This is a genomic window from Candidatus Accumulibacter contiguus (assembly GCF_036625285.1).
In the GTDB taxonomy this organism is placed as follows: domain Bacteria; phylum Pseudomonadota; class Gammaproteobacteria; order Burkholderiales; family Rhodocyclaceae; genus Accumulibacter; species Accumulibacter contiguus.
In genome coordinates this window covers 115,343-172,118 of record NZ_JAZKUC010000003.1, presented here as the reverse complement: position 1 = coordinate 172,118, position 56,776 = coordinate 115,343, and the positions used below count along the sequence as shown (strand labels likewise).

The 56,776-nt window shown below is 62.5% G+C and carries 51 protein-coding genes and 5 pseudogenes (2 of these 56 cut by a window edge); 25 read left to right on the top strand and 31 right to left on the bottom strand.

Features of this window, described 5'->3' with window-relative positions:
* A pseudogene (locus tag V5B59_RS25790) lies at window positions 1-115 on the top strand (DUF1156 domain-containing protein); its annotated part reaches 97 nt to the left of the window's first position; the annotation flags it as partial.
* On the opposite strand, the gene V5B59_RS25785 reads toward V5B59_RS25790, so the two are convergent.
* The 5 genes from V5B59_RS25785 to V5B59_RS25765 form a co-directional block, all read right to left on the bottom strand.
* On the bottom strand, window positions 47-505 hold the full coding sequence (locus V5B59_RS25785) for a transposase zinc-binding domain-containing protein (RefSeq protein WP_332352524.1): 459 nt from the start codon (window positions 503-505) through the stop codon (window positions 47-49). The pseudogene V5B59_RS25790 and the gene V5B59_RS25785 sit on opposite strands and share 69 nt — an antisense overlap.
* Window positions 506-662: 157 nt before the next feature.
* Window positions 663-3,725 carry an efflux RND transporter permease subunit gene (locus V5B59_RS25780; RefSeq protein ID WP_169071938.1) on the bottom strand — a complete coding sequence of 1,021 codons (3,063 nt, stop codon included), beginning with the start codon at window positions 3,723-3,725 and terminating at the stop codon, window positions 663-665.
* Window positions 3,722-4,819, bottom strand: coding sequence for an efflux RND transporter periplasmic adaptor subunit (locus V5B59_RS25775; RefSeq protein WP_169071939.1), 1,098 nt, complete (start codon window positions 4,817-4,819; stop codon window positions 3,722-3,724). The genes V5B59_RS25780 and V5B59_RS25775 overlap by 4 nt, the downstream gene beginning before the upstream one ends.
* A gap of 48 nt (window positions 4,820-4,867) precedes the next feature.
* Window positions 4,868-5,704 carry a PA4780 family RIO1-like protein kinase gene (locus V5B59_RS25770; protein WP_169071940.1) on the bottom strand — a complete coding sequence of 279 codons (837 nt, stop codon included), beginning with the start codon at window positions 5,702-5,704 and terminating at the stop codon, window positions 4,868-4,870.
* A gap of 164 nt (window positions 5,705-5,868) precedes the next feature.
* Window positions 5,869-6,057, bottom strand: a complete 189-nt coding sequence (locus tag V5B59_RS25765) for a hypothetical protein (RefSeq protein ID WP_169071941.1) — start codon at window positions 6,055-6,057, stop codon at window positions 5,869-5,871.
* 332 nt (window positions 6,058-6,389) lie between these two features.
* On the opposite strand from V5B59_RS25765, the gene V5B59_RS25760 reads away from it, so the two are divergent.
* The 10 genes from V5B59_RS25760 (at window position 6,390) to V5B59_RS25715 (ending at window position 20,137) form a co-directional block, all read left to right on the top strand.
* Entirely contained in the window at window positions 6,390-7,634 is a 1,245-nt protein-coding gene (locus tag V5B59_RS25760; protein ID WP_169071942.1) for a cation:proton antiporter, read from the top strand.
* Window positions 7,635-7,761: 127 nt separating this feature from the next.
* Window positions 7,762-9,924 carry a type I restriction-modification system subunit M gene (locus V5B59_RS25755; protein ID WP_169071943.1) on the top strand — a complete coding sequence of 721 codons (2,163 nt, stop codon included), beginning with the start codon at window positions 7,762-7,764 and terminating at the stop codon, window positions 9,922-9,924.
* 127 nt (window positions 9,925-10,051) lie between these two features.
* A complete protein-coding gene (locus tag V5B59_RS25750) occupies window positions 10,052-10,927 on the top strand; it encodes a Fic family protein (RefSeq protein WP_248595079.1) in 876 nt (291 codons plus the stop codon).
* A 97-nt stretch (window positions 10,928-11,024) separates the two neighbouring features.
* Window positions 11,025-12,347, top strand: coding sequence for a restriction endonuclease subunit S (locus V5B59_RS25745; protein ID WP_169071944.1), 1,323 nt, complete (start codon window positions 11,025-11,027; stop codon window positions 12,345-12,347).
* On the top strand, window positions 12,334-13,332 hold the full coding sequence (locus tag V5B59_RS25740) for an AAA family ATPase (protein WP_169071945.1): 999 nt from the start codon (window positions 12,334-12,336) through the stop codon (window positions 13,330-13,332). Before V5B59_RS25745 ends, V5B59_RS25740 begins: the two co-directional genes overlap by 14 nt.
* Window positions 13,325-15,931: a S8 family peptidase gene (locus tag V5B59_RS25735; RefSeq protein WP_169071946.1), complete on the top strand. Its 2,607-nt coding sequence runs from the start codon at window positions 13,325-13,327 to the stop codon at window positions 15,929-15,931. Before V5B59_RS25740 ends, V5B59_RS25735 begins: the two co-directional genes overlap by 8 nt.
* Complete coding sequence (locus V5B59_RS25730; RefSeq protein WP_169071937.1) at window positions 15,928-16,305, top strand: hypothetical protein; 378 nt, start codon at window positions 15,928-15,930, stop codon at window positions 16,303-16,305. The genes V5B59_RS25735 and V5B59_RS25730 overlap by 4 nt, the downstream gene beginning before the upstream one ends.
* The gene (locus V5B59_RS25725; RefSeq protein ID WP_169071947.1) at window positions 16,302-16,877 is read left to right on the top strand and encodes an AAA family ATPase; all 576 of its coding nucleotides are present in this window, start codon (window positions 16,302-16,304) and stop codon (window positions 16,875-16,877) included. The genes V5B59_RS25730 and V5B59_RS25725 overlap by 4 nt, the downstream gene beginning before the upstream one ends.
* Window positions 16,874-17,059, top strand: coding sequence for a hypothetical protein (locus V5B59_RS25720; RefSeq protein WP_034909302.1), 186 nt, complete (start codon window positions 16,874-16,876; stop codon window positions 17,057-17,059). Before V5B59_RS25725 ends, V5B59_RS25720 begins: the two co-directional genes overlap by 4 nt.
* A gap of 51 nt (window positions 17,060-17,110) precedes the next feature.
* Entirely contained in the window at window positions 17,111-20,137 is a 3,027-nt protein-coding gene (locus tag V5B59_RS25715; RefSeq protein ID WP_169071948.1) for a type I restriction endonuclease subunit R, read from the top strand.
* Between the two features lie 21 nt (window positions 20,138-20,158).
* Here V5B59_RS25715 and V5B59_RS26525 read toward each other — a convergent pair.
* Window positions 20,159-20,287 (bottom strand): annotated as a pseudogene (locus tag V5B59_RS26525) (IS701 family transposase); the annotation flags it as partial.
* 124 nt (window positions 20,288-20,411) lie between these two features.
* Between V5B59_RS26525 and V5B59_RS25710 the strand changes: the two are divergent.
* Window positions 20,412-21,926 (top strand): DUF1254 domain-containing protein, encoded by a 1,515-nt coding sequence (locus tag V5B59_RS25710; RefSeq protein WP_169071951.1) that lies wholly within the window; start codon window positions 20,412-20,414, stop codon window positions 21,924-21,926.
* A 119-nt stretch (window positions 21,927-22,045) separates the two neighbouring features.
* Entirely contained in the window at window positions 22,046-22,669 is a 624-nt protein-coding gene (locus tag V5B59_RS26520; protein ID WP_434735634.1) for a hypothetical protein, read from the top strand.
* Here the strand turns inward: V5B59_RS26520 and V5B59_RS25700 are convergent, their stop codons facing one another.
* Complete coding sequence (locus V5B59_RS25700; RefSeq protein WP_211203526.1) at window positions 22,670-22,912, bottom strand: hypothetical protein; 243 nt, start codon at window positions 22,910-22,912, stop codon at window positions 22,670-22,672.
* Window positions 22,899-23,558 (bottom strand): TetR/AcrR family transcriptional regulator, encoded by a 660-nt coding sequence (locus V5B59_RS25695; protein WP_169071949.1) that lies wholly within the window; start codon window positions 23,556-23,558, stop codon window positions 22,899-22,901. Before V5B59_RS25695 ends, V5B59_RS25700 begins: the two co-directional genes overlap by 14 nt.
* Window positions 23,559-23,761: 203 nt before the next feature.
* Between V5B59_RS25695 and V5B59_RS25690 the strand changes: the two are divergent.
* Window positions 23,762-24,779 (top strand): annotated as a pseudogene (locus V5B59_RS25690) (cation:proton antiporter); the annotation flags it as partial.
* Between the two features lie 644 nt (window positions 24,780-25,423).
* Here the strand turns inward: V5B59_RS25690 and V5B59_RS25685 are convergent.
* The 3 genes from V5B59_RS25685 to V5B59_RS25675 all read right to left on the bottom strand — a co-directional run bounded on the left by V5B59_RS25685 (window position 25,424) and on the right by V5B59_RS25675 (window position 30,598).
* Window positions 25,424-27,436 (bottom strand): hypothetical protein, encoded by a 2,013-nt coding sequence (locus V5B59_RS25685; protein ID WP_332352523.1) that lies wholly within the window; start codon window positions 27,434-27,436, stop codon window positions 25,424-25,426.
* A gap of 169 nt (window positions 27,437-27,605) precedes the next feature.
* Window positions 27,606-29,474, bottom strand: a complete 1,869-nt coding sequence (locus tag V5B59_RS25680; RefSeq protein WP_332352522.1) for a hypothetical protein — start codon at window positions 29,472-29,474, stop codon at window positions 27,606-27,608.
* Window positions 29,475-29,842: 368 nt separating this feature from the next.
* Entirely contained in the window at window positions 29,843-30,598 is a 756-nt protein-coding gene (locus V5B59_RS25675; protein WP_169071728.1) for a PEP-CTERM sorting domain-containing protein, read from the bottom strand.
* Window positions 30,599-30,934: 336 nt separating this feature from the next.
* Here V5B59_RS25675 and V5B59_RS25670 point away from each other — a divergent pair, with 336 nt between their 5' ends.
* Window positions 30,935-31,549, top strand: coding sequence for a tyrosine-type recombinase/integrase (locus tag V5B59_RS25670; protein ID WP_034917943.1), 615 nt, complete (start codon window positions 30,935-30,937; stop codon window positions 31,547-31,549).
* A 138-nt stretch (window positions 31,550-31,687) separates the two neighbouring features.
* Here V5B59_RS25670 and V5B59_RS26455 read toward each other — a convergent pair.
* A pseudogene (locus tag V5B59_RS26455) lies at window positions 31,688-31,803 on the bottom strand (integrase); the annotation flags it as partial.
* Window positions 31,804-31,950: 147 nt separating this feature from the next.
* Here V5B59_RS26455 and V5B59_RS25665 point away from each other — a divergent pair.
* A complete protein-coding gene (locus tag V5B59_RS25665) occupies window positions 31,951-32,838 on the top strand; it encodes a hypothetical protein (protein ID WP_169071729.1) in 888 nt (295 codons plus the stop codon).
* Between the two features lie 334 nt (window positions 32,839-33,172).
* Here the strand turns inward: V5B59_RS25665 and V5B59_RS25660 are convergent.
* Window positions 33,173-33,829: pseudogene (locus V5B59_RS25660) on the bottom strand (SDR family oxidoreductase).
* A gap of 215 nt (window positions 33,830-34,044) precedes the next feature.
* On the opposite strand from V5B59_RS25660, the gene V5B59_RS25655 reads away from it, so the two are divergent.
* The 3 genes from V5B59_RS25655 (at window position 34,045) to V5B59_RS25645 (ending at window position 38,211) form a co-directional block, all read left to right on the top strand.
* The gene (locus V5B59_RS25655) at window positions 34,045-35,094 is read left to right on the top strand and encodes a Fic family protein (protein WP_169071749.1); all 1,050 of its coding nucleotides are present in this window, start codon (window positions 34,045-34,047) and stop codon (window positions 35,092-35,094) included.
* 499 nt (window positions 35,095-35,593) lie between these two features.
* Complete coding sequence (locus V5B59_RS25650) at window positions 35,594-36,712, top strand: ParA family protein (protein ID WP_332352521.1); 1,119 nt, start codon at window positions 35,594-35,596, stop codon at window positions 36,710-36,712.
* Window positions 36,713-36,744: 32 nt separating this feature from the next.
* Window positions 36,745-38,211, top strand: coding sequence for a hypothetical protein (locus tag V5B59_RS25645; RefSeq protein ID WP_169071750.1), 1,467 nt, complete (start codon window positions 36,745-36,747; stop codon window positions 38,209-38,211).
* A gap of 135 nt (window positions 38,212-38,346) precedes the next feature.
* On the opposite strand, the gene V5B59_RS25640 is transcribed toward V5B59_RS25645, so the two are convergent.
* From V5B59_RS25640 to V5B59_RS25630, 3 genes are all read right to left on the bottom strand, one after another.
* Complete coding sequence (locus V5B59_RS25640) at window positions 38,347-39,717, bottom strand: ligand-binding sensor domain-containing protein (protein WP_332352520.1); 1,371 nt, start codon at window positions 39,715-39,717, stop codon at window positions 38,347-38,349.
* Window positions 39,644-39,883, bottom strand: coding sequence for a hypothetical protein (locus V5B59_RS25635; protein ID WP_169071732.1), 240 nt, complete (start codon window positions 39,881-39,883; stop codon window positions 39,644-39,646). Before V5B59_RS25635 ends, V5B59_RS25640 begins: the two co-directional genes overlap by 74 nt.
* A 64-nt stretch (window positions 39,884-39,947) precedes the next feature.
* Entirely contained in the window at window positions 39,948-40,505 is a 558-nt protein-coding gene (locus tag V5B59_RS25630) for a ligand-binding sensor domain-containing protein (RefSeq protein ID WP_169071733.1), read from the bottom strand.
* 118 nt (window positions 40,506-40,623) lie between these two features.
* On the opposite strand from V5B59_RS25630, the gene V5B59_RS25625 reads away from it, so the two are divergent.
* From V5B59_RS25625 to V5B59_RS26450, 3 genes are all read left to right on the top strand, one after another.
* On the top strand, window positions 40,624-41,406 hold the full coding sequence (locus V5B59_RS25625; protein ID WP_169071734.1) for an SIR2 family NAD-dependent protein deacylase: 783 nt from the start codon (window positions 40,624-40,626) through the stop codon (window positions 41,404-41,406).
* A 381-nt stretch (window positions 41,407-41,787) separates the two neighbouring features.
* On the top strand, window positions 41,788-42,123 hold the full coding sequence (locus tag V5B59_RS25620) for a nucleotidyltransferase domain-containing protein (protein WP_169071735.1): 336 nt from the start codon (window positions 41,788-41,790) through the stop codon (window positions 42,121-42,123).
* Window positions 42,071-42,532 (top strand): HEPN domain-containing protein, encoded by a 462-nt coding sequence (locus V5B59_RS26450; protein WP_408612964.1) that lies wholly within the window; start codon window positions 42,071-42,073, stop codon window positions 42,530-42,532. Before V5B59_RS25620 ends, V5B59_RS26450 begins: the two co-directional genes overlap by 53 nt.
* Here the strand turns inward: V5B59_RS26450 and V5B59_RS25610 are convergent.
* From V5B59_RS25610 to V5B59_RS25590, 5 genes are read right to left on the bottom strand one after another with little or no spacing between them, the layout of a single operon-like run.
* Window positions 42,516-43,082, bottom strand: coding sequence for a Tll0287-like domain-containing protein (locus tag V5B59_RS25610; protein WP_169071737.1), 567 nt, complete (start codon window positions 43,080-43,082; stop codon window positions 42,516-42,518). The two genes, V5B59_RS26450 and V5B59_RS25610, sit on opposite strands and share 17 nt — an antisense overlap.
* Window positions 43,083-43,102: 20 nt before the next feature.
* Window positions 43,103-43,495 carry an OsmC family protein gene (locus tag V5B59_RS25605; RefSeq protein WP_169071738.1) on the bottom strand — a complete coding sequence of 131 codons (393 nt, stop codon included), beginning with the start codon at window positions 43,493-43,495 and terminating at the stop codon, window positions 43,103-43,105.
* Between the two features lie 30 nt (window positions 43,496-43,525).
* Entirely contained in the window at window positions 43,526-43,972 is a 447-nt protein-coding gene (locus V5B59_RS25600) for a YeeE/YedE family protein (RefSeq protein ID WP_169071739.1), read from the bottom strand.
* A 9-nt stretch (window positions 43,973-43,981) separates the two neighbouring features.
* Window positions 43,982-44,416 carry a YeeE/YedE family protein gene (locus V5B59_RS25595; protein ID WP_169071751.1) on the bottom strand — a complete coding sequence of 145 codons (435 nt, stop codon included), beginning with the start codon at window positions 44,414-44,416 and terminating at the stop codon, window positions 43,982-43,984.
* Window positions 44,416-44,745 carry an ArsR/SmtB family transcription factor gene (locus tag V5B59_RS25590; RefSeq protein WP_248595040.1) on the bottom strand — a complete coding sequence of 110 codons (330 nt, stop codon included), beginning with the start codon at window positions 44,743-44,745 and terminating at the stop codon, window positions 44,416-44,418. Before V5B59_RS25590 ends, V5B59_RS25595 begins: the two co-directional genes overlap by 1 nt.
* Window positions 44,746-44,933: 188 nt before the next feature.
* Between V5B59_RS25590 and V5B59_RS25585 the strand changes: the two genes are divergently transcribed.
* Both V5B59_RS25585 and V5B59_RS25580 read left to right on the top strand, forming a co-directional pair.
* The gene (locus tag V5B59_RS25585; protein WP_248595041.1) at window positions 44,934-45,800 is read left to right on the top strand and encodes an MBL fold metallo-hydrolase; all 867 of its coding nucleotides are present in this window, start codon (window positions 44,934-44,936) and stop codon (window positions 45,798-45,800) included.
* A 16-nt stretch (window positions 45,801-45,816) separates the two neighbouring features.
* Window positions 45,817-46,635 (top strand): sulfite exporter TauE/SafE family protein, encoded by an 819-nt coding sequence (locus V5B59_RS25580; RefSeq protein WP_169071753.1) that lies wholly within the window; start codon window positions 45,817-45,819, stop codon window positions 46,633-46,635.
* Between the two features lie 163 nt (window positions 46,636-46,798).
* On the opposite strand, the gene V5B59_RS25575 is transcribed toward V5B59_RS25580, so the two are convergent.
* The 7 genes from V5B59_RS25575 to V5B59_RS25545 form a co-directional block, all read right to left on the bottom strand.
* Window positions 46,799-47,422, bottom strand: a complete 624-nt coding sequence (locus tag V5B59_RS25575) for a type II secretion system protein (RefSeq protein ID WP_211203514.1) — start codon at window positions 47,420-47,422, stop codon at window positions 46,799-46,801.
* Window positions 47,423-47,424: 2 nt separating this feature from the next.
* Entirely contained in the window at window positions 47,425-47,877 is a 453-nt protein-coding gene (locus V5B59_RS25570) for a type II secretion system protein (protein ID WP_169071741.1), read from the bottom strand.
* Window positions 47,878-48,136: 259 nt separating this feature from the next.
* Complete coding sequence (locus V5B59_RS25565; RefSeq protein WP_169071742.1) at window positions 48,137-48,676, bottom strand: type II secretion system protein; 540 nt, start codon at window positions 48,674-48,676, stop codon at window positions 48,137-48,139.
* Window positions 48,677-48,679: 3 nt separating this feature from the next.
* A complete protein-coding gene (locus V5B59_RS25560) occupies window positions 48,680-51,178 on the bottom strand; it encodes a secretin N-terminal domain-containing protein (protein ID WP_169071743.1) in 2,499 nt (832 codons plus the stop codon).
* Between the two features lie 2 nt (window positions 51,179-51,180).
* Window positions 51,181-51,759: a hypothetical protein gene (locus V5B59_RS25555; RefSeq protein ID WP_169071744.1), complete on the bottom strand. Its 579-nt coding sequence runs from the start codon at window positions 51,757-51,759 to the stop codon at window positions 51,181-51,183.
* Window positions 51,756-52,358, bottom strand: coding sequence for a hypothetical protein (locus V5B59_RS25550; RefSeq protein WP_169071745.1), 603 nt, complete (start codon window positions 52,356-52,358; stop codon window positions 51,756-51,758). The genes V5B59_RS25555 and V5B59_RS25550 overlap by 4 nt, the downstream gene beginning before the upstream one ends.
* On the bottom strand, window positions 52,355-53,062 hold the full coding sequence (locus tag V5B59_RS25545; RefSeq protein ID WP_332352519.1) for a hypothetical protein: 708 nt from the start codon (window positions 53,060-53,062) through the stop codon (window positions 52,355-52,357). Before V5B59_RS25545 ends, V5B59_RS25550 begins: the two co-directional genes overlap by 4 nt.
* Window positions 53,063-53,213: 151 nt before the next feature.
* Here V5B59_RS25545 and V5B59_RS25540 point away from each other — a divergent pair, with 151 nt between their 5' ends.
* A complete protein-coding gene (locus V5B59_RS25540) occupies window positions 53,214-53,783 on the top strand; it encodes a hypothetical protein (protein WP_332352518.1) in 570 nt (189 codons plus the stop codon).
* Here V5B59_RS25540 and V5B59_RS25535 read toward each other — a convergent pair.
* The 3 genes in view from V5B59_RS25535 to gspG are tightly spaced (at most 18 nt apart) and all read right to left on the bottom strand, a layout consistent with a single transcriptional unit that may run on beyond the window.
* The gene (locus V5B59_RS25535) at window positions 53,767-55,464 is read right to left on the bottom strand and encodes a GspE/PulE family protein (RefSeq protein ID WP_332352517.1); all 1,698 of its coding nucleotides are present in this window, start codon (window positions 55,462-55,464) and stop codon (window positions 53,767-53,769) included. The genes V5B59_RS25540 and V5B59_RS25535 overlap by 17 nt on opposite strands.
* Window positions 55,461-56,657, bottom strand: a complete 1,197-nt coding sequence (locus V5B59_RS25530) for a type II secretion system F family protein (RefSeq protein ID WP_332352516.1) — start codon at window positions 56,655-56,657, stop codon at window positions 55,461-55,463. The genes V5B59_RS25535 and V5B59_RS25530 overlap by 4 nt, the downstream gene beginning before the upstream one ends.
* An 18-nt stretch (window positions 56,658-56,675) precedes the next feature.
* Window positions 56,676-56,776, bottom strand: partial view of a type II secretion system major pseudopilin GspG gene (gene gspG, locus V5B59_RS25525; protein ID WP_332352515.1) — the 3' portion only. The gene runs 340 nt beyond the window's last position; the window shows 101 of its 441 coding nt (coding positions 341-441); the start codon falls outside the window, past its right edge; it ends in the stop codon at window positions 56,676-56,678.

Genomic DNA, 56,776 nt, shown 5'->3' with positions numbered 1-56,776 from the left:
ACGGGCACCCTTCGACCTTGCATCTGTGTGGTGGGCGCGCCGGCCACTAGCTGCGGTGCGGGCAGTTATTTTTACTCAGATGGTCAATAACCCCGGCTACGAGCGCCATCTTGGGCGCGGGGGGTGAACAAGGGCGGACCGGCAACCGCGGCAAAACGGGGTCGGCCAGAGGGGCGGCGGTTTCGACCATTCGCCGGGTGTTGCAAGCGGGACAGACACCGAGGCCTTTGCACGACCAGGCGATGAGAAAATCGTGACCGCACTCGGCGCATCGAGCGCGGGCAAAACCATTGGCGAGAATCCCGCAGTCGAGATAGCGGCGGAACTCCCGCTCGACATACGCCGGACCGGCAGCGCCCTGCCGACGGTCACAGGGGATTCGAGCCAAGTGGCGAGGTGCGTCTGCACGGTGCGATAGCGCACGGTACGTTCGGGCCGGCGACGGCGATAGACGGCAGTGCGAGCGGGCGCGCAGGCGGTAGCCATGGGGATCCGGGTTGAGCACTCAAGATGTCGATAACGGTATGCGCCTACAGTGATCAGCGCAATGCCCTCTGGCGGCGGCCGCGCCGTAACGAGAACCAACCATGAACCGCGAGGGGTGCATCTGCTCCTGACAACCAACGCACCGCTTGCAAATAGGCCGGCGAACGGGTGGTCGCTCATGCGCGCGGCTTCGGCAGGTGCTGGTGGATCCAGACGATGGCGTCGTCCACGAAGGTGAAGACGACCGGGATGACCAGCAGGCTGAGGAAGGTCGAGGTGATCAGGCCGCCGATGACGACGATGGCCATCGGCGCGCGGAAGCTCGGGTCGGTGCCGATCCCGATGGCGATCGGCAGCATGCCGGCACCCATCGCAATGGTGGTCATGACGATTGGCCGCGCCCGCTTGCGGCACGCGTCGAGCAGGGCGTTCCAGCGGTCGAGGCCGTGCTCGCGGCGGGCGAGGATGACGTAGTCGACGAGCAGGATCGAGTTCTTGGTGGCGATGCCCATCAGCATGATGAGGCCGATCATCGACGACATCGAGATCGCCTTGCCGGTCACGAACAGCGCGAGGAAGGCGCCGGGCACCGAGAGGACGAGGGCGGCGAGGATGGTCACCGGCTGCACGAAATCCTTGAACAGCAGGACCAGCACGATGTAGATGCAGAGCACGCCGGTCGCCATGGCCAGGCCGAAGCTCTGGAACAGCTCGGCCATCGACTCGGCGTCGCCGATGGTGGTCTGCAGCACGCCCGGCGGCAGGTTCTTCAGGCTGGGCAGGGCCATCGCCCGCTGCTCGATCTCGCCGAGCGGCTGGCCGTTCAGCTCGATCTCGAAATTGACGTTGCGCAGGCGGTCGTAGCGGTCGATCTCGGCCGGCCCGCCGGCGATGGCCAGCGTGGCGACGTTGCCGATGGCCACCGGCCCGTTCCTGCCGGGCACCGTCATGCGTTCGAGCAGGGCGAGGTCGCGGCGGGCGCCGGGCGGCAGCTTGACGACGATGGGCACCTGGCGCTGGGCGAGGTTGAGCTTGGCCAGGTCCTGGTCGTAGTCGCCGGCGGTGGCGATGCGCAGCGTGTCGGCGATCGCCTCGGAGGTGACGCCGAGGTCGGCCATGCGCGCGAAGTCGGGGCGGATGACCAGTTCGGGGCGGACCAGACTGGCCGTCGTCGTCACCGCGCCAATGCCGGGCAGGGTGCGCAGCGCGCGTTCGACGACGCGGGCGTGCTCGGTGAGCACTGGACCGTTCTCGCTGGCCAGCACGAGGATGTACTTCTCCCCACTCGAGCCGCCGAAGCCGACCTTGAGCTGGGCACCGGGGATGACGGCGAGCGCCTCGCGCAACTGGCGCTCGACGTCCTGCTTGGTGGTGCCCGAGCGCTCGCCGCGCGGGGTCAGGTTCAGCGTCAGCGTCGCCTTGCGCACCTCGGCGGCACCGCGCGGCATGAACGGGTCGCTGCCCGAAGCGCCGCCGCCGATGGCCGTGTAAACCATCTTCACCTGCGGGTTGGCATTGACGATGGCGCGCGCCCGCTCGGCCGCGGCAACCGTCTCGGCGAGTGTCGCGCCGGGCGGCAGGGTCACGTGCACCTGCGTCTGCGAGAGGTCGTCGGCCGGCAGAAAGCCGGTCGGCAGCAGCGGCACCAGCGCGAAGGAACCGAAGAAGAAGACGGCCGTGGCGGACAGCGTCGCCAGCCGGTGCCTGAGGCACCAAGCCGCCCAGCCCTCGTAGCGCACCAGCCAGGCGGGTGGTGGCTTATCGGCGACCGGCTCGAGCAGGTAGGCGGCCATCATCGGCGTCAGCAGGCGGGCGACGACCAGCGAGAAGAACACCGCGATTGCCGCGGTCCACCCGAACTGGACGAAGAATTTGCCGGCCACGCCGCTCATGAAGGCGGTCGGCAGGAAGACTGCGATCAGGGTGAAGGTGGTGGCGATGACCGCGAGGCCGATCTCGTCGGCCGCCTCCATCGCGGCCTGGAACGGCGTCTTGCCCATGCGCAGGTGGCGCAAGATGTTCTCGATCTCGACGATGGCGTCGTCGACCAGGATGCCGACCACCAGCGACAGCGACAGCGCCGTCACCACGTTGAAGGTGAAGCCCATCAGGTACATCACCGCGAAGGTCGGGATCGCCGACAGCGGCAGCGCCGTGGCCGATACGAGGGTCGCCCGCCAGTCGCGCAGGAAGAACCAGACGACGATGACGGCGAGGATGGCGCCCTCGATCAGCAGCACCATCGACCCCTCGTAGTTCTCGATCACCGGGTCGACGAAGTTGAAGGCCTCGGCAAGCGTGATGTCCGAGTGCTCGGCCTTCAGCTTTTCGAGCGCCCTGCGCACCCCCTCCGCCACCTCGACCTCGCCGGCGCCGCGGCTGCGCGTGATCTCGAAGCCGACCACCGGCCGGCCGTCGAGCAGCGCCGCCGCGCGCGGCTCGCCGACCGTGTCGGACACTGTCGCCACCTGGTCGAGGCGGATGCGGCGTCCGTCGGAAAGCACTATATCCAGCGCCGCCAGCTCCTCAGCCGATTGCACGGTGGCGATGGTGCGCACCGACTGCTCGATGCCGCCGATGTCGGCGCGCCCGCCCGAGGCTTCCTGCTGGATGCGGCGCAACTGGCGCGAGATGTCGGCGGCGGTGGCGTTGAGCGCCAGCAGGCGGGCCGGGTCGAGCTCGACGCGGACTTCGCGCGTCACACCACCGACGCGGGCGACCGCGCCGACCCCGCGCACGGCGAGCATGGCCTTGGCGACGATGTTGTCCACAAACCAGGAGAGCGCCTCGCCGTCCATGCGCTGCGAGGCCACCGTATAGGTCAGGATTGGTGCCCCGGCGACACTGATGCGGCCGATCACCGGGTCACGCAGGTCGCCGGGCAGGTCGGAGCGGATGCGCGAGACCGCATCGCGCACGTCGTCGACCGCTTCCTGCACCGGTTTCTCGAGGCGGAACTCGACGGTCACCGTCGCCGTGCCGTCCTGGACCTTGGTATAGATGTGCTTGATGCCCTGCACGGTGGCGACCGAGTTCTCGATCTTGCGTGCGACCTCGGTCTCCATCTGCGCCGGCGCGGCTCCAGGCAGGGTGGCAGTGACGGTCACCGTCGGCAGGTCGATGTCCATGAACTGCTGGATCTTCATCGCCCGGAAGGCGAGGATGCCGGCCAGCGTGAGCAGGATGAAGAGGAGGATCGCCGGAATCGGGTTCCGGATCGACCAGGCCGAAACGTTCATCTCGTGGCGGTCGCGACGACGCGCACCGGGTCGCCGTCGGCGAGGAAGCCGCCGCCGGTCGCCACCACACGTGCCTGCGGGTCGAGGCCGGAAACGATCTCGATGCGCTCGCCGAGGCGTCGCCCGGTCGCTACCTTGGCCTGGGCGACGCGCGCCTGTTCGCCGTCGCCCTCTAGGCGGAAGACATAGGCAAAGCCGTCGCGCAGGACGACCGCCGACTGCGGCAGGGTCAGGGCCGGAGCGCGGCCAAGCTCGAATTCGCCGCGCGCGAACATGCCGGCACGCACGGCTGCGGCCGACGCCGGAATATCGACGAAAACCAGTCCGTTGCGCGTCTGCGGGTCGACGCTCGGTGCGACGCGGCGCACGCTGCCGCGCACCGCCGCGCCATCCGGCCCGGTCAGCGTCGCCGCCCCGCCCTGCGCCACGCGGGCGAGGTCGGCGGCCGGCACTTCGGCGCGCCATTCCAGGCGCCCGCCGCGGATCAGGCGGAACAGTTCCAGCCCGGTTTGGGTCAGCGAGCCGACCGTCGCCTCGCGTGCCGAGATCACGCCGTCGTCAGGGGCCAGCACGCGCGTCTTGCCCAGCTTCAGCTCGGCCGCCTGCTGGCGGGCGCGGGCAGCGGCAAGCCGCGAACTGGCCGTGTGCTCGGCGGTCTGGTACTGCGTTTGCAACTGGGCGCTGTAGAAGCCCTTCGCGCGCAGTTCCCTCGCACGCACGGCGTTGGCCCTGGCCTCGGAAGCGCTCGCCGCCAGTTCGGCGACGGCGGCGCGCGCCTCGGCCACTTCGCTGGCCACCGTGTCGTCGGCAATGCGGGCGAGCACCTGGCCTTTCTTAACCACGTCGCCGACGTCAGCCTCGACGGCGGTGATGCGGTAGTTGGCGATCTCGGCACCGATCACCGCTTCCTGCCAGGCGACGACGTTGCCGTTGGCGGCCAGCGTGCGCGGCCAGTCTTCGTTCTGCGGGGCGACGGCAGTCACCGTCAGCGCCGGCTTGCCGGCCGGCGCTGCGGCCTTGGGCGCGGGTGCCTCGCCGCAGGCGGCGAGGGCGAGTGCGAGTGCGGGGAGGAGAGAGGCAGCTGACTTCAGCATCTTGATATTGTTGACCGAAGAGTCAGATCAGTGGCGAAGGTATGTGGGCTATTCGCACATGCGCCGGATTGCATTCTCCTCGATGGCCAGCTTGACCTGGAGGAGAACGGCGTCGACGTCGGCCAGCCCCTCGTCGAGCACGACTTGACCGGTCAGGGCCAGTTCCGGCGACAGCAGGCCGCTTTCGTAATGCGCCCAGATTTCCTTGCCGTACTGGCTATCCTTGAGGGTCGGCGCGAAGGCGCTGAAGTAGGTGCGCAGATTGAGCACGTCACGCTCGAACATTTCGGCGGCGTCGCTGTTGCCCGCCGCGTCGACGGCTTGCGGCAGGTCGATGATGACCGGCCCGCCTTCGCCGACGAGGATGTTGTATTCCGAGAGGTCGCCGTGGATGACGCCGGCGCACAGCATGCGCACCACCTGATTCATGAGCAGGGCGTGATACGCCAGCGCCAGTTCCTCGCTGAGTTCGACATCGTTCAGGCGTGGCGCCGCGTGGCCGTCGGCATCGAGAACCAGATCCATCAGCAACACGCCGGCGAAGCAGAGATGCGGCTGCGGCACCCGCACCCCGGCGGCGGCCAGCCGATACAGGGCATCAACCTCGGCACTCTGCCAGACCTCTTCCTGCATCCGGCGCCCATAGCGGCTGCCTTTCTCCATGGCGCGCGCCTGCCGGCTGTTCTTGACCTTGCGGCCTTCCTGGTAGGGAGCGTTCTTGCGGAAGCTGCGTTGATTGGCATCCTTGTACACCTTGGCGCAGCGAATCGCTTCGCCGCAGCGAACGACATAGACGGTGGCCTCCTTGCCGCTCATCAATTGGCCAATCACCTCATCGACGAGGCCTTCTTCGACAAGTGCGGTGAGTCTTTGCGGGGTTTTCATGGTGGCCTTGGGTCGGGTTGGGTTGGCTGGGTGCTTCGTCACGCGCCGCGAGGCGGTGGACAGCGTGTAGGTCGTCTAGCGTAGCGCAAGCCGCGGCTTGGCGCGCAAACTATCGCGATCGGAGGAGATCGACTTGCCCGACGGCGGCGGGCGATCGAGTTCATTCAGCAGAAGGCCGTGCTCATCGTCCGGGAGAATCTCGAAGGCACGCTGCTCGATTTCAGCCGGCTCACGCCGGAAATCTGGCGGAAATCCGGGAGCCGCTCCGCCAAGGGTTGCAGAGTATAGCCCTCGTTCGCCAGGAATGCGAAAAACTCGTCGTCCACATCCAGGACGAAGGGCGCAAAGGGCATGAATTAAGCCGAGTCGCTCGCCGGCAGCCAACAAGTCCTCGCCGGTGTAGGGTCACCCGTAGTAGAGGTGGGTGAGGCGATCGCGGGTCAAGCGCGGTAGGCCCTGGCTGGCGATCCAGTAATCGATGCAGGCACCGACCGGCAAACCCTCGTCTCCCCTCGCCAGGAAAATGAATATACTTCACGCAGTACATTTTTCGGTTTTTGAAGCTGGCGCTCCGCGTCAATGGGCGCAAGGTCTCGAACGGCTGGGCGAATCTCGGCCAGGAAACTCGGCGGCTGAACGACCGGTCGCCCTGAGCCCGTGCCCGGCGCGATGAATCGATGACTCGATGAATACGACGGAAATCTTCCTGATCGCCATGGCGATCATTTTCACGCTGCCCTGGCTGATCTGGCGGGTTGGCCGGACCGATTACCACGCGCCGCTGGTCGTCGTCCAGATCGTCACCGGCATCCTGCTCGGGCCGGGAGTCCTGGGCCGCTTCTGGCCCGACGCTTACGCCTTCGTCTTCAACCCGGCGGTGGTGCAGTCGCTGAACGGTATCGCCTGGTGGGCAGTGATGTTGTTCGTGATGATCGCCGGCGTCGAACTCGACCTCAGACAGGCCTGGGTGCATCGTCGCGAGAGCAGCATCACCGCCGGACTGGCGCTCGGCACGCCGCTCGCCTTCGGCTGCCTGACCGCCGGTCTGATGCTGCTGCACGATGGCTGGATCGGGCCGCGGGCGATGGCCTGGCAGTTCGTCGTCGGCATCGGCATGGCGTGCGCGGTGACGGCGCTGCCGATCCTGATCCTGCTGATGGAAAAGCTCGCCATCCTGCGCCAGCCAATCGGCCAGCGCATCCTGCGCTACGCCAGTCTCGACGACATCGCCATCTGGGGGGTACTGGCGCTGATCCTGATGGACTGGGTCCGGGTGGGCAGACAGCTCGGTTTCCTGGTCGCCTTCGCGCTGCTCGGCTACGCCTTCCGGGCGCTGATGCGGCGGCTGGCGGAACGCGACCGCTGGTATGTGGCGCTGATCTGGCTGACCGTCTGCGCCTTCGGCGCCGACTGGTCGGGACTGCACTTCATGCTCGGCGCCTTCCTGGCGGGAGCGATCATGGACACCGAGTGGTTCGATCAGGAGCGGATGGACCGGTTGCGCCAGCATGTGCTGCTGGTCGTCATGCCGGTCTTCTTCCTGAGCACCGGCCTGCGCACCAACTGGACGCTGGGCGGTGAAGCCGTGTTCGTCGCCGCCGGCATCCTGCTCGTCGCCTCGGTCGGCGGCAAACTGCTCGGAGCGCACATCGCTGGCCGCCTGCTCAACTGGGCGCCGGGCGAGGCGAGCATCATCGGCTGGCTGCTGCAGACCAAGGCACTGATCATGATCATCTTCGCCAACATCCTGCTCGACAAGCAGGTCATCAGCAGCGAAGCCTTCACCGCCCTGCTGCTGATGGCGGTCGCCAGCACCATGCTCACCGTACCCGTCGTGGCGCCGAAACTGCAGCGGCTGCGGGAGATCGTTTTGCGGAGTCATTCAGAAAGAACAAGCGCTACGTCTCCCGCACCCAAAAACATCCCTTGAAATGCTACCCTTGGCTTGATCTTGTCAGGCAGTGCTCATGCATACCGGAAAGTCAAATGGTTATGATCATCACGGGCACAAAAAATCGGGCAATGCCAATTGACTCCTCACATCTCAGAATCAAGACATGAGCGCCACCGCTAATTTTCAACAACTTGCCAATTTCATCTGGTCTGTCGCCGATCTGCTGCGCGGTCCCTACCGCCCACCGCAATACGAGCGCGTGATGCTGCCGCTGACGGTGCTGCGCCGCTTCGACGCCGTACTGGCGCCCAGCAAGGCGGCCGTGCTCAAGCGCCATGCCGAACTGAGCAGCAAAGGCATCCCCAATATCGACGCCATCCTCAACAACCTGGCGAAGGATGAAGACGGCACCCCGCTGGGCTTCCACAACCACAGCCAGCTCGACTTCCCCAAGCTCAAGGGCGACCCGGACAACATCGGTCGCCATCTGGCTAATTACATCAACGGCTTTTCCGAGAACATCCGCAAGATCTTCGAACGCTTCGAGTTCGAAAAGGAAATCGAAAAGCTCGAAGAATCCAACCGTCTGTATCAAGTGGTCGCCCAGTTCGCCGAGATCGACCTGCATCCGCGCAAGGTCGACAACATCACCATGGGTCTGGTGTTCGAAGACCTGATCCGGCGCTTCAACGAAGCCGCCAACGAAACGGCCGGCGACCACTTCACCCCGCGTGAAGTGATCCAGCTCATGGTCAACCTGCTGCTGGAGCCCGACACCAGTGTGCTCACCCAGGCCGGCGTCATCGTCACCATCTGCGATCCGGCTTGCGGCACGGGCGGCATGCTGGCGGAGGCGCAGAACTGGATTCGCGCCCACAACGAACAGGCCACGGTCAAGGTCTTCGGGCAGGACTACAACCCGCGCTCCTATGCCGTGGCTGCCTCCGACCTCTTGATCAAGGGCCATAAAGACGGCCAGGTGGTGCTGGGCAACACCCTCACCGACGACCCGTTTCCGGAGCACCGCTTCGACTACCTGCTGGCCAACCCGCCCTTCGGTGTGGACTGGAAGGCGGAAAGGAAGGTCATCGACCGCTGGCCCAACTTCCGCGGCTACAGCGGCAAGCTGCCGCGCATCAACGACGGCGCCCTGCTGTTCCTGCTTTACATGATGAGCAAGTTCCAGGACTACAAATCCGGCGACCGCGACAAGCCCGGCTCGCGTGCTGCAATCGTCTTCAACGGCTCGCCCCTGTTTACCGGCAGCGCCGGCAGCGGCGAGAGCGAGATCCGCCGCTGGATCATTGAGCATGACCAGCTTGAAGCCATCGTCGCCCTGCCCGAGCAGATGTTCTACAACACGGGTATCGGCACCTTCATCTGGGTGGTCACCAACCGCAAGGCCGACCACCGCAAGGGCAGGATCCAGCTCATCGACGCCCGTGAGCGCTACACAGCAATGAAGCGCAGCCTGGGCGACAAGCGACGCTACCTCGACCAGGCCGCGCTCGACGCCGTTACCCGCGAACACGGCGCTTTTGCGAACAGCAAGACCAGCCGCATATTCGACAACACCGACTTCGGCTATCGCCGCATCAGCGTGCTGCGCCCGCTGCGCCTGCGCTTCCAGATCACCGACGAGGCCCGCGAGCGCTTCCTCAACACCTGCCCCGAGCTGTTCGACGCCCTGCAGGCCGTGCAGGACGCGCTCGGCAACGAACCGATGCTGGACTGGAACCAGGCCTGGGACGCTATTCAGCAGGTGTTCAAGACGCTGCCCGACGACGTCGAGGGTTGGGCAAAGGGCGCAAAGAGCACGGTGCAGAAGAAGATCTTCCGCGACTGCTTCACCACGGTGGACCCCGAAGCCGCGCCGGTGATCGCCAAGCACCACAAGATCGAGCCGCTGGACCGCGCCGCTCTGTTCCCCGGCCAGATCCTGCCCGCCGACATCACCAAGGATGAGATCTATACCCTGTTGGGCCTTCATAAGATTCCCTCTCCCCGCGCGCGAGGGGCTGGGGGTGACGGCGTTTACATCGAGTACGAACCCGACCCGGCGCTGAAGGATACCGAGAGCATCCCGCTGAAAGAGGACATCGTCAGCTATGTGCTGCGCGAGGTGCGCCCCTACGTGGCCGATGCCTGGATCGACCGCGAAACATTGGATGAGCAGGACGGCGGCATTGGCAAGGTGGGCTACGAAATCAACTTCAACCGCGTGTTCTTCCAGTACCAGCCGCCGCGCCCGTTGCACGAGATCGATGCCGAACTGGCTGCAGTGGAAAAGCGCATCCTCTGCCTGCTCAGCGAGGTAACGCAGTGACCGCGCAGGAACTGCTCGAACGTCTCAACCTGCTGGACGAAAACGAGCGCATCGAGGCCAAGCGCGCCGACGAGATCAGCAAATCGCTGCTTGAAATGATGAAGATCTGCTGCAGGCGCTCGGCTGCGTGCGGCTCAACGAGCACGGGAAATGGCAGCCCACCGTTGCCGGGCTGGTCCTGTTCGGCAAGCCGGTCGCCTTGCGCCGCATCTTCCCGATGACGCGGGTCGACTACATCCGCGTTCCCGGCCGCGAGTGGGTGCCCGACCCCGAGCGGCGCTTCGACAGCCTGGAACTGCGCGACCCCTTGTTCCGGCTCATCCGCCGCGTGCAGGCGGCCATCCTCGACGACCTGCCCAAGGCGTTCGGCCTCGCCGAAGGCGACCTGCAGCGCAAGGACAGCCCCATCGTGCCGCAACGCGTGATCCGCGAAGTCGGCGCCATCGACAACGCCAGCTGGCGCGACATCAACAAGGTGGACACCCTGACCGCCAGCCAGTCGCTGAAAAAGTTGCGCGACGCCGGTCTGCTCCGGCAAAAGGGTCGTGGCTCGGCCACCTGGTACCAGCCCACCGGCAAGATGCTGGGAGACGATGACGGCCTGTCCAGTAACCCCGACGGCTTATCTAGCAAGCTCGACGGCTTATCTAGTAACCCCGGCGCCTTATCTAGTAACCCCCAGGGCTTGTCCAGTAACCCCGACCCATTGGCCGACCCTGCGCGGCGTGCCTTGCTCAACGAGTTGCCTGGCGAATTGGCAGCCCAGGTGGGCGCCATCGGCCAGCGCCGCCCGCCCGAGGAAATGCGCGAGCTGGTCGTCGCACTCTGTCAGCACCGGGACTGCCATGCCGAAGAACTGGCCTTGCTGCTGGCCCGCAACGTCGAAACCGTCCGGCAGAATTATCTGCGCCCGTTGTTGCGTGCCGGTCGCATCTGCATGACCCGGCCCGACGTGCCCAATGACCCGGAACAGGCGTATCGCGTTGTGGAGGAGCGGCCATGATGCGATCGGACACTGCGGCAATGCCGCCGGTCAATCGGCGCGAGAGTGATGCCGAACGGGCCGGCGCAGAGGAGTTGTTTCGGGAGGTTACGGAGTGATGCCCACCATACCTGTCGGATCCGAAGCACGGCGACTTCGCTTCCTATTCGATACCAAGTCGGGCGCCACGCCTTCAAGTGGGGTGGAAGAGTACTGGGATGGAAATGTCAACTGGGTAACGCCGGAAGACCTCGGAAAACTCTCGGATCGCTATGTTCGCAATACTCGTCGGCAAATCAGCGAAGAGGGCTACAACAACTGTGGTGTCAGCCTCGCGCCGCCGGGCTCAATTGTCCTTTCAAAGCGCGCCCCGATTGGACAGACCGCGATCCTTGGTGCAGCATCTACCTGCAATCAGGGTTGCTTCCTGTTAGCCAAGAAAAATGGCGTAGATGAGCGCTTCTACTTCTACAGTCTGATTCACCTACGGCCCGCTCTGGAAGCATTGGGGCGCGGATCCACCTTTATGGAGCTTTCAGCCGACGATCTTCGTTCGATCTTGTTGCCCTTCCCGAATGAGGAGCGGCAGCGCCTGATCGCCAACTATCTCGACCACGAAACAGCCCGCATCGACCGGCTGATTGCCGAGAAGCAACGCATGCTGGCGCTGCTGGAAGAAAAACGCGCCGCCCTCATCAGCCGCGTCGTCACCCGTGGCCTCGACCCCAATGCCCTGCTCAAACCCTCCGGCCAGGAATGGCTGGGCGAGATTCCGGCGCATTGGGAGATTCTCCGTATCAAGTTCATTACTGCTGCGTTGGATCAAGGCACTTCACCGATCGCTGCCAACACGCCAGCGGGTGCAGGCGAGCTCGGTGTCTTGAAGTTAAGTGCAGTTTCGAAAGGTCGATTCAAGCGAGAAGAGAATAAGGCACTTCGTGAAGCGGGTGAGAATGAACAGGCTTTCGCACTCCGCAAAGGTGATGTACTCATAACTCGCGGCAATACGCCGGAACTCGTGGCTGATGTCGCATGTGTCCCAGGCGATGAGCCAAACCTGTTACTCCCTGACCTCATCTACAGGCTTCGTGTTCAAGAAGGGAGAATTATCCCCGAGTATCTGACCTATCTCCTAACTACAGCGGCCGCTCGCGTTCAGATTCGTCGTGACGCAAGAGGCTCGAGTGGTTCGATGGTCAAGGTTTCTCAAGTCCACGTCTTGGATTGGCTGACGCCATTGCCCCCGATCTCCGAGCAGACTGAGATAGTGGATTATCTTCAGCTCGCAGTAGAGCGGTTTCAGTCAATGATGCGGGAAGTCTCTTCTTCTTTGTCTCTGCTATCGGAACGCCGCGCCGCGCTAATCACCGCCACCGTCACTGGCCAAATCGACGTGGAAGGCACGAATATGAATGAGAGAGGGCACCATGGCACGCGCTGATCTGCTTATAGAAATAGTGAGGGCGGGTGCCGAAGGCGATCAGGAGCTCTTCCGCAAGGCCCTGGAAGCCCTAATCACGGAGGAGCGCTCGAAGCAGCACAACATCCTTGCCGACCGCCTTGCGGAGCACCTTGACCTCAACGGAAAGCCGGTTCGTCCCGCGCGCGCGACTGTTGCCGTTCCGAACGGCGAGACGAGGCTCTATCACGAGGTTCGGCCCCGGCGGGGGTTTGTCGACTTGTTGCTGCCAGCGCTCGTTCAACAGGCGTGCTTAGAGCTTGTGGAGGAGCACAATCGTGTGGACCTACTGCGAGCACACAACCTCGAACCGCGCAACCGCGTCCTCCTCGTGGGCCCTCCGGGCAACGGAAAGACGTCGCTTGCGGAGGCACTCGCGCAGGAGCTCGGTAGTCCGATGCTCGTGGTGCGTTACGAGAGCATCATTGGCAGCTACCTCGGCGAGACCGCAGTGCGGCTTGCGAAGCTCTTTGCTCAGGCGAGGACGCAGCGCTGTGTGCTCTTCTTCGATGAGTTCGACGTCATTGGCAAGGAGCGCGGAGATGTGCACGAGACCGGTGAGATCAAGCGCGTTGTCAGCTCGCTCCTACTCCAGATCGATCAACTCCCGTCGCATGTCGTTGTTGTTACAGCGACGAACCATAGCGAGCTCCTAGATCGCGCTGTGTGGCGCCGTTTTCAGCTCCGTCTCGACTTGCCTGCGCCGGGCAGGGGGCAGCGTGCGGCGTGGCTACAGATGTTCGAGAACCGAAGCGGACTTCCGCTCGGCTATTCGCATGATCATCTCGCCAGAAGACTCGATGGGCTGAGTTTCGCTGAGCTCGAGCAGTTTGCGCAGGACGTGCAACGCCGTTACGTACTGACAATGCCCGGTGCGGATGTACGAGGCATCGTCGCTGACCGACTGAAGCAGTGGGTGAACCGCGCTGTTGAAATGCCTGCGTCAACGGAGGAAGACGATGGCTGAGCGGCCACTTCTCATCTTGCCTGAGCCGACCACTGCCGCACGCGCGAAGAAGGGCAGTGGGGGTGGGGACCCAGCCCCTCTGGCACAGGCCCGACAGCAGCAGCGTCTGGGGCCGCGCCTTGATGAGCTCGAAGCGGCCTTCGAGGCGAAGCGGCTGACCATGCAGACGACTGCCGCGGGGCTCGTGCCCGAGGACGTTCTCGTGCTCGAGACCGCGGGAACATTGGATGACTTCTTGAACGCTGCCTCGAGGATCGAGGGGCTGGAGTTCCTTGCTGAGTACGACGTGGACGACATCCCACCCGACGACGACTTCTTCGTTGAGAAGAAGGGGGCGCACGAACAGTACCGCGGACGCGTTTACTTGATGTTCGCCAACCAGCATGCGTTCCGCCAGCTTCTCAACCTCTGGAGCACTTGGCAGCGCGGCGAAGACTTCCAGCGAGGTCTCACGAAGTGGCGCGATGTGTTCGCCCTGCTGCGCGACATCCGTCCCTGGTCCGTGCGCGACCGACTTGAAGAGACTGGTGTGCTCGAGGATTGGCGCGACCGTCTGGAGTGGGAGCGCGAGAAGCTCCCTTGCGAGATCGAGCTGTGGTTTCGTTCTGATGGGCAGCAACGTGCCGCTGCCGTTTCCCACGTACGCGCGAGGGTTCAGGAACTCGGGGGTGAGGTGGCATCGGAGGCCGTGATTGCCGATATCCACTATCACACGCTCGCGGTTCGCCTTCCGATCACAGCTGTCCAAGACCTGCTTGATGCAGATCGTCGAGGTGAAGTTGCGCTCGTGCAGGCAGAGCAGATCCAGTTCTTTCGGGCGTCTGGCCAGATGGCCGGGCGTATCACGGTCGACCAGGTGTCACAGCTCGCACATCTTCCCGACGGGCCGCCTCCTAATCCCCAGACACAGCCGGTCGTTGCCCTACTGGACGGATTGCCGCTGCAGTCTCATCGGGCCCTCGCAGGCCGGCTCTCGGTCGACGACCCCGATGACTTCGGCGCCGACTACGAGGCGCGGTTCCGTCTTCACGGCACCGCCATGGCGTCGCTCATTATATGGGGCGATCTGCACTCGCCCGGTGAGCCGATCCCGCAACCGCTATACGTCCGTCCAATCATGCAGCCGTTCTCGCAACCAGGGCGGGACGACCTTCCGCCAGAGGAGCGCGTGCGGGAGGGGCTGCTGATCGTCGACCTCATTCATCGAGCCGTGCGCCGGATGTTCGAGGGCGATGGCGGCGAGCCTGCGACGGCGCCGGACGTGGCGGTGATCAACCTGTCCATCGGGATCGCAGACCGCCCCTTCGACGGGACAATGAGCCCGCTGGCCCGGTTGCTGGACTGGCTGTCGTGGAAGTACAGCGTGCTCTTTCTGGTGAGTGCTGGGAATCACGGCAGGCCCATCGCGTTGGGACGCCCGTGGTCGGAGCTCGCCGCCGTGCCCACCGATGAGCTGCATGATCTCGTCGTGAAGGCCGTCGCAGCGGACACGCGCCACCGACGCCTGCTATCCCCCGCCGAGGGGATGAACGCGCTCACGGTTGGCGCGGTTCATGAGGACGGCGACTCGACCACGCTCCGGCCGAACTGGATTGACCCGGCCAAGCTAGGGTTCCCAAGTCCCGTCAACGCGCAGGGCCAAGGCTATAAGCGCTCGGTCAAGCCGGACGTCCTTGCGCCCGGAGGACGAGCCGCGCTCGTGAAGCCACTGCTGAACACAAGCACGGAGTTGACGCTGCCCGGCGTCGCCTACGGTCCGGGCCAGCTCGTCGCCACGCCAGGCCCGACAGCGGGCGACGTGAGCGCGACGGTGCCCAATCGCGGGACGAGCAATGCGACGGCGCTCATGTCACGGGGAGCGGCGCTCCTCGTGCCGGTGTTGGCTGAGCTCCGGGAGACGGATGGCGGACAGGCTCTCGACCAGGTTGCCTACGCCGTGTGGCTGAAGGCGCTCCTCGTGCATGGAGCCCGCTGGGGCGAAGCCGGCGACGCCTATCAGGCGCTCTTCAGGACCCCGGCCAACGGCAACAAGCTCGCCGAGTACCTCACGCGCCTGTTGGGCTTCGGGCGTGTTGACCTCGATGCGGTGCGCGAGTGCACCAAGGCGCGGGTCACAGCACTCGCCGGCGGAACACTCGCCGCAGAGGCCGGAGCAGAGCATCGGTTCCCTCTCCCACCGTCACTCAGCGGCAAGCGTGGATGGCGTCGACTCGTTGTCACCCTCGCGTGGATGACGCCCATCCACCCGCTCAACCACCGGTGGCGGCGCGCACACCTCTGGTTCGCGTCTCCCCAGTCGAAGCTGTCGGTCGGGAGCAACAAACACCTCGAGCGACGGGGTGCGGATTGGCAGGCCGTCCAGCGAGGCACCGTCCAGCACGAGGTCTTCGAGGGCGAGAAGGCCGCCGCATTCGTGGACGGAGACGAAGTGGTCGTCCACGTGAGCTGCCGCGAGGACGCCAAGGTGCTCTCGGGTGCAGTACCTTACGCCTTGGCAGTGACTCTCGAAGTCGACACAGCGATCGGTATTGACATCTACACGGAAGTGCGAGAGCGAGTTCTCAGCAAGGTTCGCGTTGCGGCAGGAAGCGGCGGATGAAGCAACTCTCCAACGGCTCCTTTGAAACCGCCATCAAGGCGGTATTGCTCGGCGACGGATACACGCGGATCGAGGCACGGGGCTTCGACTGCGAGCGGGCAATCTTCCCGGACGAGGCCTTGGCATTCATCCGCACGATGCAGCCCGAGGCGTGGAAGAAACTGGAATCGCTGCACGGCAAGCAAACCTGCGCGCGAGTTCTGGAATCGCTGTGCAAGTGGCTGGTTGTTCATGGCACGCTGACCACGCCACGTCACGGCTTCAAGGGTTTCGGCAAGACGACGCGGTTTGCTGGTGCTCGCAAGGAACGCCGCGCCGCGCTGATCACCGCCGCCGTCACCGGCCAGATCCCGCTGGAGGAAGTGACCGGATGACCCGCACCTGCTGGATCATCGCTGGCCCCAACGGCGCGGGCAAGACCACCTTTGCGCTGGAGTACCTGCCCACGGTGGTGGGCTGCTTCCACTTCATCAACGCCGACCTGATCGCCGCCGGGCTTGCGCCGCTCGCCCCGGAGCGGGAGTTGCTGGCCGCCAGCCGCATCTTCCGGCGGGAGCTGGAAACCCGGATCGTGGCCGGTGAAAGCTTCGCGCTCGAAACCACCCTGGCTGGACGCACCTATCTGCGCATGGTCGACCGGCTGCGCCGCGACGGCTGGCGGGTGGACCTGATCTATCTGGCGCTGCCCAGCGCCGAGATGTCAAAGCTGCGCGTCGCCGAGCGGGTGGCCCACGGTGGGCACGCCATCCCGGAGGCGGATATCGAGCGGCGCTTCCCGCGCAGCCTGCGCCACCTGCTGGACGACTTCAGTCAGCGCGTCGACCGCTGCGTCTGCTTGATGAACGATGGTGAAAATCCGGAGCTCGTCTTCGAACAGTGCGGAGACCAGCGCGACATCCTGCGCGCTGACCACTATCAGTTATTGCTTGAGAAGGCCGAACGATGAACGCCAAGCGAATCACGACCCCGTCCCCGGAGGGTCAGAAGCAACTGGACGCACTCCGGAAGTCCGTCGCGAATGTTCTGGAGAAGAAGCGGCGTCTGGGTCAGTACGCCGTCACCTGGGAGAACGGCAAGCCGGTGGTGCGGGGTGAAGATGCGCCCGTCGCGCCGGCAGGGGCGCGCTGACTGCGGTGCTGCCTTGACCCTTCTGGACCCCCACAGCCCACGGAACCCAGCATGAAGCGCACCAGCGAAGCCGCTTTTGAAACCGCCATCGAGTCGGTCCTGCTTGGCGAGGGCTATACGCCGCTCGACGGCACGGGCTTTGACCGCGAGCGGGCGATCTTCCCCGATGAAGCGCTGGCCTTCATCCGTGCCACCCAAGCCAAGGTATGGGAAAAGCTGGACGCACTGCACGGCGAGCAGACCGGCATGCGGGTGCTGGAATCGCTGTGCAAGTGGCTGGACACCCACGGCACGCTGGCCACGCTGCGTCACGGTTTCAAGTGTTTCGGCAAGACCTTGCGGATTGCCTTCTTTCGCCCGGCGCACGGCCTGAACCCGGAACTGGAGGCGCGCTATCAGGCCAATCGGCTGGGGCTCACCCGACAACTGCACTTCAGCCCGAAGTCGGAGAAGTCGCTGGATGTGGTGCTGTCCGTCAACGGCATCCCGGTGGTGACACTGGAACTCAAAAACCCCTTGAGCGGACAGACGGCGGCGAATGCCATCCACCAGTACCGCAACGACCGCGACCCGCGTGAACCGATCTTCGTGTTCACCAAGCGCGCGCTGGTGCATTTCGCGGTCGATACCGAAGAAGCGCACATGGCCACGCGCCTGGCCGCTTCATCCACTCACTTCCTGCCCTTCAACCGGGGCATGGAGGGCGGAGCCGGCAACCCGCCCGACTTTGATGCGCGCAACTACAAGACGGCGTACGTGTGGGAAGAGGTCCTGCAACGCGACAGCCTGCTCGACCTGCTCGCCCGCTTTCTGCATCTCGATGTGCAAGAGAAGACGACCGACGACGGCAGGAAGATTCGCAAGGAAAGCCTGATCTTCCCGCGCTATCACCAGTTGCAGGCGGTGCGCCAGGTGGTGACAGCCGCTGCCAGCGAAGGTGTGGGACATAACTATCTGGTCGAGCATTCGGCCGGCAGCGGCAAGAGCAATACGATTGCCTGGCTGGCGCACCGCCTGTCCAGCCTGCACAACGAACGCGACGAGCGGCTGTTCGACAGCGTGGTGGTCATCACCGACCGGGTGGTGCTGGACCGTCAGTTGCAGAACACCATTTACCAGTTCGACCACCGCCAGGGCGTGGTGCAGAAGATCGACGAGGATTCGCGCCAGCTCGCCGAGGCGCTGGAAACCGGCGTGCCGATCATCATCACCACGTTGCAGAAGTTTCCGTTCGTGTCCGGGCAGCTGGCCAGGCTGAGCGAGGAGCGCGGCGAAGGCAGCAAGAGCCATCTGCCCACGCGCAAGTACGCGGTGATCATCGACGAGGCGCACAGCTCGCAATCGGGCGAGACGGCGACGGAACTCAAGGGCGTACTCGGCGGCGCGGATCTGCGCCGCAAGGCGCAGGAGATGGCAAAAGAGGAAGGCGAAGTTGAGCTGGAGCGCCTGTTCCTCGCCATGGCCAAGCGGGGCCATCAGCCGAACATGAGCTTTTTCGCCTTCACCGCCACGCCCAAACACAAGACGCTGGCGATCTTCGGCCGCAATGGCCAACCCTTCCACCGCTACACCATGCGCCAGGCGATTGAGGAAGGCTTCATCGAGGACGTGCTGAAGAATTACGTCACCTACAAGACCTACTACAAGCTGATCAAGAAGGCCGAGGACGACCCCAACGTCGAGCGCAAGAAGGCCGCCAAGGCGCTGGCCCGCTTCATGCGCCTGCATCCACATAATATTGGGCAGAAGGCCGAAGTGATGGTCGAGCACTTCCAGCACTTCACCCGGCACAAGATCGGCGGGCATGCCAAGGCGATGGTGGTGACCGGTTCGCGGCTGGAGGCGGTTCGTTACAAACAGGAGTTCGACCGTTACATCCAGGAAAAGGGCTACCCGATCAAGAGCCTGGTGGCGTTCTCCGGTACGGTGGAAGACGACAAGATCCCGGAGAAGTCGTACACGGAGGTCGAGATGAATCGCGGCCTCAAGGAGAAGGAACTGCCCGACGCCTTCGCCAAGCCTGACTTCCGCGTGCTGCTGGTGGCCGAGAAGTACCAGACCGGCTTCGATCAGCCGCTGCTGCACACGATGTATGTGGACAAGCGCCTGGCGGGTATTCAGGCCGTGCAGACGCTGTCGCGCCTGAACCGTACCCATCCGCTCAAGGACGACACTTTCGTGCTCGATTTCGTCAATGAGCCCGGCGAGATCCAGGAGGCTTTCCGTCAATACTACGAAGGCTCCGTGATGGGAGAGCAGGTCGATCCCGACAAGCTTTACGAGGTCAAGGCCGAACTCGATGCCTCGGGGATCTACCTCCAGACGGAAGTGGCCGAACTGGCACAGGTGTTCTTCGCCCCGAAGCGCCGCCAGAGCCCCAGCGACCACAAGACGATGAACGCGATTCTCGATCAGGCGGTTGCGCGCTTCGTGCAGTGGCAGAACGCGGAAGAAGAGGAAGCCGAGCTGTGGCGTGGCAAACTGCAGGCCTTCCGCAATCTTTACGGCTTTCTGAGCCAGGTGATCCCCTACCAGGACAGCGATCTGGAAAAGCTGTTCACGTACCTGCGGCACCTCGCGTTGAAGCTGCCCAAGCGCAAGAGCGGGCCGGGTTACCAGTTCGACGAGGAGGTCGAACTCGACTATTATCGCTTGCAGAAGATCAGTGAAGGCTCGATCAGCCTCAACGAGGGCTATGCCAAACCGCTGGACGGCCCGCGCGAGGTGGGGTCGGGCATGGTACGCGAAGAGCTCGTTTCGCTGTCTCGCCTGATCGATATCATCAACCAGCGCTTCGGCGGCGAGTTGAACGAGGCGGACCAGCTGTTTTTCGATCAGATCGCTGAAGCGGCGAGCCTGAACGAATCACTGCAGAAGGCGGCAGAGGTCAACTCCCTCGACAAGTTCCAGCTGGTGTTCCGGCAGGTGCTCGAGTCCCTGTTCATTGAGCGGATGGAACTGAACGAGGACCTGTTCTCCGATTACATGGGCAAGCCGGAGATGCAAGAGCTCATCTCAAAATGGCTGGGTAGCCAAGTCTATGACCGACTGGCTGAGGCAAGGAAGGCGGGCAGATAACTACCCTGAAGTTTAGACGCACACGGGAAGTCCGATAAATTGCATCCGAAGCCACTGGCTGAAAAGCACTGCGGTAATCATGGCGCCCTTTCGCCAAGGCGCGATGGCCATCAACGGAAAGGACTCCCACAACTGCAGGGCGAGCAACCGCGGGTCGGCGGGTCCCTGAGTAAAGTTGCCGCAATCTGACTATGGCGCTCGGAGCCAACCAGTAGCGACGTTATGTCCTGTCGTGATAGCTTTGCGCTTCCAAGTCCAACAAGGAGATTCCACAATGAATGAACAACCCATCAGCAAGCGGCTCAAGTGTGCCTCGATCGGGCTGACCGTGCTTTCCCTTATCCTGCTCGGTGCATGCGGCAAGCAAGTGGAGCCCCAGGTCGACCGTGTTGCTGCGGAAACCAAAGCAAAGCTTGAGGCAGAAGCGAAGGCGCTCGAAGCGGCGGCGAAGGAAGCCGAAGCACGGGTGGTTGCCATCGAGAGCTACGTCTACGCCTATCCGCTGGTCACGATGGAAATGACGCGCCGCATCATGACCAACGTGGAGGCGCCGCAAGGCTCTCGGGCTCCGATGGGGCACTTCGTCCGGATGCGCAGCTATCCCGACGCGTCGTACCGCGATGTCACGGCGCCGAACGCCGACACGCTCTACACGACCACCTGGATCGACGTGTCCAAGGAACCCTGGATCCTGAGCCTCCCGGACATGAAGGACCGCTACTTCCTTTTCCCGATGCTCGACGGCTGGACCAACGTGTTTCAGGTGCCGGGCAAGCGGACGACGGGCACGAAGGCGCAGACCTACGCCATCACCGGACCGGGCTGGTCGGGCGAATTGCCCGCTGGCGTGACCGAGTACAAGGCACCGACGGGTCTGGTCTGGATTCTCGGGCGCATCTACAGCACCGGTACCCCCGAGGACTACAAGGCGGTTCACGCATTGCAGGACAAGATCTCGGTCGTGCCCTTGTCTGCCTACGGGAAGCCCTACTCGCCGCCCCCCGGCACGGTCGATCCGGCCATCGACATGAAGGCCGCCGTGCGCGAGCAGGTCAATGCGCTCGATGCCACCGCGTACTTCAAGCTCTTCGCGGAACTGCTCAAGACCAATCCGGCGGCCGCTGACGATGCCCCGATGCTGGCCAAGCTGGCCAAGATCGGTATCGTTCCGGGGCAGGATTTCGACGTCGCCAAGCTGGATCCCGCCGTGGCCAAGGGCCTTGCCGGGGCGCCCAAGCCGGCTCAGGACCTGATCATGGACTGGATGAAGGCCGGCATCGTGGCGGGCGACATGAAGCTCGAAAACGGCTGGCTGTTCACGACGAAGACGGGCCTGTACGGCACGAATTACCTGCAGCGTGCGCTCGTCACCGCGATCGGCCTCGGCGCCAACCGGCCGGAAGATGCCGTGTATCCGACTTCCACGGGACCGGACATTGCCGCCAAGTACGACGGCGAGAAAAAGTATGTCCTGCGCTTCGAAAAGGGCCAACTGCCGCCCGTGAACGGCTTCTGGTCACTGACGATGTACGACGCGGACTACTTCTTTGTCGACAACAAGCTGAATCGCTACACCCTGGGCCAGCGCAGCAAGTTCAAGGCGAACGCGGACGGATCGGTCGATCTTTACATCCAGAACGAATCGCCGGGCAAGAGCAAGGAATCGAACTGGCTGCCGGCACCCAAGGGTGAGTTTGTCCTGATGATGCGTCTGTACTGGCCGAAGGAACAGGCGCCGTCGATCCTCGATGGCAGCTGGAAGGTTCCCGAGGTCAAGGAAGCGTCCTAGCCGGGTGCCCGGGCAGGTCGGCTACCGCGCCCGCTGCTGAAGGAAAGTCTGAAGACAAAAAGCCCGCCGTCAGGCGGGCTTTTTCTTGCCGCTTGGGCGCATTTTTCTGATGCGAGAAGGTGGCACAGGACGATGGCGGCCAGTTGATGCTTTCGTTCATCGAGGCCAACCGAAAAAGGGGCAAGGAGATCGCCGGCTACGAATACGCTGTTTTCGTCACCAACACCCGCTACGGGATTCTCACCCTCGGCCAACTCTACCGGGATCGGGCGGATGCCGAGAACGCCTTCGATGAACTCAAGAACCCGTGGGGTTGGGGCGGCTACACCACGCACGACCTGCATCGCTGTCAGTTGGCGGCTCGTGCCGTGGCACTGATCGACAACTGGTGGTCTCTAGGTTCATTGCTTGCGGCGCGACTTTTGGTGACCTATGGCCATCCGCCGGTGAAATTGACAACCTGCCCGGTGGCAAATGGGGAACGCCCAGATGCCAGGAATGCGATCAACTCCCCGATTTCCTGCGGCTCACCGAGACGCCCCATGGGAACTTTGCTCGCGATTTCCCGGCGTCCCGCAGGGTCGTCGATGAATCGCGCACGTGGGTTTCAAAATTCCGGGCGACGTCCGGGTCGACAAAGCCGGTATCGTGACAAACCAGCCGGCGTTGCTCTCGGAGTAGTACTGGAACCGCTCCGGGACCAACATACTGGCATGCATGGGTCAGCAGCAAGGCATCCATGATCAAGCTCCTCCGTTCACTGATAGATGATCGTCAACAATCACAAAGGAACCCTCCGGATCGATCAATGGCCGATCCGGGTTGTAGAGCAATTCCACACGATCGGTTTCCAGCATGCTGGCAAAGACGGCGTTGTTGACGTGGCCTTGGCGGTCGGTATCGACGTAGCGCAGTTTCTCGTAGGTCCGTAGCGGGAAATCATCGATAGTCGTCTGTTCGAGGGCCGTCGTTTCAGCCTTTTCCATGATCGGGCACCTCCACGTTGCTTGTCGATTCATTGTCCGGTGTGGCCATACGCTGGATCGCCTGCCGGCAAACGGTGAGGATTTGTTCGGAAAAAACCGGGTCGTCCACCGCGCGGGCCAGCGAAATGCCGCCGACACACAAGGCCATGAAAGCTATCGCATCGTCCAGGCGTGCCGGATCGATCGGGCGGCCTTCGTCAGGAGAGTTGCAGATGGCGCGCAACGACTTGCGCAACTCTTCCTCGTAGACCTTTTTGAAACCAGGATTGCTTCTCGCCGCATCCGACGCCAGCGCGGCTAGCGCACAACTGTCGGCCAGATCGTCGCGATGCGCCATCGCCAAATAGCGTTTGCCCAGCCGCAGCAGCCGACCCGGCCAGGACTCTTTACGGGCCTGCCCCATCCAGCGCGGACGGTTGTCCAGCAAGGCAAACCGAAAGGCGGCCGCCGCCAGCTCGTCCTTGTTGTTGAAATGCGCGTAAAACGCGCCGTGCGTCAGCCCCGCATCCTGCATCACCGGGGCGATGGCGGCACCGGAAAGTCCTTCAGCCCGCAGGCGGGATGCCCCCGCCGTCAAAATGCGCCGCAGTGAAGCTTCTTTGAGATCAGATCGACTGGTCATGGGTTCTCGTATGATGTTGATCATGCGAAAGCATCTTATATGATGCGTATCAGGTCAACCTGATTTCAGGAAAAAGAATGAAAGCCCATGAATGACCGGTACTGAGTGCAGGTCTTCTTGCCGCAATTCACGATGAGCAGCTTGAGGGAGTGGACTTGCTCGTTGAGCCTTACGATACTTTGCCGATGACCCGGCTGTCCGTCCCCGGAAACTTCGTCAGCTGCCCGGTCTTGAACCCGACGGTGGTGCAGTCGCTGAACGGCATCGCCTGGTGGGCCGTGGTTCGTGACGATCGCCGGCGTCGAACTCGACCTCAGACAGGCCTGGGCGCATCGTCGCGAGAGCAGCATCACCGCCGGCCTGGCGCTCGGCACGCCGCTCGCCTTTGGCTGCCTGACCGCCGGTCTGATGCTGCTGCACGATGGCTGGATCGGGCCGCGGGCGATGGCCTGGCAGTTCGTCCTCGGCATCGGCATGGCGTGCGCGGTGACGGCGCTGCCGATCCTGATCCTGCTGATGGAAAAACTCGCCATCCTGCGCCAGCCAATCGGCCAGCGCATCCTGCGCTACGCCAGTCTCGACGACATCGCCATCTGGGGAGTGCTGGCGCTGATCCTGATGGACTGGGTCCGGGTGGGCAGACAACTCGGCTTCTTCGTCGCCTTCGCGCTGCTCGGCTACGCCTTCCGGGCGCTGATGCGGCGGCTGGCGGAACGCGACCGCTGGTATGTGGCGCTGATCTGGCTGACCGTCTGCGCCTTCGGCGCCGACTGGTCGGGACTGCACTTCATGGTCGGCGCCTTCCTCGCCGGAGCGATCATGGACACCGAGTGGTTCGATCAGGAGCGCATGGACCGGTTGCGCCAGCATGTGCTGCTGGTCGTCATGCCGGTCTTCTTCCTGAGCACCGGCCTGCGCACCAACTGGACGCTCGGCGGTGAGGCCGTATTCGTCGCCGCCGGCATCCTGCTCGTCGCGTCGGTCGGCGGCAAGCTGCTCGGCGCGCACCTCGCTGGGCGTCTACTCAACTGGGCGCGGGGCGAGGCGAACATCATCGGCTGGCTGCTGCAGACCAAGGCGCTGATCATGATCATCTTTGCCAACATCCTGCTCGACAAGCAGGTCATCAGCAGCGAAGCCTTCACCGCCCTGCTGCTGATGGCCGTCGCCAGCACCATGCTCACCGTGTCGGTCGTGGCGCCGGAGCTGCAGCGGCTGCGGGAGATCGTTTTGCGGAGTAACTGAGCGACTGAGCGCTGGAGGTTCGGTGGTGCGTGCCCAAGTCCAACCCGAACCACAGGAACTGCTGGCACGCCCGCAGATGTGCTCCCCTTCGGTCAGAACTTCCTTGCCCGGCGAACGTCAGATCTTCGGCCAAAGGTGACACTCGCTCTTCAACCGATCACGTCTGCTGTGCATGCACGACCGGACACTCAACCATTTACGAAACTCGAACGTCCGCTTTGGCCAAAGCGAATGGCAGGAATCGACCCCTTGCGGACGTAGCCACCTTGGGAAAGCAGACGTTCAATGTGCGTAACAAGATGCGCGAACCTACTTGCCAAAGTTATGCCGGGTTGCTGGGTTGCTGGGTTGCTGGGTTGGACACCGAAGCTCCAGGTCTCGCGAGCATGTTTACAGGGCTACTGGCCGTTGGATCCAGGCGACTCTCGATTGATTGCACTCAGCGACTGGACTTGGTCTATTGTGTTACAAGAAGTCTCAACCTTGCGCTAGCAAAATTGGTCAAACGCACGTGCCACTTTTGCCACCATGACGACATGAATCGATCCAGTTGATGATGCCGACCCTATGAATAGTGCGTGCGAGTACCCCAAGACAACAATTTAATGACGCATTAGGAGAACTCAACTACAGGGGTACCTGCCTTACTTGCGCAGAAAATCGAGGATCGCTTCCTTGGTCTTTTCTTTGTCACATATCGCCTGCAGTTCCTCTCGATTGAGTACCCGCCTTCCCTTCAATTCCACTTCCGCGAATTCGTCTACAGGAATCAGATAGTTCGCGCTGTGCAGCTTGTGGGATGCCACTGGCTTCCAATCACCCTCGCCTTTGGCCTGCTTGATACTCGGCGGAAGGACGTACTTGGTATCGAGCTTCGTCAAACGCACTCCAAGTGTAAGCCACACGCGTGTTACGCCTCGGGTGACATCCACAGTGATTGGCACTGCCACACGGGTGTCGGCGGCCAGATCAGGGTCGTCGGTGGCTTTGTCCAGCCAGGCCACCGCGATCCGATAGCAACGGTCCTGATCGACGGCTTCATCGGAAGAAAAACGGGTCTTCATACCGATGTCTTCTGCCGAGATCATGTATAGACCGTAGAACAAGTCACGCATCCATAGCAGCTCGGCATGCAGGCTCGTCGTTCGCTCGCCATCCTTTTTGAGCCCGTGCAAGTGGTCCAGGGCGTCTTTGCCGATTGCCGATTCGAGAAAGTTCGCCAGAAATGCATAGGCCCTTGCCGTGCGTAGGTAATACGTAGGAGCCGGTTCCACACGAAGCCGCGGCGCGACGTTTATCTCAAGCGGCGGTGGTGGTGCTGCTAATGCTCTGACATGCGCCTCCATCATTCTGGCATGCGTCTCGCGCCGCTTCGTCACAAGAGCCTTGAACGCTCCCAGCATTCGCTCCTTGAACTTCTTCGTCAGCAGTAGCTTATCTCTCTCGGCACCTTTCTCGGGCAAAAGCAACGTTTCGAGCGCATAGACCTGATATTCGTACCAACCGCTGTCGGCCTTCGGCTTCAGATCCACCTCACCCGAACGGAGTCGCTTGACGAGTTCTTTCATGAGGTTCACGTCCGGTGGCACGCCCAGCGGAAAGAGCTTCTCGAACAGAAGGCCTTCCTTTGATGTGCTCGGAGGAAAGATCGCAACCGTGGTATGTGCCACCTGTTTCCGCTTGGCCAATCGCTTAACCGCGTCAAGGTTGAGTGACCTGATGTTCTGGATGTCCGCAAGCGAGAGACAGTTGGCAGGATTGCTCAGTTTGGCGTAGAAGGCCAGCATGCGCCGGTAGTCAGCAAGCAGGGTTTGATCTTGAGAAAGAATTCGAGCCAGCGCCTGTGGAATCGCCAATTCCTCGAGATTCGGTTCGCCGAACTGTTGCTGAAAAAAGCGCATAAACTGAAACAATTTCCCCAACTCCTTGTTCCAGATGTAGATACCAATGGGCTTCGATGCAATCTCGTCCACTTGAAAGGCGCTAAGCAGTCTTGCCTTTTCGGCCGCATTATTGACATCCATCTTCACTCCCGCCAATTCCAGTCCGGCAGCAAGGTAGGGAGCAGCAATGTTGGCCTTACCGGCCTTGTCGGCTATGCGCTTGATCAGTTGTACATGGCCTTCCAGCTTGGCTTTCACCCCGTGGAAGTAAGCCAAGTCAATGGCTGCATAGAGGCCATCATCGAACTGTTTTGCTTTGCCGTCGAGCATGTTGACCGACGGGAGGATCACGCGGCCAAATGGTCGATTCCTTACGGCAGCCGTATATGAAGGATGCAGCGTCAGCAATTCTTGTTCCAAATCCGGATTGATGCTGGGCACGTCGAGCCGCAACACCGCGGCGCTGGCGTTTAGCAGCCAGGCGCCATCCGCTCCAAGCGGCCGGCGATCCACACGCGTTTGGTCGAAGGCCGGTTTCTTGCCGTCAAGCTTGTCGTCTACGAGTGCTTCATCTTCTCCTGGTTCTGGCGTCTTGTAGTCAGTCCGCTCAATTCCATAAGTCTTCTCAGGTCCAGTTCCAGAATCAAAACTTGGTTCTGGCGTCTTGTAGTCAGTCCGCTCGATTGCATAAGTCTTCTCAGGTCCAGTTCCAGAATCAAAAAACACGTTAACTCCGGCAAAGACCAAGACCACCAGGACAATTAACACTTTCAAAGAAGTTCGCATGACATTCGACCGAAGTTACGCTCACAAAAGATTGACCCCAAGCGATCACTTACCAAGATGATGCAATCATCAGGATCTAGGAGGTGTGTGACGAAACATGATACCTGAATGCGCTGTAGCGATGATTTCCAAGCGGCAGGGTACAGGGGTACCTGCCTTACTTGCGCAGAAAATCGAGGATCGCTTCCTTGGTCTTTTCTTTGTCGCATATCGCCTGCAGTTCCTCTCGATTGAGTACCCGCCTACCCTTCAATTCCACTTCCGCGAATTCGTCTACAGGAATCAGATAGTTCGCGCTGTGCAGCTTGTGGGATGCCACTGGCTCCCAATCATCCTCGCCTTTGGCCTGCTTGATACTCGGCGGACGGATGTACTCGGTATCGAGCTTCGTCAAACGCACTCCAAGTGTAAGCCACACGCGTGTCACGTCTCGGGTGACATAGATTGGCACTGCCACACGGGTGTCGGCGGCCAGATCAGGGTCGTCGGTGGCTTTGTCCAGCCAGGCCACCGCGATCCGATAGCAACGGTCCTGATCGACGGCTTCATCGGAAGAAAAACGGGTCTTCATACCGATGTCTTCTGCCGAGATCATGTATAGACCGTAGAACAAGTCACGCATCCAAAGCAGCTCGGCATGCAGGCTCGCCGTTCGCTCGCCATCCTTTTTGAGCCCGTGCAAGTGGTCCAGGGCGTCTTTGCCGATTGCCGATTCGAGAAAGTTCGCCAGAAATGCATAGGCCCTTGCCGTGCGTAGGTAATACGTAGGAGCCGGTTCCACACGAAGCCGCGGCGCGACATTTAGCGACGGTGGTGCTGCTGCTGGTACCGCCATCATTCCGAGATGCGTCTCGCGCCGCTTCGTCACAAGAGCCTTGAACGCTTCCAGCATTCGCTCCTTGTACTTCTTCGTCAGCAGTAGCTTATCTCTCTCGGCGCCCTTCTCGGGCAAAAGCAACGTTTCGAGCGAATAGACCTGATATTCGTACCAACCGCTGTCGGCCTTCGGCTTCAGATCCACCTCACCCGAACGGAGTCGCTTGACGAGTTCTTTCATGAGGTTCACGTCCGGTGGCACGCCCAGCGGAAAGAGCTTCTCGAACAGAAGGCCTTCCTTTGATGTGCTCGGAGGAAAGATCGCAACCGTGGTATGTGCCACCTGTTTCCGCTTGGCCAATCGCTTAACCGCGTCAAGGTTGAGTGACCTGATGTTCTGGATGTCCGCAAGCGAGAGACAGTTGGCAGGATTGCTCAGTTTGGCGTAGAAGGCCAGCATGCGCCGGTAGTCAGCAAGCAGGGTTTGATCTTGAGAAAGAATTCGAGCCAGCGCCTGTGGAATCGCCAATTCCTCGAGATTCGGTTCGCCGAACTGTTGCTGAAAAAAGCGCATAAACTGAAACAATTTCCCCAACTCCTTGTTCCAGATGTAGATACCAATGGGCTTCGATGCAATCTCGTCCACTTGAAAGGCGCTAAGCAGTCTTGCCTTTTCGGCCGCATTATTGACATCCATCTTCACTCCCGCCAATTCCAGTCCGGCAGCAAGGTAGGGAGCAGCAATGTTGGCCTTACCGGCCTTGTCGGCTATGCGCTTGATCAGTTGTACATGACCTTCCAGCTTGGCTTTCACCCCGTGGAAGTAAGCCAAGTCAATGGCTGCATAGAGGCCATCATCGAACTGTTTTGCTTTGCCGTCGAGCATGTTGACCGACGGGAGGATCACGCGGCCAAATGGTCGATTCCTTACGGCAGCCGTATATGAAGGATGCAGCGTCAGCAATTCTTGTTCCAAATCCGGATTGATGCTGGGCACGTCGAGCCGCAACACCGCGGCGCTGGCGTTTAGCAGCCAGGCGCCATCCGCTCCAAGCGGCCGGCGATCCACACGCGTTTGGTCGAAGGCCGGTTTCTTGCCGTCAAGCTTGTCGTCTACGAGTGCTTCATCTTCTCCTGGTTCTGGCGTCTTGTAGTCAGTCCGCTCAATTCCATAAGTCTTCTCAGGTCCAGTTCCAGAATCAAGAAACATTTTAACTCCGACAAAAACCAAGACCACCAGGACAATTAACACTCTTAAAGAAGTTCGCATGATGTTCGACCGAATTTACGCTCGCGAAAGATTGGCCCCGATCGATCACTTAGAGCGTGTTAAAAAACCTAACCTCTTGATTTATAATGATGGCTCAATCCAAGGTGCATTGCAGAATTTCACGTGACGAAAATTTGCAGCGCCGATCCAATGTCGGATTTGGGTCGCTATGGAGAGATTTACATAGTGACCCGGAGCGGACAATCGAGGTGTTGGAAAGCGGACGCGCAACAAATATGTAACTCGCGTAGGATATGCCGACGAAGGAGGCATATCAATCGAGTCACGCGAACGATGCGCTTCGTACCTCAACGCATCCTACGCAGGCTAACCAATCCTAATCCAGAAAAACCGAGCATCATAAGAGCAAGCGTGGCAGGTTCTGGAATATTTGATAGACCACACGATCCCGGCGTTCCGGTATTCAAGCAGGCCGCTTGGGGCGCGGTTAACGGTTTGTCATAGAGACGGATATAGTCCACTACACCGGCAGACGCTTCACCGCCACCCGTGACAACATCATCAATGAAGAAATTTACAATACCGCCGGTTCCCGAAAAAATCGCCAGATTGGTGGTGTCCGTGAAGGCAATTTGCTGAGTACCACCCAGATAACCAATAACCTGCTGAGTAGCACTGTTTCGGGTCAGGATCAAGTTAACGTCTTGGTTGGCTATGAATGCTCCGTTTGGCCCGTTTTCAAAATTGCCACCGGAAAATCTGACGAATTGCAATGCACTGGAATAATCATACAAACCCTCATCAGTGCCCAGGTTCTTGAAATCCACTATCTTTCGCCAACTGTCCAAAACGGCGAAATTAAACTTCATCTCGATAGAATAAGTTCCGGGATCGGAGAAGGCCCCGCTCAGGCTCAACCCTTGGTTCGTACCGAAACTATAGTTCGTAGGGTTCAAACTGCCGCCCACAGATACCAGCCCCGGCCCTCCCAATTGATCGGCCAGACTATTGTTTAATTCATAATCGTGGACGAGGTTTGCTTGGGCAGTCATAACCGCTAATGTGAGGACCGCGCCCGCTATAAGTTTGTACCGCTTTTTCATAGTATTAGCTCCTATGTGATGGCGCTTCGCGCCGAGAGTCTGACGTTTAGCCTAACTCGGCACTCTGCATCGCGCTGGAAGTCGCTTCCCAGCAGGCTTTCCCTCATACGCCTGCTGCTTCTACGTGGTAATAAATTTCCGCAAAAAGCAGCACTTCATATGTAGAGCGATAGCATACACCCAGGTCGCTTCAATGACTGCTTTGTGCAAACTTCTCCAGTGTCCGTTCCTGGCCGATAGTACTCGTTGATGTCTGCGCCCGTAAAGCGGTCATTGCTGAAATTGCCGGCGTTGCTCTCAACAATCAGGCTCCGATCAACCACGAAGGAGTCTGACATGGAAGCAGCACACACACGGGAGCCCTGGAACAAAGGCAAGCTGGTCGGGCAGAAGCCGCCCCTTAAGCCGAAAGACATCTGGGCCATCCGAATTTATCTTCAAAATCTGCATCAGATTAGAGACTTGGCCATGTTCAATCTTGCCATCGATAGCAAGTTGCGTGGCTGCGATCTCGTCAATCTGCGAGTTCGCGACATCACGCACGGCAACCAGATCATGGCGCGAGCGATGATCGTGCAGCGGAAAACGCAACGGCCTGTACAGTTTGAATTGACCGAACCTACGAGGACCGCTATCGCAGCGTGGATCGATAAGGGGAACCTGAAACCCGAGCAGTACTTGTTCCCCAGCCGGCAAGCTTCGTCACCTCATGTCTCAACGCGGCAGTACGCTCGCATTGTGCATCAGTGGGTCGCGGCCATCGGCCTCGATTCGACGGTCTATGGCACTCATACGATGCGGCGGACCAAAGCGACATTGATCTACAAGCGAACCAAGAATCTGCGGGCCGTTCAGCTTCTGCTCGGCCACACGAAGCTGGAGAGTACTGTCCGCTATCTTGGAATTGAAGTCGATGATGCCTTGGAGATCTCGGAGCAAACGGAAATTTAGCCGTTTCTTTCGATGCTGGTCGCACGGCCAAACTCTCTGTTGCACACCGTGCGACCGCTTTCTGGCATGATGATCAACGTGTACTGTCGGCCAGCAGCAGCCGCTCAGATTGCCTCTCCACTGCTGACGTTCGAACCCATTGACATCGCTCTCCTCAGTCCATAATCTGTAGTGCAAATAGCGGATGCGCTCGCGCAACTGGTCGAGCACCCTTGTAGCTTTTGGGGAGGAAGGGAAGCCGTGCTGTGTTTCACGATTCATTTAGTACTGGATACAAAAACAGTACATACGTCGAAAAGCCGCGCTACAAGGCCCTTTGGGGGCACCCTGTGGCGCGGAGTTATACAGCACGCACCGGAGTTGGGGCGCAAAGCTGTCTCCCCATAACAAAGTTAGACCCCATGGCGAACCGATTTGGGCTCCAGCGGCATATTCCAGAAAATATTGCGCTGGAAGTGCGCCGAAGGTCGAAGTTTGGATGTGTTATGTGTCGTTGTGCGATCTATCAGTACGAGCACATCGATCCAGAATACGCAGACGCGGAGGCCCACGAGCCGGACAAGATTTGCCTGTTATGCGGCGGATGCCACGACAGAGTCACCCGCGGGCGACTTTCCAAAGAAACGGTGAAAGCGCGTTACCTTGAAGTGCAGAGATCGAATGAGATTCACAGGCCCTTCGAGGACTTGGACCTTTCTGCGCAGAACATCTGTGTGGAAATGGGGACCGCGGTCTTCGAATATGCACGTCATCTGTTGCGAATCAACGGACATGACCTATTGTCAATCACCCCACCGAAGAACGGTTCCGCATTTCCCACTTTGAATGGCGTCTTTTGCGATCACACTGGGCGGGAAATATTTCGCATCACTGATAATATCTGGGAAGGCCCAAATGATGCATGGGACATACGCGTTATCGGGACCGAAGTTACAGTAAAGTCCGAAGGCAATCGCATTGCACTCGCCTTTAGAATCACCCCGCCTGACAAGATCGCAATAGGTCATCTGAACATGTACTTGGATAATTGCCATATTGTTTGCGGCGACCAGGGGATTTGGGTCGGGCAGGTATACGAGACTGGCTACACCTACATTGGGATAGGCAAGCTCAGGTGCCAGGGCGCTGAAATCGGCGTAGACGTTGACTCTCGAGGTGTCGGACCACCGGCTGTACGTGGCGTCAACATGACTGGTGGTGAGGGCGTGGTTCTCGATGGAACAGGGATACGTATAGCGGTGGGTGCTGTAGCAATGAATATCGGCGATCTAGAAGTATGGGTTCAGTAGCAGCACTAGCGTCTAATAACTCATTGGTGCGGCCGCCTGTCGGCGCCGCACAATTCAGACGTTGAACGTCCGCTATCCCAATCGGGCTACTTCCGCTTTGGGTCGCGTCCTGCCGTTCGACTTGGCCAAAGCGGCCATTCAAGTTCCGTAAGTGGGCAAATGTCCGGTCTTGCATTCACAGCGGACGTGATCGGCTAAAGAGCGAGTGTCGCCTTTGGCGGATAAGCGGTCAATCCCCGGGGTACCTCGCCCTTGTCTCTTGAACGACATTTCCCGGGCAGAGAGTGCACTCCGCGTGCGTCCGTGACCTCGAATTCCTTCTTCAGTAGAAACTCTAGCTGAGCCCACCGTTGATCGAGATCATCTGGCTGGAGATGTCGGCTGCGTGATCCAAAGCCACGAAACGGACGAGATCGGCGACTTCCTCACGCTTGCCGGCCCGCTGCATCCGCGCTAGCGTCCTGATCATTGCGGCGTCGCAACTCCCGTCGCCCATTCCGGTGGCAATGATTACCGGCGCCATGGTGTTGACCGTGATGCCGCGACTGGCGACTTCCGGGGCCAGCCACTTGCTCGCGGCATGCAGCGCGACCTTCGCCGCCGAGTCGTTGACCTGGCCGCGGTTGCCGGTGATGGCCGCGACCGACGAAATGTTGACGACCCGTCCTCAGCGTCTACGGATCATCAACAGGATCAGCGGCCGGGTGACGTTCAAGAATGCGATCACGGCAACGTCGATGACGCTGTCCCACTGCTCGCCGGACATGGCGGGACAGAGCGCGTCGGCATCGATGCCGGCATTGTTGACCAGGATCTGGATCGGGCCGGCGGCGACGATGTCCGACAGCGCCGTCGCGGTAGATTCGCGTTCGGCGACGTCGAAAATGACCGCTTCGACGCTGCCGCCGCAGGCGACGATCTCGCCGACGAAAGCCGCGGCCTTATCGCGGTCGCGGTTGGCGTGTACGATGACGTGTCGGTCGGTGGCCATCTGCGCGGAGCGCGCATCGCTGGCCGCATACTCGACGCGGGGCGAGGCAAGCATCATCGGCTGGCTGCTGCAGACCAAGGCGCTGATCATGATCATCGTCACCAACTGCGTCCGCTTTGGCCCGACGACCTTCCCGATGGCGAAAAGTTACGCCCTGCGCGTTTCCTGGGCATCTGCAAAAATGGGTGTAATTGGATGTAGTATTGTTGTCGGCCATGATCGCTTCGCATGCCGTCCAGATAACCCCGGAAATCCTGAGTCTCATCGCCGGAATCGATGAGTTCAAGGGTGCTTGGCGCGCGCTTGGCACGCTGGCGCCGGATCGGCTGGCTGCGCTGCGGCGGGTCGCCACCATCGAGAGCATCGGTTCATCGACCCGCATCGAGGGCAGCAGGCTGTCCGATCGCGAAGTCCAGCGCCTGCTATCCAATCTGCAGATCAAGTCTTTCGCCACCCGGGATGAACAAGAGGTAGCCGGCTACGCCGAGGTCATGGAAGTGGTGTTCTCGTCCTGGCAGGACATCGCGCTGACAGAGAACCACATCAAGCAGTTGCACCGCGATCTCCTGATCTACAGCGAGAAGGACGCATGGCATCGGGGCAACTACAAAACGACTACCAACAGCGTAGTGGCCTTTGATGAGGACGGGAAACCACTGGGCGTCGTCTTCGCAACGGCGACGCCATTCGACACGCCATCCCTGATGGCTGAACTGATCACCTGGTTCAACGCAGAGCGTCAGGCGGGACAGCTTCACCCCTTGCTGCTGATCGGTATCTGGATCGTGGTCTTCCTCGAGATCCATCCCTTCCAGGACGGCAACGGCCGGCTCAGCCGTGTTCTCACAACCCGGTTGCTCTTGCAGGCCGGCTATGCCTACGTGCCTTACAGCTCGTTGGAATGCGTGGTCGAGCAAAGCAAGGAGGCCTACTACCTGGCTTTGCGGCAAACGCAAGGCACGATCCGCACGCGTGCGCCGAATTGGCAACCATGGCTGATGTTCTTCCTGCGTGCGCTCGCCGAGCAGGTCCGCCGTCTCGATCGCAAGATCGAGCGTGAGAAGCTGGTATTGGCCTCGCTACCTGAGTTGTCGCTACGGATCGTCGAGTTCGCACGCGAGCATGGACGCATCACGATGGGTGATGCGATTCGACTGACCGGCGGCAATCGCAACACCCTCAAGCAGCATTTCCGGGCGCTGGTGGCACAAGGCCACCTGGGTCAGCACGGCGCCGGCAGGGGCGTCTGGTACGAGTTGCGGTAGGGGAGATTCACGCCCGGCATTCGCCACCAAGGCGATCTTTCGCAACTCGAGGTCCACGACGAGCAGCGTGAGCGATTCGATTTGCTCGCCGAGCGTGTCATTGCCCGTGACCCGGCTATCTGCTTCCTGAAGCTTCGTCCGCTACGCGGTGCGTACACCAGTTCGGGAACCACCATCTCCCAGGATTCGCATTGCGCGTTGATCCGGGACTTGTATGGATCCGCTACGTCCCGCGGTCGGCGCACGTGGATGGCGGCGACGCGGGCTTCGATGCAATGCATGTTGTTTTCCGGTTCGAAGTGCTGCGACAGGGCGCCGACGTCTACCCCTTGCGCATCGCACAATCGCCAAGCGCCGGCCGATGTCGGCCATAAAGCCGTGCGCGACATAGCGGGTTGCGCTACGATGATAGGGCGCGTCTGCGGCTTGGTCGTTGATCCGGAATGTTTTCCTATCTGAGCGGTGAAGGCCCGTTCACCTGCTTTACCTGCGAACGGTCATGGCCTATCCGCCCAACATGCCTGCTGCTGCCCGACGGCATATCGAAGCCGCAGATATCTTGTTCGCCAAATCTCGGGGAGACGTCGCCGGGTATCTTTATGGCATCGCGGCGGAGTGCGCACTCAAAGCCATGATGCTGGAAGCCGGGATGCGGCCTTCAGAAACGCGGCGGGATGATCCTTTTTTCGCCCACTTTCCGGAACTACGAAGCATGCTGCGAGATGCTCCACCCTGTGGACGCCGCGGGACGCCTCTGCTCCGCCTGATCAACGATGATCGTTGTAAGCGGCTTGGAGCTTATGCCCGAACGGACCGGGTTCTCGCGGGGCCAGACGACTTTGGTGCCGCGCGCGTCCTTGCCGACTCGACAGTCGTGCAGGTTCCGATAGGAGGCACCCGCATCCGTCTGGTTGACCGACGACTCGTGGGTGGGGATTGGCAGCGTCAACCCGCATCCGCGGCACCATTGCCAGCACGCTTTGCGTTTGCCAGCCTTAAGGGGGGCGTTGGACGTTCCACGGCCTTGGCGGTCGTGGCCGCCGATCTGGCGACACAGGGACTACGGGTACTGGCCATTGATCTGGATATCGAGGCCCCGGGTCTGGGGCCGATGCTTCTCAACGACGACAGCCTGCCCAAGTTTGGCGTGCTCGACGCTTTGGTCGAAAATGGCCTTGCCGGCCTCGATGAGCGCTTTCTAGCCGATCTGATCGGACCATCGATGCTCGCCAACCGGCGCGGGCGAATCGACGTCATCCCCGTGTTGGGGAGACGATCCCTTCGTCATCCGGCTGACGTGTTGGCCAAGATCGCGCGCGCCTATGCTGAGGATGTGGGAGACAATGGCTCCGTGGCGACTTTTCTGGATCAGGTTCGCTCTCTCGTGGATAGTTTCGCCAAGAGCAATCGCTACGATGCCATTCTGGTGGATGCGCGCGCCGGGTTGCACGAGACCACGGCTTCTTCCCTGATGGGGCTGGGTGCGGAAGTGTTTGTTTTTGGCCGGGACGAGCCACAGACATTCCAAGGATTCCGCGTACTTCTTGCTCATCTGGCACGTTTCGTCGACGCTGGCGGACCGCCGCCGGACCGCCGCCGGAGTGGCTGGCGAGGCTGACGCTCGTGCAGGGCCAAGCACCGAATTTGAGCTTGAAGTTATCTGCCGACAAGTACCGCGCGATTCGGCGGGCCATTGCCAATATCCCCGGTGATGTATCGAACGATGCGGTGGGAGCGAACGTCGCGAAGCTGGAAGACATTTACGCTCCTGAAACGCATTCCTCCGCATTGGACCCCGGCACGCCGATCATCCTGGGCGCACGCGGGAGTGGAAAGAGCTTCTGGTCGAGCGTGCTCGGGCGAGCGGATACCAAGGCGGCGGCGGCTAGGGCATATCCCAGGCTCGGGCTCGTGCAGGTCGAGGTGCAGTTCGGCTACACCGGTATCGGTGGTCCCGGCGGCGTTTCCGTTGACCAGATAGACAGGGCGGTGCCGCCGGATGCATCCAGCGAACAAGCGCGGAGCTTCTGGTGGGCAACCATTCTGAGCGCTGCGACCAGACAATCGGGTCAAGGGGACACGAAACCTAAGGACTTTCTCGACTCAGCCCGCGACTGGGAGCGGCGGGAAGACCTGCTCGATGGTCATGAGCAGCGCTTGCGCGGCGAAAACAAGACCCTGTTGATTGTTTATGATGCACTCGATACCGTAGCGCGAACCTGGAAAAGGCGACGCCTGTTGACCGAAGCGTTGCTGGAAGTGGTGTGGGCGATGCGGGCGTATCGGAGCCTTCGTGTCAAGCTGTTCCTTCGCCCAGACCAGATCGAGGACGATGCCCTTCGTTTCGTCGAGATCCCGAAGTTGCGCAACGGCGCCGTCAATCTGCAATGGTCAGGAAGCGACCTCTACGGCCTGCTGTTCGCTCGGCTGGCCTTGACCCCGGATGAGGAAGCGCGCAGTGCATTTGGACGACTCTTGGGCGAGAATGGCTTCACTCTTCCCGACAGCAACGCCGTTCTCACTCGCAGGTGGTCGTTGGGTGTGGTCCAGCACGATCAGAAGCTGATCATGGATGGCGTGGCTGGCCGCTTTATGGGGCAAGGCATGTACGCCTTCAAGAAGGGAAGCACTTACCAATGGCCGATCACCCACTTGGCGGACGCGTTTGACGAAGTGACGCCGCGCAGTTTTCTCGGCATGATGATTGCTGCGGCCAAATACGGCCCCGCGCCTGAAGACAAGGTGATCACGCCCGACGGCATACGTCACGGTCTGCGCGAAGCGTCCAAGACCCGTGTTGACCAGCTTCATCAGGAGTTTCCCTGGATCAAGGGCGTCCTCGCTCCGCTGGCGGGTCTGCTTCTCCCACAGTCCGAGGAAGGGGTCTTTGACGTTTGGCGCCGGGCGACGACGGTGGATCGGCTCAAACAAGACGCACAGACCCACGATTATATGCCTCCATTTCCTGACGAAGAGCAGGGCAAAGAGCGTGATCTTTGCGTCGCCATGGAGCGGATCGGCGTCATGTTCCGGCGCAAGGACGATCGCGTGGATATGCCCGACCTGTTTCGTGTTGCCGCCAGACTGTTGAAGAAGGGAGCAATCGCGCCACGCTGATGGGCGATGGACCCGCGCCATGCTCGCCGAACTGAAGGGAAGACGATGATCTCCTTGAACAGGTCGCCATCCGCTCCCCCGTTCTGCGTTGCCAGACTGGCGCCGACCTGCCGGTTGTTCAGCACCTCGACGATGTCATTCGAGATTGCGCAGCGAGTGCAGGATGCTCGGGATTTCCTTGCGCGAGAGCCGTGAGCGCGCCCGCGGACCGAGCGGGACGCTGCGCATCGACGCTCTCGCCGCCGCCCTACGACCCGTGGCCGGGCGTTCGTGAAACCGGCGAGCGGACGACCTCCAGGTTGCCTGAGCGCGCCCAGTCGGCGACCGGCCGGCGCGACCAGTTGAGGAGCGCTTCGGGCGATTCGCCATGGGCGTCGAGCGCTCCCATCCAGCCATTGCGGCCGGCTGCCTTGACGGCATAGAGCAGCGGTAGCTGGCGACGCGGGAATCGGCCGTGGTGGCGATCCAGTCGGTGTCGAATCCCTGCAACTGGTAGGCGTAGCGCAGGCGGCCGGAATCGCTGTAGTCGAGTGCCGCGAAGACCAGGCTGAAGCCGCGCTGCGGCGGCACCAGTTCAAACCCTTCCTGGATGTGGCCGACCGGCTGGCGCTGGCCGTCGATGGCGAACTCGGAAACCACCAGTGGCGGCGCGTAGTCCGAGGCATCGAAGCCCTCCGGTCTGACCACCAGGATTCCCCTGCTGCCACCGAACAGCAGTCGGCCATCCGTCGTCCTGGTGTGGGCAAGGAACCAGCCGGTACCCAGATCCGCACCATCGGCGGCGGTCAACTCGTCCAGCCGGTCCGTCGCGGGGTCATAGACGTATATCTGCGTCCAGATGCGACCGCGCCCATCCTCCAGCAGATTGCCGCCAAAGGGACGCGTGACGATTCCATGGCGTTCGCTGATGCGCTCGAAGGCCGCATGTTGGCCATCCCAATGGCGCATGCGATGCAGTCCGGTGACCGCGGTGTCTACCCACAGGGTCTGCTGACGGTCGAAGAGCAGTCCGATGACGCTGGGGTTGCCGAGGCCGGCGCCCTCGGCGCAGGCGACGCTTCGCAATTCGTGTTCGCCAGCTGCGGCGCGAAAAAGCCCCTTGCCGCTGCCCACCCACACGCTGCCGTCACTTGCCTCGGCAAGAGCGTTGATGTCGGCACGCAGCGACTGCCCTGCGTGTTGAGCGACGCGAACGATTGCCGCCGTGCCGGGCCGCAAGCGGAACACGCCATCCTGCGTGCCTACCCACAGGGAGCCGTCGGTGCTCGCCAGCAACTGACGCGTCAGCCCTCCGGCATGCGGCAGGACTCGCAATTGCCGGTGGTCCCGGGTGAACTGATAGAGCGCGGAGTCGGTGCCGAGCCAGAGCGTACCGTCGCGAGCCTGCGCCATCGCCTCGATGCGTGCGGGCGGCAGCGGCTGTCCGGACGCCTCAGGCGTCGCCCGGGCGGGTGCCGGAGTGCAAGGCGCCGACGACGCGTAGCTGCCTGTCCAGCACGGCGACACCACCCTTGTGGGAGGCGGCCCAGATGTTCCCGTCCGATGCCTCGAACAAGGCCTGCACGATGCGGCCGGCCAGGCTGGCACCGCCATTTGCCGCAGCGTTCGAGAAGACCGGTTCGAAGTGATCGCTGCCGGGCTGGAGACGGCTCAAGCCGGCCCAGGTACCCACCAAAGTGCGCCTTGGCGGTCGAGCAGCAGTGCCTGGACGCGATCGTCGGGCAGGCTGCCGGCTGTCAATTCCGGTGCCGGGAAAAGCTGCCGCTGCGCGGGTCGAAGCGCTCCAGCCCGCCGCCCTCGCTGCCGATCCAGATGCCGCCCGCCGCATCCTCGACCAGGGCGCAGATGGTCGGCAGCGCGCCGGCCTTTCCGTCATCGTCGCCGCGGTGGAAACTGACGCGTTCGCTCGCCGGATCATAGACCGCCAGGCCATCCCATTCGGTGCCTATCCACAGGCGGCCATCGCGCCCCGCCAGCAGTACACGGATCCAGCCGAGGTTGCGTTTGCCGGGGTGTGGGCTATCGCGTTCCTGGGCGCGAAAGCGGTAGCCGTCAAAGCGCACCAGGCCGTCGCCCTTGGCTATCCACATGAACCCGGCGCGGTCCTGCGCCACCGTCGGCACCACGTAGCGCGGAATGATGCCGACACCGACCGACTCGAAACGTGGCTCGACCAGAGGATTCCCGGCGTCGGGAAACGCCGGGGTAGCAGCGTGGACCGAACTGGCGGCAATGAGGGCGATGAGGGCAAGCGGCTGCTGTTTCATCGCACTACCGTCTTGATGAAGATCCATTTTCTCCATGCATGTATGATGCGTAGCAGTCACGCCTTGCGAAGCGGGGCGCAGTCGTCATCTCCCGGCCGAAGCAAACCCGCTTATCCCTCCAGCAAATTCCACCAGCCATGAAGCCATGACTTCCCTCATCTCGATTACAATCCCGCAGGAACTGATCACGGCGTTGCATGAAGCGAAGCATGTCCTGGTTTTTACAGGAGCCGGGGTTTCTGCAGAGAGCGGCATTTCCACCTTCAGGGATCCGCTCACTGGCTTGTGGGAGCGTTTCGATCCCGAAGACCTCGCCACCGCCAATGGATTTCGTCAAGACAAGGCGTTGGTCTGGGGTTGGTACGAATGGCGGCGAATGAAGGTATTGAAGGCGCGGCCCAACCCCGCCCACCGGGCGATTGCCGAACTGGCGCAACATGTGCCCAGGCTTACCGTCGTCACGCAAAACGTGGACGACTTGCACGAACGCGCCGGCAGTACCGATGTGCTGCATCTCCACGGCAGCCTGCATTCCCCGCGTTGTTTTGCTTGTGCCCGTCCTTTCAGTTTTCCGCCTGGCATCCCCGATGAGCCAGAAGGTGGGCGGCGGCTGTGCCCACCTCAATGCAGCCACTGCGGCGGTGATATCAGACCCGGGGTCGTCTGGTTTGGTGAAAACCTGCCCGAAGATACGCTGAAACAGGCGTTCGCCGCTGCAAGAGAGTGCGATCTGCTATTCGCCATCGGCACGTCCGGCATTGTCCAACCCGCAGCACGCATTCCCTCTCTGGCCAAGAAGGCTGGCGCGAAGCTGGTCCAGGTCAACCCGCAGGGAACACCGTTGGATTACGAGTGCACCTGGTCGCTACGGGGAGGTGCCGGGAAGATCATGCCCAGCCTGGTGCAGATGGCATTCCTGTGGTCATGACATGATCTGGTCACGCAAACCCCTGCTGCATACACGTCGGGCTCGCCGAGACATGCCGATCCCGGAAGATTTCCGGGTAACGCCGGCAAAGAAGATCGTCAAGTGCCTTTTGCATGGCTATGCAAACTTCAGTTCCCGTAATGCTCCGACATGGGCCGACAACAAAGTCTTCAGGAACTCCTCGCTGCATGTGCCCTCCTGGGTTCTTTTCATCAAATCGTCAACGATGTCTCTGACTTTCGGCCTGAGTGGGGGCAACTCCCTGACAAGATCATCGAGCGTCTCTCTGGCGAATCGCTCAAGTCGACGGGTCATTTCTCTGGCCGTCTTTTGCGCGACTTCAGTTGGAAAAACGAGGCTTCCGATAAGGAGCTGCCTGTGATGCAAAGCGAAGAAGATAGTCTGATCCGTCAGATCGTCGAGGTGATCGTTCGCGAGGCTGACCCGGACGCGGTGATCCTGTTCGGTTCGCGTGCGCGCGGTGAGGCGCGGCCGGAGTCCGACGTCGACCTCCTGATCATCGAGCGAGCACCCTTCGGCCCGCAGCACAGTCGCCGCCAGGAGACGGCGCGGCTGTACCTTGCCCTGCGCAAACTGGCCGTGTCCAAGGATCTGCTGCTCTACAGCCGCGACGAATTCGAGCGCTTCAAGGACTCCTCGCACCATGTCATTGGCCGCGCCAGACGGGAAGGCCAGGTCTTGCATGCGAGAGCTTGACCAGACTCGGGCCTTGCTGGTCATGGCCCGCAAGGACTTCGATGCGCTGCGTGGCATGATCGACAATCCGCTGTTTGCCGATGAAATCTTCGGCTTTCATGCCCAGCAGGCCATCGAAAAAGCCCTCAAGGCCTGGCTTGCTACTGCTGGCCATCGGCGCCTTCGCGCTCGGCACCTACCACCGGGTTTTCGAGGCCGAGCTGATCCAGCGTTCGAGCGACCCGAACACGGCCGACCCCGTCGTCGGCTCGCTGCTCGTCGTCCTTGTCTTCGAGGCGGCGCGGCGCATCCTCGGCTGGGCGCTGCCGGTCATCTGCGGTCTGTTATGGTCGGTCTCACCCTCACCGGCGTGCTGATCCGCGGCACCGCGCTCGCCGCACGCCTGTCATCATTCAGAGGGGGCGCTTGACCGTTAGAGCACCGCGGATCTGTCCTTTCACGTAACCGGTTGCGCGGTCGTTCGGGTAGTGGTCGGCCAGCTTCTGCCGCAGGTCGGCATCGAGTCCTTCGACGGGACCGTGGCAGCCGAGGCAGATCTCGCTGACCGGCAGCGCCTTCATGTAGCGCAGCACCGGCCGACCGTCGACGGTGACGATCTCGCTCTTCTCGATCGTGTCGGCCTTTTCGCCGCTCGCTGCGCGGCGGTCGAAGTCGGCGAGCTGTGCGGCTTCCCAGGCATCCGGCGTACCGCGCTCCGCGTTGCGGGTTTTCAGGCTGACGCGCCGGATGTCCCAGCCGGTTTCGGCGCGCTTCTTCCCGATCAGCTGTGGTGCCAGGTCCTTGCAGACGGGAATCGCGCCGGCAACTCCCTCATTTGCCACCGCTTCCTGCATCGTGGCGATGACCTTGGGGATGACGGGCAGGACGGTGCTCCTGGTTTCGGCGCTCAGCGCAGCCAGATCCTGGGCGCAGACGGGCAGAGTGCAGACGAGCAAGGCGATGCTGACGGGTAATTTCATGGTGATGATCCTCGGTTTGTTCAGGCGACAGTGACGGGCGTTTCGCTGACCGAGAAGGCAATGTCTGCACCCGTCTGGACGATCTTCTTGACGGCACACTCGTTGATCGCCTGGAGAACGCGTTCTCTCTGTTCAGTGGAGAAGCTTTCGGGAAAACTGACTTCGGTGCGGAAGCGGGACAGCGTCAGCGGACCGCCGTGGCCGGCGAACGGCCTGCAGCCGATCCTGATTCCGGCTGCAGACACGCCCATCGCCTTGCACTCCTTCTTCGCATAGACAGCCGCGCAGCTCGCCAGCACAGCGTAGAAAGCCTCCAGCGGGTTCATCAGCGAACCATCGACGGCGTAGCTCACCTGATGCTTGCCGCCGCTGACCGTAATCACCTTCGAATCATCGACATTGACCGAATACATGCAACTCTCCTGATAAAGATGGGCCCCGGATCAATTGTCCGGAACTGACTGCGCCTGGCGCGCGCGCGACAGGCGCTCGAAGGCGGTGAAGATGGCCATGCCCGCGAGCATGGCGAACACGAAGACCAACCCCTTGTCCGCGCCGGTGCCAAGCAGGACGAGAGCCGGCCCGGGGCAGATTCCCGCCAGACCCCAGCCGATGCCGAACAGCGCGCTGCCGATCAGCAGTCGGCGGTCGATCTGCCGGGCAGTCGGCATCTGCAACGGCTTGCCGCGCAGCGAGGTCTGCCGCCGCCCGGCAACGCGGAACGCAAGCAGGCCGACGGCAATCGCCCCGGCCATGACCAGCGCCAGAGAGGGATCCCAGTCGCCGGCGAGATCGAGAAAAGCGAGCACCTTGGCCGGGTTGCTCATGCCGGAAACGATCAGGCCGCAGCCGAAGAGGAGACCGATCAGCAGTGAAATCAGCACGCTCATGTGAAGCTCCTAGGCGAAAAGATGGCGACCGGCGAAGGCGGTCGCGAAACCGGCGGTCATGAAGACGATGGTGGCGACCAGCGAGCGCGGCGACCGGCGCGACAGCCCGCAGACGCCGTGGCCGCTGGTGCAGCCCGAACCGAGCCGGCTGCCGAAGCCGACCAGCAGTCCGGCGACCACGAGCGTTGCCCAACCGGCATCGATGCGGCTCTGCGGCAATTCGGCAAGCGCTCGGTAAAGCAGCGGCGCTGCCACCAGCCCGAGCGCAAACGCCATCCGCCAGGCGACGTCGCCCTTCCGGAGCGGTTGCAGCAAGCCGCCGACAATGCCGCTGATGCCGGCGATGCGTCCTTCGAGAAGAATCAGCAGCGCCGCCGCGAGGCCGATCAGCAGGCCACCGGCAAAGGCGCTGGCGGGTGTGAAATGCAGCCAGTCGATGGTGATCATGGGTTCTCTTTCCGTGCTTGCGGGCAGTACAGTTCATAGAGCGTGCCGAGCAGGGCGAGCACCCGTGCGTCGGCGACCGAGTAGTAGATCTTCTTGCCGTCACGCCGCGTGTTGACCAGCCCTTCGCTGCGCAGAACGCCGAGTTGCTGCGACAACGTCGGCTGGTGGAGATCGAGCAGTTCCTCGAGCTCGCCGACGCACTTCTCGCCCTGGCTGAGCTGGCACATCAGCAGCAGGCGGTTGGCGTTGGCCAGCACGCCGAGGACGGCCGTCGCCCGGCCAGCCGCGGCGCGCATCGATTCGATATCAAGAGTTGTGTTGGGCATGGCTCGATCTAGTCATCAATTTATACTTGACAATATTATGTTTTAAAGTATTATGTATGTCAACATATTGTGTGACTGGCCGATACCGGGCTGCCGCCACAGCGGTCGCTCATCAGCAACTCGCGGTGCGGGGCTTTCGTCGCGCCGTGTAAATGCACGGCGGCCAGTCGCTTACCAGGGATACCGCCATGCACATTGAAGGTTTCTTCGATCCGTCGACCAGCAGCAACAGCTACCTCGTTTTCGATGCCGACCGAACGCGCTGCGTCGTCGTCGACAGCGTGCTTGATTACGATCCGCGCGCGGGAAGGATCGGAACCGACCATGCCGACCGTTTGATCGGCCGCGTCGCCGAAACCGGCGCCCGCGTCGAGTGGATTCTCGAGACGCACGTCCACGCCGATCACCTTTCCGCCGCCGCCTACCTCAAGGAGAAGCTTGGCGGCCGGACAGCCATCGGCAAGCAGGTGACCGTCGTGCAGAGCGTGTTCGGCAAGCTGTTCAACGCCGGACCGGGTTTCGCCACCGACGGCAGCCAGTTCGACCATCTCCTTGCCGACGGCGAGACGATCACCGTCGGCAGCCTGAGCATCACGGTCATGCACACACCCGGCCACACCCCAGCCTGCGTCAGTTACCTGTTCGCCGACGCTGACGAGCAGGCGGTATTCGTCGGCGACACCCTGTTCATGCCCGATACCGGCACCGCCCGCTGTGACTTTCCCGGTGGCGATGCGCACACCCTCTATCGTTCGCTGCGCCGCCTACTTGCGCTGCCGGCGGCGACCAGACTCTATCTCTGCCACGACTACCCGCCGAGCGAGCGGCCGAACTCCTTCGTCAGCACCGTCGGCGAGCAGCGCCGCGGCAATATTCACGTGCACGACGGCGTCAGCGAGGAGGAATTCGTCGCCCTGCGGAACCGCCGCGATGCGACGCTGGCGGTGCCGGTCCTGCTGCTTCCCGCCGTGCAGGTGAACATGCGCTGCGGCATGCTGCCCGAACCCGAGGGGAACGGGACGCGCTATCTGAAGATCCCGCTCAACACGATCTGAGCCGACGATGCCGATACTGAGCGACCCCTCCGTCATGGCCCCGCTGCTCGGTGCCGCTGTCGGGCTGATCCTCGCCCTGACCGGCGCCGGCGGTGGCATCATTGGCGTACCGCTGCTGGTCTTCGGGCTCGGGCTACCCATTCAGCAGGCCGGACCGATCGGCCTGCTGGCTGTCGGCCTGGCCGCCGGACTTGGCTCCCTGCTCGGCCTGCGCCAGGGAATCCTGCGCTACCGCGCCGCGGCGTTGATCGGCGTCTGTGGACTGCTCACCGTGCCCGCAGGAGTCTTCCTCGCACAGCGCATCCCGAATCAGCCGTTGACGCTGGCGTTTGCACTGCTGCTCGCCTGGACGGGCTGGCGAGCCCTGCGGCGCGTGCGCTTACAGCCGGACAGTGGCGAGTCGGCCACCAACCCCCGACCCTGCCGGCTGAACCCGGATGTCGGACGATTCGACTGGAATTTGCCTTGCGCCTGCGCGCTTGGCGGAACCGGTCTACTGAGTGGTCTCCTCAGCGGTCTGCTGGGCGTCGGCGGCGGCTTCGTCATCGTCCCCGCGCTCACCCGCTACACCGATCTGCCGGCCGAGAGCGTCATCGCCACCTCTCTCGGCGTCATGACGCTGGTTTCGGTCGGTGGCATCGCGGCGGCCGCGGCGGAAGGCAGCATCGTCTGGCCCATCGCCCTGCCTTTCGGCGGTGGCGCGATCGCTGGCCTGCTGCTCGGCCGTGCTCTTGCCGCGCGCTTCGCCGGCAGACGCCTGCAGCAGAGCTTTGCCGTCCTCTGCCTGATCGTCGCGGCCTTGCTGATCGGACGCGTGGCGAGCGCCGTCGTCTGATCGCCGAGTGAGTCGCATACGCGACTTTCACATTAACCCGCCACAGACTCTAAGGCTCTGCTGTCGCGGCCGGAATGAAGGCGAAGGCGTGCGTGTCCAGGTGCTCAAGCATCACCCGGCGCTCGCGTGGGTTGTCCAGTCGGCCTCAGCTCATCGACCAGAATCATCGGGACGGTCCTGGTTGCGCTGGAAAGACAACCGGGTTCGGCGAGGGAAACGGTCCGGAGAGCTGTGGGGGAACCAATGGGTTCGCTATCGGCAAGGGGGTGTTTGCCCCCTGCCCCGGCCCGGTTCTGACGCCTGTCGCGATAGGCATCACGACGAACCGCCATTGCGAATAGCGCGACTTCTCTTCGAAGGCCTGATTCGCAGTTTCGAACCCGGCGATCTTGATCGGGTGGTCGTCGGAGAGGCTGTGGATCCCCATGATCCCGCCACCTGGCGCCGGCACCAGACCCCAGTCGTTCTTGCCGGTAATCGGGTCGGGATAGAGCTGCCGCAGGTGTCGGCGAACGCCGGGATAACGCGGATCCTTGAGCAGGTCGGCGAGCGATCCGGGGTAGCGGCGGTCACCAGCGGGACTGCTGTTGAGGTAGCTGCTGATCGCCCGGCGATAGGCGTCGCCGACCTCGAGCAGGCGCTGCTCGGCTTCTCGCCGCTGGACCAGACTCCCCAGGGTCAGCGTCGCACTCGTCGCCAGCGCCAGGACGGCGACCAGGATCATCAGCCCCAGGTAAGTGAAGCCGGTCTGCAGACGGCGTTCGGAAAGGCAGTGAGCGGGCGGCATCGCTAGAGATCGGCGAAAGGCTTGCCGTCGAGGGTGCTGCCGGGCGCGCCGCTCTTGAGGTCGTAGACCTTGCCCTTGGCGTCGGGCGAATTGTTGGTATTGGTGGGCGCAATGATCGTCCAGGTGCTGCTACTCGCGGTGATCGGGTCGTAAGGCAGCGAGCGCAGGTATTTTTCGCTGACCAGCTCGTCGAGGCTCTCGGGATAACGCCCCTTGTCGCCGTAGAACTTGTCTATCGTCTCGCGGACGAGATGCAGATTCTCGCTGAGCACCGCTTCCTTGGCGACGTCGACGCTGTGGATGTACTTCGGTACGGCCAGGGTGAGCAGCAGCGCGATGATCGACAGCACGACGAGCAGTTCGATCAGCGTGAAACCCTGCCGGTGCCGGCCGACGCAGGACACGCCCGGCAAACGGTCATGACTTTGCAAGACACCCCCGATGATGAAAGTCATGACCGTTTCCCTCCCTTGCCGGGCGCATTCCGGCTTGCACGCCGGAATCGTTCGATGGGCGCAGAGCATGCTCCGCGAATTCCCCATCTCACCCCCCAACCCCTTCCACGGCCCGCGCTGCATCGCGGGCCGGCTGCGGCGGCGCGGAGCGGTGCTCCGCGAAACCCCGCCTGCGCCCCCGCGAGTGGGGAGGGGAGATTCGTGAGTCGCTCGCGACTTTCATAGTAACGGCCGCGCTGCCTGGGCGGATTCCCGATCCCTACCATTTGCGGTAGGGAATGCCGTTGAGGCCGATGCCGCTCGATTTCGAGTACACGTCGTACACGTCCTCGCCTTCCTTGGGGTCATCAGGCTCGCTGGCGTAGGCGCGTTTGGCCCAGGTCTCGGCCGCCGGCAGCGCGGTATCCGGATGCAGCGGATCGCGCGGGATCCGTCGCAGGAAGTAGATCTTGCGATGCTTGGGGTCACGCAGATCCTCTTCGCCATCGACGAGGATCTGCAGGTTTTTCGGATAGCCGGTGTCGTTGAGTGATTTCCGGATGCGCCCTTCGTCGCTGGCTTTCTTGTAGAGGTCGATGCCCGCGCGCAGCTCGCGCAGCGCCAGTCGGAGGTCCTGCTCGCGGCTGCGCTGCAACGAGGTCTGCGCCACCGGGACGACGATCGTGGCGAGGACGGCGACCAGCGCGAGGGTGATCAAGAGTTCGATCAGCGAAAAGCCGCGCGCTTGATGTGCGCTTTCCCTTTCCGGAGCTCGCGAGGGCCTCCGGAGGCGCAATGGAAAGGCAGGTGCGGGCGGCATCGCTCAGGGTGTGATCGTCAAGGCGTGCGCTCCGGGCAGGGTGGGATTGATCGTCAACCCCCCCGATGCCACCGGAGCAATGGTGATCAATTCGACGCGCGCGGTGCCGGCTGCCAGGGCCCGGAAATTGATGGTGGCGAGGGTGTCCGGGGCCGTGGCGCCACCGTCACCGGATCGCGTCGCGGTCATCAACACCTGTCCGCCAGGGTCAATGCGATAGGTGAAGCTGGTCTGCGCGCCACCCTGCTTGAGGAAACCGCCCTCGCTGACATTGGCGACCTGCAGCAAGCGTGGATCGAAGCCGATCGCCAGGGGCACGCTGACTACCGGCCGATCGGTCTGCATCACCAGTTGCAGCGCGAAAGTGTCACCGACCCGGATTTGTGTCGGCCCCTGCCAGAGCAGCAGAGCCGATCCAGCCGCCTGCAAGGCTGGCTGGACAGCGGACGGCGACAGTGATTCCGGCTGCAGCGTGCTGCCCTCGACCGCCGACGCAAAAGGATTGACCGGCGAGGATGCCGCGCTGGTCTGCGCGGTCGCTGCCTGCGCGTTGAGCCCCGATCCGGATTGCGCCTGCGGTGCGAACGGATTGACCTGCCCGCCGGGAGTTGCCGATCCGCCAGGCTTGGCCGTCCCGGCCGCGGGCGGAGCAGAGGCGGCCAGCGAGGGCGCCAGGGCGCCGAACACCGGCGCGGCCCCGCCGCTGCCGCCGCTGCCGCCGCCGCCATCAACCCGGCCACGGAAGCTGGTTTCGGTGCCGCCATCGAACTCGGCCAGATAGGCTTCCGGCCGATGAATGTTGCGCAGAATGCGGGGCGTGATCGAGAGCACGATTTCGGTCTTGACGCCCTCGTCGTTGTGACTGCCGAACAGCCGACCGAGGATCGGAATGTCGCCGAGAAAAGGCAGCTTGCTGGCGGTTCGCCGGTCCTCGTCGCTGATCAGACCGGCGAGCAACTGGTTCTCGCCATCCTTGAGGCGCAGCACGCTGGTCGCCGTGCGCGTGCCGATCTGGTAGGCGACGGTGCCGTTCTTGGTGGTGATCTTGTCGACGATGTTGCTGACTTCGAGCGTCACCTTCATCGCCACTTCGTTGTCGAGATAGATCGTCGGTTCGATGTCGAGTTTCAGGCCGACATCGATGTAGGTGACCGATTCGGAAGAGAAACCAACGGTCAGGGTCGAGGTGATGTTCGGTACTCGCTCGCCAATCAGGATCTTGGCCTTTTCCCGGTTGCGCGCGCGAATGCGTGGGTTGGCGAGCAGGTTGACATCGCTGTCGAGCTGATTGGCTCGGACGGTGACCGGACCCACCGTGACGCCAATCGTCGACGAATTCAGGTCGCGCAGATTCTGCACGGTCAGACCATCCACCGGCAATGCCCGCAGCGCGACTGCGTCCGGCCAGTTGACCCCCAGCGCCTGCAGGCGCGAGCGCTTGACCTCGAGAATCTCGACTTCCAGCATCACCTCGGGTTCCGGCACGTCCTGCAGCGCAACCATCTTGTCGGCCAGACGGATCGCTTCCGGACTGTCGCGGATCAATAGCAGGTTCAGCTTCTCGTCGACCACGATGTCGCGCGTCTTGAGGATCGTCTTGAGCGTGGCCGCAACCGTCTTGGCGTCCGAATTCGCCAGGTAGTAGGTCTTGACCAGCAGCGCCTGGTATTCCTTCTGCTTGGCTGGCGTATTCGGGTAGACCAGGATCGAGTTGCCATTGAGAACCCGTTGTTCGAGCTGGTTGGTCAGCAACAGGACGTTGATCGCGGCCTCGATGGTGCTGTTGCGCAGAAAAATGGTGGTTTTCTGGTCGGCGCGAATGTCCTTGTCGAAGACGAAGTTGAGACCCGAAGTCCGTGAAATCACTTCGAAGACCGTCTTCAGCGGCGTATCCCTGAACTCGATGGTGATCGGTTTCCGGAAGGCTGCGGTCAACACCGACTCTTTCGCTGCCTTGGCGGCGCTCTCTTCGATGACTTGTTGCAGGGCCAGCGCGCGCGCGTGTTTCGGGTTCGCGGTCAGGATCGTTCGCAAGCGCGCCAGCGCACTTTCGCCATCCTTCTTCGTCCACGCCTGTTCGGCTTCCTGATAGAGGAGGTCATGCCGGGCGGCGCTCTCGATCAGCCGCAAACCGGCCAGTGCACGCGGATTGCCAGGCTGCAGCTGCAGCACGCGGCGGTAGGCGGCCTCGGCGTCGGCGTAGCGCAGAGCGGCCAGCGCACGCTCGGCCTGGTCGATGCCGGCATGGATCACTCTTTCCTGAGCGCGGGTATAGCCGATGCGGTACTCGACGGCACCCGGGTCGAGAAGCATCGCTTCCTGGATTTTGGCCAGACCGGCTTCGACCTTCTGTTCGGCCAGCAAGGCCTGCCCTTCGCGGTAGGCATTCTGCGCTGCACATCCGGCCAGCATGAGTGCCGCTGCCACCCCCAGGCAGCGACGCCGCCATTCACTCGCTCCTGTTCCTGTCGATCCGATCTCGCCGGAATTTCGCCTGCTCACGATTACGATCCTCCGATCGGGATGGTTTGCGACTGTTGCAAGGGCAAATAGAGCAGCGTCAGCGTCGGTGGCCTGATTTCCTGGACCCGGTAGAGACCGGTCAGGGTCATCCCCTCGCGAACGATGAACACTTCTTCGCCACGTCCGAGGTAGGCTTCCCATTGCCCCGCTTCGAGCTTCTTGCCGAGGTACACGAAGGGCAGCGGCGGCGCCATCGGCGGCGGCGGTTTCGCCGGCTTCTCGGGGATCGGCGGTGGCGGCAGCCAGCTCAGCGAGGGAAAGAGGTCACGAAGTTCACGACTCGCCTGCTCTTCGGCCACCGCCGGGATCAACTGTGCGCGCGCAATCAATGCGGCGACTTCCAGGCGGGTCGATGCCTTCTTCTCCGCTGCGGCCCCGGCTGGCCGGCCAGCGTCGGACGCCGGCGAGGATACACCAGTGCCAGGGCGGCCGCCAGTCCGTGGCGCAGCAGCTTGCACGACCTCCCCGCTCGGCGCATCCACCGGCGTCTTGTCGCCAAACAGCGCCAGCCACGCCGCCGCGACCAGCAGCAACCACAGGATCGAGCGACGGCGATTCATGGGTCGATGCTGCTGCCAGCATCGGCGGCACCGGCCGGCCGCAACCACAGGGTCAGGCGAACCCTGGCTTCGATCTGGTTGATGCCGATCTCCTCGCGCTTGAAGCCGAGTTCATTGAGCGCGGTGTAGGGCTGCGTGGCGAGAATCTCCTCGATCCAGCGCCGCACGTCGGGGTAGCGCCCTTGCACCGGCACGATCATCTGCAAGGTATCGACCTGCGCCTTGGCATCGTGGCCACGCAGGTACTCGGCGCGTGTGGCCAGCAGGCGATGTGCTGCCGCCGCATCGAGGATGGCCTGGATGCTCGGCCGCACCTGATCCTCTGCGGCCAGAGTCTCACGAAAAGCCCCGTAATGACTTTCCGAAGGAGATACGGGCGCCGCCGGCGGCTCCGGGCTGCTCGCCGCGAGTGCCCGCAGTTCTTCGAGAATTGCCTGTTTTTTAGACAGATCGGCTTCCAGCCTGGGAATCACGACGATCGCCAGGCCCAGCAGCAAGCAACCCAGGACGGCCAGCAGCAACCACCAGGGACCATGCCGCCGCAGCCAGATCTCGGCGGCCAGCCGTAAGCGGTCGACGAGCAGTGCCAGCCGGTTCACGGCTCTTCCTGGGGCGGTCCACTCGCCACTTCGCCCGCTCCATTCTCGAGCAGCGCCTCGAACAGGAAACGCAGCGGCCGCGTCGGATCCTTCTCGTTGATTTCCTGTTTGCTGACCATAGCACCGGCAAAAGGCCGGGTCGATCCGAGCGCCGCCAGGTAAGCCAGCAAGTGTTGATGATTTTTCGCCTCGGCAAGACCCTTGACCAGTCGCCGGCGGTGGTCCGGTTCAATCTGCAGCAGGGCGATGTCGGGAGTCGCGACGCTTTCGAAAGCGTCGAGCAGCGCCGGCCAGGGGGTATTGAGCTGCCCGATGGCGCTGTTGATGGCGAGGATCTCCGGCTCGGAGAGGACCCGCGACACGCGCGCTGGCGGCGTTTGCAACACCACCTGTTGCCGCGCCAGCGCGAGCGCGGCATTCGCGGCCTCGACCTGCTGATCGAGTCGCAGCCATTGCCAGAGGATCGCCATGCCGACAAAAAAGGCCAGCAGCGCGAGCGCGACCAGAAACAGCCGGGCGCGCGCCGCGACCGGCAGACGCCACAGCGACTGCTCGACGAAATCGACCTGGAGTCGCTTCATCGCGGCCCTCCGGCCAGCGCCAGTTGCTCGGCCACTGGCCGCTCGCCCGGCGATCCCTTCGGGCAAGGCAGAGGGATGGTCCGCGAAACGATCCCGGCAACCGTCGCCGCTGCCGGCAACCATTTGGCGCCTCCTGTCCATAACAGCGATTGCCCTGGCGGCATGCGCCCACACCGACCGCGTTGCGCAGACGCTCCTGTTCGAGCAGCGTTTCGAGTTCGGCCAGATCCGGCGCCGCCGGCAGCCGCAGCGTACGCAGGCCGGCGAGTTCGCCATGCTGGTGGTGAACCAGCGTCAGGGTACGCGCGAAACCGATCCCCAGCCAGCCGTCGGCAGGAATCGCAGGACATACCCGGTTCCAGACGCGAACCAGCGCCGGGGTCGCCGAATCCAGCCGCCAGCCCTGCGTGCGCGCCAGACCTTCGAGCGCCTGGTAGAGTTCCCGCGGCAGCGCGCAGCTCACGAAAGGCGCCGCCGCCTGCCAGTCGGCAGCCAGCAGCCAGGGCTCGGCGGACTCGCCGTACAAGGCCGCAAAGCGTGCCGCTGCACTCGCCCGCAGTTCGCGCAGACCCCGCGCACCGCGCGGTGGCATGACCACGAAGCTGCGCGCCAGGCTGTCATCGAGCGTCACCACCAGCGGAAGGCGGGCCGCATCGGCGACCGGCTGCGCCGGCGCCAGCGCCGACAGTGCGCCGCACAGCGCTGCCAGCGATGCCGGCTGCGCCGGGTCGAAATCGAGCGCCGCCAGCGTCTCGACTGCCGACTTCGCCACCGCCGGCAGCGCCAGCAGCACCGCACTATCGGCAGCGCAGCCGAGCAGCAATCGCTCAACCCGAAAGCGTGACACGACGCAGCTCTTCGAGCGTGGTTTCACCGTGCGCCACCAGGCGCAGCGCGGCCTCGGTCAGGCTGCGCGTGCCGTTTCGGTACGCGAGTTCCTTCAGTTGCCGGATCGGGCGCTTCTCGATGATCAGTTCGCGCAGCTCGTCGTTCAGGTTGAGGATCTCGGCAACCGCTTTGCGCCCACGATAACCGCTGCCACGACAATCACCGCAGCCGCGGCCGCGCCGGAAATCGAAATGCGCCAGATCGTCGCCGGCCAGATGAAAGCGCTCGAGTTCGGCATCGCGCGGCGTGTCGGCTTCGCTGCAGCGGCTGCAGTTCACGCGCAACAGGCGTTGCGCCCAGATGCCATTGAGCGCCGAGGCAAAGGCGTAGGGGTCGATGCCCATGTGGGTGAAGCGACCGAAGACGTCGAAGACGTTGTTGGCATGTACCGTGGTCAGCACCAGATGCCCGGTCAGCGCCGACTGGACGGCGATTTCGGCGGTCTCGCGGTCACGGATTTCGCCAACCATGATCTTGTCGGGGTCGTGACGCAGAATCGAGCGCAGGCCACGCGCAAAGGTCAGCCCTTTCTTGTCGTTGACCGGAATCTGCAGGACGCCGGGCAACTGGTATTCGACCGGATCCTCGATGGTGATGATCTTGTCGCGACCGTTGTTGATCTCGGAAATCGCACCGTACAGCGTCGTGGTCTTGCCCGAACCGGTCGGGCCGGTGACCAGCAACATCCCGTAGGGTTCTTCGACCAGCCGGCGCAGCGACTTCAGGGCATGCTCGTCAAAGCCCAGCGAGTCGAGCGTCAGTGAACCATGCGCCTCAATGACGCCGCGCTTGTCGAGGATGCGCACGACTGCGTCCTCGCCGTGGATGCACGGCATGATCGACACCCGCAGGTCGATGTCGCGGCCGGCAACCTCGACCCGGAAGCTGCCGTCCTGCGGGATGCGTCGCTCGGCGATGTCGAGTTCGGCCAGCACCTTGAGGCGCGAGATCACCTGCTCGGCGAGCGCCACACCGCTGATCTGGGCGACCGTATCGAGGACGCCGTCGAGACGGTACTTGATGGTGATGCCGCTGGGCGTGCTTTCGAGGTGGATGTCGCTGGCGGCGGCCCGCACTGCGTCATAGACGGTCGAGTTGACGAGTTTCACCGCCGGACTCGAAGCGCCACTGACCGAAGCGAAGCTCAGCACCTCGGCCGTACGTCGCTCGGGCGCGCTACCGTCATCCTGCACCAGCGAATGCACCGCGTGCAGCGACTCCTCATGCTTCGACAGATAGGCCTGAATGTCCGCCGCCAGCGCCAGGCAGTAATGCACCGGCGTGCCGGCCAGGCTGCCGAGCCAGACCATGCTGTCGGCGTCGAAAGGATCGGCGATGACGCCGAGGATCTGGCAGTCACCCGCCGCCTGCGGCGAGCGCAGCAGCACGCAGCCGCGCGTCTGGGCCTTGACCAGCGGCAACCGGTCGAATGCCGGATCACAGGCCAGCATCGCGGGGGTATCGATGGCCGGCAGGCGAAAGCGCCTGGCCAGATCGGCGACCAGTTGGCGGGGTTCGCTGCCGGTCAGCGCCTCGAGTTCGCTGAGCAGCGAACGTCCCGACAACAGCGCCTGGCGCCTGGCCTTGGCCAGGATGTCGTCGGCCAGGAGGAGGTCGCCGAGCGCGGGCGCGTTCATTGCAGCGCCCCGGCGAGGTCGAAGATCGGCATGTACAGCAGCACCACGATCAGCCCGACCAGGAGGCCGATGGCGGTCATCAGCACGGGCTCGAAGACCTTGGTGAAGCGCTCGATCCAGCGCGCACTTTCACCCTCGTAGAACAGCGCCGAACGTGTCAGCATCGCTCCGAGCTGTCCTGAGCGCTCGCCGACGCGCAGCATGCGCAAGGCGATCGGCGTCGCCAGGCCGCAGTGGTCGAAACCCTGCGACAGCGTGCCGCCGTCGGAGATGATGCCGCGGGCGACCAGCAGTGCCGCGCGTGTCGTCGGTGAAACGGTGTTGCCGACAATATCGAGGGCCGCCAGGATCGGAATGCCGCCTTCGAGCAACATGCCGGTAGTCAGGTACAGCCGCGACAGTTCGATGATGCGTACACGTTCGCCGATGCCGGGCAGGCGCGTCAGGAAGACGATCCAGCGCCCGCTACCGATGAAGTGACGCAGCCCGTAGGCCGCCGCCAGCGCCAGCACCAGCACGCTGGCGAACACCAGGTCGGTATGCTGACCTACGAACTGTCCCCAGTCGAGCAGCAATTGCGACAGCCAGGGCAGCGAACGGCCGCTGCCCTGATAGACGCCGGCGAAGCGCGGAACCACGTAGCCCATCAGGAACAGGGTCACGCCACAACCGACGATCAGCAGGATGACCGGGTAGATGAGGGCGCTGATCATCTTGTTGCGCACCGTCTCCAGGCGCGTCTGGTAGTCGAGGTAGCGCGCCAGCGCGCGCGGCAGATCGCTGGTTCCCTCGGCAGCGCGGACGATGCCGACATAGAGCGGTGGGAAGACGTCGGGTTGGCGGGCCAGCGCCGCCGAAAAACGCAGACCCTCGCGCAGGTCGCGCGTCAGGCGCTCGAGCACCGACCGCGAACTCGGCGAAGACTCTTTTTCGAGCAGCGCCTCGAAGGCCTCGACCAGGCTCAGTCCGGCTTCCAGCAAAGCCAGAAGTTCGGCGCTGAAGAGCAGCAACGAGAACGCCTTGTTGCCGCGACCCGGCACGGCTCCCATGACCGGGGCGGCGGCAGCCTGGATCGACAGCGGTTGCAGTCGCTGCTGCTGCAGCATGCGGCCCGCTTCAGCGGCATCCGGGGCATCGACGCTGTGCGTCTCGATCAGATTGTCAGGCGATAAGGCGCGAACCTCAAAGCGCATCCCGTCTCCGCAACAGACTCATTGATTGCTGACGTCGGCGGCATCCCCGCTGCCGCCGGGCTGGCCGTCCTTGCCGTAGGACACGATGTCGAAGTCGCCGGTGGTGCCTGGCGAGCGGT

Excerpts from the sequence above, each read along its gene's own strand:
- V5B59_RS25755 (WP_169071943.1), top strand. The coding sequence starts at position 7,762 with ATGAGCGCCACCGCTAATTTTCAACAACTTGCCAATTTCATCTGGTCT.
- V5B59_RS25675 (WP_169071728.1), bottom strand. The coding sequence starts at position 30,598 with ATGAAAAAGCGGTACAAACTTATAGCGGGCGCGGTCCTCACATTAGCG.
- V5B59_RS25670 (WP_034917943.1), top strand. The coding sequence starts at position 30,935 with ATGGAAGCAGCACACACACGGGAGCCCTGGAACAAAGGCAAGCTGGTC.
- V5B59_RS25780 (WP_169071938.1), bottom strand. The coding sequence starts at position 3,725 with ATGAACGTTTCGGCCTGGTCGATCCGGAACCCGATTCCGGCGATCCTC.
- V5B59_RS25590 (WP_248595040.1), bottom strand. The coding sequence starts at position 44,745 with ATGCCCAACACAACTCTTGATATCGAATCGATGCGCGCCGCGGCTGGC.
- V5B59_RS25535 (WP_332352517.1), bottom strand. The coding sequence starts at position 55,464 with ATGAACGCGCCCGCGCTCGGCGACCTCCTCCTGGCCGACGACATCCTG.
- V5B59_RS25760 (WP_169071942.1), top strand. The coding sequence starts at position 6,390 with ATGAATACGACGGAAATCTTCCTGATCGCCATGGCGATCATTTTCACG.
- V5B59_RS25770 (WP_169071940.1), bottom strand. The coding sequence starts at position 5,704 with ATGAAAACCCCGCAAAGACTCACCGCACTTGTCGAAGAAGGCCTCGTC.
- V5B59_RS25765 (WP_169071941.1), bottom strand. The coding sequence starts at position 6,057 with ATGCCCTTTGCGCCCTTCGTCCTGGATGTGGACGACGAGTTTTTCGCA.
- V5B59_RS25605 (WP_169071738.1), bottom strand. The coding sequence starts at position 43,495 with ATGTATTCGGTCAATGTCGATGATTCGAAGGTGATTACGGTCAGCGGC.
- V5B59_RS25745 (WP_169071944.1), top strand. The coding sequence starts at position 11,025 with ATGCCCACCATACCTGTCGGATCCGAAGCACGGCGACTTCGCTTCCTA.
- V5B59_RS25680 (WP_332352522.1), bottom strand. The coding sequence starts at position 29,474 with ATGTTTCTTGATTCTGGAACTGGACCTGAGAAGACTTATGGAATTGAG.
- V5B59_RS25555 (WP_169071744.1), bottom strand. The coding sequence starts at position 51,759 with ATGAATCGCCGTCGCTCGATCCTGTGGTTGCTGCTGGTCGCGGCGGCG.
- V5B59_RS25735 (WP_169071946.1), top strand. The coding sequence starts at position 13,325 with ATGGCTGAGCGGCCACTTCTCATCTTGCCTGAGCCGACCACTGCCGCA.
- V5B59_RS25740 (WP_169071945.1), top strand. The coding sequence starts at position 12,334 with ATGGCACGCGCTGATCTGCTTATAGAAATAGTGAGGGCGGGTGCCGAA.
- V5B59_RS25710 (WP_169071951.1), top strand. The coding sequence starts at position 20,412 with ATGAATGAACAACCCATCAGCAAGCGGCTCAAGTGTGCCTCGATCGGG.
- V5B59_RS25655 (WP_169071749.1), top strand. The coding sequence starts at position 34,045 with ATGATCGCTTCGCATGCCGTCCAGATAACCCCGGAAATCCTGAGTCTC.
- V5B59_RS25540 (WP_332352518.1), top strand. The coding sequence starts at position 53,214 with ATGCTGGTGGTGAACCAGCGTCAGGGTACGCGCGAAACCGATCCCCAG.
- V5B59_RS25700 (WP_211203526.1), bottom strand. The coding sequence starts at position 22,912 with ATGGAAAAGGCTGAAACGACGGCCCTCGAACAGACGACTATCGATGAT.
- V5B59_RS25725 (WP_169071947.1), top strand. The coding sequence starts at position 16,302 with ATGACCCGCACCTGCTGGATCATCGCTGGCCCCAACGGCGCGGGCAAG.
- V5B59_RS25565 (WP_169071742.1), bottom strand. The coding sequence starts at position 48,676 with ATGCCGCCCGCACCTGCCTTTCCATTGCGCCTCCGGAGGCCCTCGCGA.
- V5B59_RS25570 (WP_169071741.1), bottom strand. The coding sequence starts at position 47,877 with ATGACTTTCATCATCGGGGGTGTCTTGCAAAGTCATGACCGTTTGCCG.
- V5B59_RS25775 (WP_169071939.1), bottom strand. The coding sequence starts at position 4,819 with ATGCTGAAGTCAGCTGCCTCTCTCCTCCCCGCACTCGCACTCGCCCTC.
- V5B59_RS25695 (WP_169071949.1), bottom strand. The coding sequence starts at position 23,558 with ATGATCAACATCATACGAGAACCCATGACCAGTCGATCTGATCTCAAA.
- V5B59_RS25610 (WP_169071737.1), bottom strand. The coding sequence starts at position 43,082 with ATGAAATTACCCGTCAGCATCGCCTTGCTCGTCTGCACTCTGCCCGTC.
- V5B59_RS25650 (WP_332352521.1), top strand. The coding sequence starts at position 35,594 with ATGGCCTATCCGCCCAACATGCCTGCTGCTGCCCGACGGCATATCGAA.
- V5B59_RS25665 (WP_169071729.1), top strand. The coding sequence starts at position 31,951 with ATGGCGAACCGATTTGGGCTCCAGCGGCATATTCCAGAAAATATTGCG.
- V5B59_RS25600 (WP_169071739.1), bottom strand. The coding sequence starts at position 43,972 with ATGAGCGTGCTGATTTCACTGCTGATCGGTCTCCTCTTCGGCTGCGGC.
- V5B59_RS25620 (WP_169071735.1), top strand. The coding sequence starts at position 41,788 with ATGCAAAGCGAAGAAGATAGTCTGATCCGTCAGATCGTCGAGGTGATC.
- V5B59_RS25585 (WP_248595041.1), top strand. The coding sequence starts at position 44,934 with ATGCACATTGAAGGTTTCTTCGATCCGTCGACCAGCAGCAACAGCTAC.
- V5B59_RS25530 (WP_332352516.1), bottom strand. The coding sequence starts at position 56,657 with ATGCGCTTTGAGGTTCGCGCCTTATCGCCTGACAATCTGATCGAGACG.
- V5B59_RS25545 (WP_332352519.1), bottom strand. The coding sequence starts at position 53,062 with ATGGTTGCCGGCAGCGGCGACGGTTGCCGGGATCGTTTCGCGGACCAT.
- V5B59_RS25575 (WP_211203514.1), bottom strand. The coding sequence starts at position 47,422 with ATGCCGCCCGCTCACTGCCTTTCCGAACGCCGTCTGCAGACCGGCTTC.
- V5B59_RS25730 (WP_169071937.1), top strand. The coding sequence starts at position 15,928 with ATGAAGCAACTCTCCAACGGCTCCTTTGAAACCGCCATCAAGGCGGTA.
- V5B59_RS25630 (WP_169071733.1), bottom strand. The coding sequence starts at position 40,505 with ATGGATCTTCATCAAGACGGTAGTGCGATGAAACAGCAGCCGCTTGCC.
- V5B59_RS25720 (WP_034909302.1), top strand. The coding sequence starts at position 16,874 with ATGAACGCCAAGCGAATCACGACCCCGTCCCCGGAGGGTCAGAAGCAA.
- V5B59_RS26450 (WP_408612964.1), top strand. The coding sequence starts at position 42,071 with ATGTCATTGGCCGCGCCAGACGGGAAGGCCAGGTCTTGCATGCGAGAG.
- V5B59_RS25625 (WP_169071734.1), top strand. The coding sequence starts at position 40,624 with ATGACTTCCCTCATCTCGATTACAATCCCGCAGGAACTGATCACGGCG.
- V5B59_RS25715 (WP_169071948.1), top strand. The coding sequence starts at position 17,111 with ATGAAGCGCACCAGCGAAGCCGCTTTTGAAACCGCCATCGAGTCGGTC.